The organism is Paenibacillus sp. MCAF9, assembly GCF_052114265.1.
In the GTDB taxonomy this organism is placed as follows: Bacteria; Bacillota; Bacilli; order Paenibacillales; family Paenibacillaceae; genus Pristimantibacillus.
In genome coordinates this window covers 519,045-576,715 of sequence record NZ_JBFREL010000001.1, presented here as the reverse complement: position 1 = coordinate 576,715, position 57,671 = coordinate 519,045, and the positions used below count along the sequence as shown (strand labels likewise).

The following is a 57,671-nucleotide window of genomic DNA, read 5'->3' as shown; positions in this document are numbered from 1 at the left end:
GTGTACTACGGTCCTGATTGTCAGTCCTATTTGAAAGCAACGGAGAAAACGGACTTTTACAGCATTCATTTCAGTTGGCAGCATGATTCTCCAGAGCCTGTGCATCCTGGACTTGGCATTCGGTTTTTCAATTCATGGCCGCCACAGGGTGTTTCTAACAATCCGGTACTTGTGTGCGGGACGGCAAGCCAGCTTCTTATGCCCACATTGTTTGAAGTGCCTGGGCTGGAAGCGATATGGACGCGTATGGTTAAGGAGTATAAAGGGGAGCAGCCGGGGTATACCATGGCACTGCGTGCCTTAATGATCCAAGCAATCACGGTTATGTATCGCCATATGCTGGAAGGCAGTTTGTCGGCTAATGCCAATCATAAAATAGAACCTGCTATTCAAGCGATGCAGCTGCAGCCCGATTACAACTGGTCGGTAGCGGAGCTTGCTGCATTATGCGGTTATCATCCTATCCATTTCTCTAAATTGTTCAAGGAAGAAGCGGGTCTTACACCGAAGCATTTTATGATTAGAGAACGGATTAAGAGGGCGAAGCAGGCTCTTCTTCTAGGGGAGAAGATGGAGTCGCTTTCGATAAGGCTCGGATTCAAAAGCATACATTATTTCAGCCATCAATTTAAGGAAGTAACGGGGCTTACGCCGTCGCAATTTCGCATGCTTGGACAAACGAAGAAAACAATTAATGATAAGAAGCAAGAATGAGGTATCGAAATCATCGTATAGTTGCTATACTAGTTGGACATTTGTTTATAGGTATAATTTGAAGGTGGAGATAGAATGGTAGACACGAATAGTCGTGCACAAGAGTTATTCACTGCCTACTACGGCAATTATTTTCAGATGCATCGCGCGGGAGAGTTAGAGGAGTACAAGTCCTACGAGATTGCAAAAGAAACGGAAACGGCATGGTACGATGTTATGATTGCCAAAAACGCCAGTGAGCTGTCCATTAGAAACTGGGACGCTGTTCTTGAGCTGCTGTCGATCGCCAAAAACAATCCAGATCCAATAATAGTAGATCATGTTATGGCTTTCGCTAATCGTCACGTCAAGTCCTCCGATAGTATCGTAAAGCTGATGTATGCTGAAAGTATGATCGAAATAATTAAACTACTTAGAAGTAAAGCGAGTACCGAGCTGCTTCATCAAGCGTATAAATCAGCCGCTCAGCTTCTGGATGACGTTATGTCGAGTGCGTTGATCATCGATCCGGGTCATGATTTAAAATCGTTAAACCTAAAGGACAAAAAGTCCTTGAATCATAGAGCAGCAATAAATATTGAGATAATAAAAGAAATGCTTGCTGAGGATCAACAAGCTTAATTTTGGAGGTAGATATGAATAAGACTAACAGGCTTGCTGCCATCGGAATGATCATATTGCTTTTGTTTGCATTAGCGGTATGGAATTCTTACTCGAATGTAACAGGAGCACAGGTGAAAGTGATTGAGGTTCATGAAACAGCCATTAAAATTCAGGACTTGAGCGGACAGCAAGACATGATTCAAATTCCTAAAGGCATCTATAAACTAATTGAAGTGGATCATGATTATTATATTAAATATGAACATCGAAAATGGGAAAGACCTACACTCATTTCCATTGAGCCATAATAAATCTAAAGGGATTGCTCGGCGCGAGTCAGCAAATCCTTTTTTTTATTTACCCATTAATTATGCGATACCTGCGTAAAATTTTGTTGCTTCCACCTCATCGTTATGTCAGGATTTAAGTAGACCTATCAATATTACCCAGTACGCCACATAAAAAGAGAGAGGGTTATTTTATGGATGAGAGGGTAGCGAGAATTAGAGAGGAAGAGAAAAAATATCACGAAGCCTGCTATGATGATTATAAATTGTTTGAGGAAGGCTCGTGGCTGCATAAGCCTGTGCTGACGGTTATGAATAACCTAGACTTACTTGATCAATCAGGCCCACTATCTGTCCTTGATTTAGGCTGCGGAGTAGGTAGAAATAGCATACCGATAGCGAAGGTTTTGCAAGAACTTCATATTCAGGGACAAGTGGTATGCGTGGATCTCTTGGAGTCAGCCCTGCTTAAGCTAATGAGTTATGGCGAGCAATTTGGAGTGCATCATTTACTAAAGCCGGTTGCAAGCGATATAGGCAATTTTACAATTTCAGAGAAAGAATATGATTATATTGTAGCAGTATCCTCCCTGGAACATGTGAATACTGAAGCGATGCTGCGTCATACACTGCATCGTATGACTGCGGGTACAAAAGATAATGGAATCAATTGTATCATCATAAACACCAATATTCGCGAAACAGATATACGAAGCGGCAAAAGTCTAGAAGTTCTTATTGAAGTAAATATGGAAACACAATCGATGGAGCATTTGTTAAGCAAAGCATATACGAGCTGGGAAGTCATTGACCACCACGTTAAACAGCTGGAATTTGCAATCGTTAGAAATGAAAGGGATATTTTGCTGAGCAGTGATTGCATCACTTTTGTCGTCCGAAAGATAGGATAAATTGTACGTTGACAACAAAATTGAGGGGGTTGAGCATATGAATCTTAAACCGATGAAGTCCATCTACACGGGTCTTCTGGCAAGCTTTGTATTTGTTTTGAATGCCGTTATTCAATTTATAAACATTTATTTGAATGATGGTCCTGAAGCTCTAGGATTCTTTTTCTTTCTTGTAACATTTGTAATGATTGTTTTTTTTATAGTATACGTCGTGGATGTATTCAACAAAAACTACCAAATTATCCATGCCAAAATGGTTAGCAAGCATAAAAATATTATTTATGTTTTAAACGAAAACGGCAAAGTGAAACGAATTAGAATCATCTACCCTGAAATTTTAAATGAGTTAGTTCCTGGGCAGCAGCTCGAAATCACATTGTCATCGACTCTCTCGATGCCGCTTCATATTGTTACAGTTGGCAAATCTAATGAAGGGCATTTACATAACCATTTTGTGAAGTGTTTCCAACATATCGCGTGGGCGAATGCTCAAGTTATTATGGCGCTCAAATTGAGTGACCTTCCAATGGAGAAGTCATTAAGCTTGCTTAGTCATGTCCTTGCTGCCGAGAAGGTATGGCTAACCCGTATTAATGGAGAAGATAGTGCGGGGATGGCGATTTGGCCGACGCACACCTTAGAGCAATGTGAACGTTTCGCTGAGCAAAATAAAGCGGACTATGAAGTTTTGTTCTCCAAGCTGGTTGAATCGGACTATCGGAATGAAAGTAATTACTCAGACAGTAAAGGAAATCCGTTTACTACAAAAATAAGCGATATCCTTACGCAGGTTGTTTTGCATGGCAGCTACCACCGCGGACAAATCGCTTTATTGCTTAGGCAAGCTGGAGCAGAACCGATACTTACAGATTATATTATCTATGAGCGACAGGCAGCTTTAATAGAAAAAAGTATGCCAATTTCGAAATAGAAGTTGAATATGACGAAGCGAATCGTTAGTATAGAACAATGATATGACAATGATGTCGAGGTGACAGTCATGATTATATGGATTAATGGCGCGTTTGGCGCTGGGAAGACACAAACTGCGTATGAACTGCATAAAAGAGCGGAACATTCATTTGTATACGATCCAGAGAATGTTGGTTATTTTATTCGTAAAAATACGCCGCCTTCAACTCATACGAGTGATTTTCAACAAAATCCGATGTGGCGTGACTTTAATTATGCGATGCTGAAGCATCTCGATGAAACCTATGATGGCATCATAATCGTACCGATGACAGTCGTTAATCCGCAATATTTTGAGGAGATCATTGGTCGCTTACGGGGAGATGGAGTGGAAATTATTCACTATGCTCTGTGTGCAACAGAAGAGACTTTAATGAAACGACTTCGGGGCAGAGGCGAGCGGAAAAACTCTTGGCCGATACAGCAAATAAAGAGATGTGTGGCAGCTCTTTCGGATGAAAGGTTTGGTCACCATCTGCAAACGGATCATTCGTCCATCATGGATAATGTGGAGCATATTGCTGCGCTTTCGAATATTCAATTGCTGCCGGACCAAAGAAGCTCGTTAAAAAAATCGTTTGACCGCGTGATCACGCAGATGAAGCACATTCGATTTTAAGAAAAAGAACTTAGGAAACTGGGAGGAACATCATGTCTAACTTAATGAACAACAAGGTAATCGTAATTATGGGTGTAGCCAATGAACGCAGCATAGCATGGGGAGTAGCTAAATCACTGCACAATCAAGGTGCTAAGCTGGTTTTCACTTACCGTAAGGAAAGATCATTGGAAAAACTCAAAAAACTGCTCGAGCAGCATCAAATAGAAGCGTTGGAAACCGTTTCCTGCGATGTGCTTGATGACAATAGTGTTATTGAGGCATTTAAGCAATTGGAGCAGAAGGTTGGCGTTATTCATGGCGTAGTTCATTCCGTCGCGTTTGCTGAGAAGGATGAGCTGCAAGGGGAATATGTAGACACAACAAGAGAAGGTTATCTGCTTGCGCAAAACTCCAGCTCCTACTCGTTAGTTGCCGTTGCGCGTGAAGCGAAGAAGCTTATGACCGAAGGCGGAAGCATCGTTACGCAAACGTATATCGGCGCAGAACGTGTGGTAAAAAACTATAATGTTATGGGCGTTGCGAAAGCCGCGCTTGAAGCCAGTGTAATGTACTTAGCTGAGGATTTGGGTAAATATGGCATTCGTGTTAACGCGGTATCTGCTGGTCCAATTCGGACGCTTGCTGCAAAAGGCGTTTCAGGCTTTAATGACATTATGTCCACGATCGAAGAAAGAGCGCCGCTTCGTCGCAATATAGATCAGGATGAAGTTGGAGATGCAACGATGTTTTTGCTTAGCCAGTTGTCGAGAGGCATTACAGGGGAAGTTCTTCACGTGGATGCCGGTTATCACATTCTTGCTTTGTAATTCGTTCAAATAAAAAATGGCTCAGATCTCATAACGAGGTCTGAGCTTTTTTTATGGATGTTTTAACCTATACGGTAGAGTCGATTCGAAGTTTAGGTAGATTTGTCTTTTGCAATTCACTTTATTTTGATTGAATAGCGGCTTTGATTTGAAGATTGACAGCTTTTACATCTATAGAAGGTAGTGTTTTATCTTCAAGCTTATACTTTTCTTTTAAGCTTAAAATGCGATAAACGCTTTTATCCAGCATATCCCTTGAAATAACGCCGTCGCGTGCATTTTTTTTGAGCGATTGGAGGACGGATAGCTGCGTTTTGTAATCATGTCCGATGAGGATGATATCACTTCCAGCCAAAATCGAGGTGACTGCAGCTTTCCCAACATCAAAATGCTCCGTTATGCCGCCCATCGTCATATCATCAGTCATAACGACTCCTTCATAACCGAGTTCCTCGCGCAATAATTTCGAAATCATCTTTTTGGAAAGGGAAGCAGGGTAGTCTTTATCGATCTTCGGAATTAACAAATGAGCAATCATAATCGCATCGGTATCCTGCTGGATCGCTTCGACGAATGGAAGCAGCTCAAATGCCTTCAGCTCTGCCAAGGATTTATTCACGACAGGCAGATCGAGGTGAGAATCTACTGAAGTATCGCCGTGTCCTGGAAAATGCTTGACGACTGCAGCCACTTGCTTAGATTGAATGGCTTTCATCGTTTCCAGGCCATGTGTAATGACTACTTCTGCGCTCGACCCATAGGATCGATTGCCGATGACAGGATTTTTTGGGTTGCTGTTAATATCTAATACAGGCGCAAAATCCATGTTAAATCCGATGGAGCGAACTTCTTCACCAAGCGCTTGTCCAATTTGAAATGTGTAATCGGTATTGCCAGCTTTACCAACCTCAGCGGGGGGAGGAAGCTTAATGTACTCTTCGGGCATACGATTCACTTTCCCGCCCTCTTGATCGACACTTAGCCATAGAGGTGTTAGGTTTTTTTGATTGGTTTCTTTTAGCTGATTAAGCAGTTTTAATATTTGTGCTGCATCGTTCATATTGTCCTTATACAAAATAAATCCGCCAACCCGGTATTTTTCAATTAGCTCTTTTGCCTGCTTATCCATTGAAGTACCTTCAAGACCTACGATGACCATTTGGCCGATTTTCTCATCTAAAGTCATGTTGGCGATTTTTTGTTTGAGCGGATCATTTTGTTCCGCTGGCTTGTCAGTCGATTTGTCAGTCGGTTTCGGGCTAGGCATAATCGTTGGCTGGTCACTTGGACTTATTGTTGGTGATGGAGATGTTGAAGTGTTACCCGTACTGCAACTTGAACAAATGATTAAAAGGGTTAGTAGTGTAACTGCTTTTTTTATCATCATAAATTCCTCCCTCGTTGCATGATCACCTTTATTGGCACGACTTATGCCTGCTGACAATTTGAATATTCATCATTTTCCCATCATAAGCTGTATAGGTTATGAAAGCTACTACACTTATTTTAAAGTCGAGGAGGACTATGATGGAGGATCATCCTCAAGATCCAAATAGCGGCTCAGTTATCCCTCAGCCCATTCGAGCAAGTGATGGAACGGGAAATATAGACCAAGGTCCGCGTGATATTATGCGTGATATTGAAAACCCGAACATGCTCGTCCCTCCCGTTACCGATTCGGGTTTGCTTCCTAATTTGAAATTTTCATTCTCGGATACACATATGCAATTAAACAAAGGCGGCTGGTCACGCGAGGTAACCGTTCGAGACTTACCGATCGCAACAACTCTCGCGGCAGTCAATATGAGTCTCACAGCAGGCGGCGTTCGGGAGATGCACTGGCATCAGCAAGCCGAATGGGCTTATATGCTGTTTGGTAAAGCACGAATTACTTCAGTTGATCAAGCTGGACGCAATATGATCGCTGACATCGGTGAAGGAGATCTTTGGTATTTTCCGGCTGGCATCCCTCATTCCATTCAAGGGCTTGAGGGCGGCTGCGAATTTTTGCTTGTTTTTGATGATGGCACCTTCTCTGATCTGAATACATTATCCATATCCGATTGGTTTGCACATACCCCAAAAGATGTGTTGTCTGCAAATTTTGGCGTTCCCGAAAGTGCTTTTCAACATATTCCTTCCGATCAGGTTTATATTTATCAGGATGAGGTGCCAGGGTCGATTGAAAGCCAAAAGGTGCAATCACCATATGGGGAGGTTCCATCTCCTTTTACACATCGCTTGTTGGCGCAACCACCACTTAAAACTCCTGGCGGAAGTGTGCGGATTGTGGATTCCTCAAACTTTCCCATCTCGAAAACGATTGCTGCTGCTCTCGTAGAGATACTGCCGGGAGGAATGCGAGAGCTTCACTGGCATCCAAACAACGATGAGTGGCAATATTATCTTGCTGGACAGGGTCGTATGACCGTGTTTGCTGGAAACGGTGTCGCTCGAACCTTTGATTATCGTGCAGGTGACGTTGGATACGTACCATTTGCTTATGGACATTATATCCAAAATACGGGCAGCCAATCACTTTGGTTTTTGGAGATGTTCAAAAGTGATCGCTTTGTTGATGTGTCATTGAACCAGTGGATGGCGCTAACTCCGTGTGAACTGGTTGAAAGTAATTTGCATGTCGGTCCGGAGCTGATAGATGCCCTGCGCAAAGAGAAATGGCCTGTTGTAAAATATCCAAACTTCTCCTATAAACCGAAGTAAGCAGATATGATGATAATGAAGATTTTCTAAAAAGTGATTTCATGCTTTTTGGGAAATCTTCTTAATTTTGTGGACAGGTTCTCTTCTAAAACAGCAATGTGGTAAAGTATAGCTATGCTGATAGATAGGAATAGTACAAATTTTATATAAGAACACGAACATAGGAGAACGATGATGCTGAAATATAATATTTGTTTTATTAAACGCGCTAATGAAATATTGTTGCTTAATCGAGAGAAATCCAGCTGGATGGGCTGCTGGAATGGGATTGGCGGCAAGCTCGAAGCGCAGGAGTCTCCTAGGGAAGCAATGATTAGAGAGCTTGAAGAAGAAACGGGTATTCGTCATTACGATTTGCATTTTAAAGGATTAGTTACCTGGTCTGGCGATAATTTTGATTTTGGCGGCATGTATGCGTATATAGCAGAAGTGCCGGCTTCCTTTGAATATGCGACACCTAAGAAAACAGATGAAGGGATTTTGGATTGGAAAACATTCGAATGGATTATGGATAAAAACAATGTCGGCATCGTGTCCAATATTCCAACCACACTGCCTATGATGCTGAATGAAGCCCATAGTTACGATCATCATTGCGTCTATAAAAACGAGAATTTAATCGATATTAAACATAAACAGATTTCTTCCAGCATCGAATCAGATACTTCTAGTAGAGAGCTATATTTAAGCGGTTACGCGATTAAACAAGAATCGCATAGATAATGAATGTACAGTAGAGAGGATGAGTCGATTGATTAAAGCGTTGGTCTTTGATTTTGACGGTCTTATTATTGATACGGAAACGCCATCCTATTATGCTTTTCGTCAAGTTTATGAGGAGTATGGAGTAGAGCTGCCTGTGACGCTGTATGCCAAATGTGTAGGGACGTCGCTGGATCAATTTAACCCTTATACTTATATTGCCGATTGTGTAACTGAAACGATAGATTTAGCAGCTGTTAAAGCAAAATTCAAAGAAGTCTATGCAGAGCTCCTTAAGTCAGCTGATCTTCGCCCAGGCGTGATTGACTACTTGAATGAGGCGAAGCGCATGAATCTCAAAGTTGGTCTTGCATCCAGCTCTCAGCTTTCTTGGATAAAGCCATATTTGGTTAAACATCAATTGGATCATTATTTTGACAAATTCAGTACGGCTGATGAGGTCGAACGGGTCAAACCTAATCCGGAGCTGTATTTACTGGCGCTGCAGAAGCTAGGAGTTGAAGCGAGTGAAGCGATTTCATTCGAGGATTCTCTAAATGGCTTTTTGGCAGCTAAAGCAGCAGGATTACATACAGTGATCGTTCCAAACGAGCTGACGAAAGATTTTGCTTTCATGGATTATGATTTACTCATTCCTTCAATGGCAGATCGAAGCTTGTCTGAGCTTATTGAAACGATAGAATTAAAGAAAACACGTACAGTGGAGAAGCGTTAAGTAATAAAACCATCAAGATTGCGCAGCATTGTTGATTTACATAGAGGATTAGGTTATTTTTCATATAGAGAATATTCATACTTACAACATACAGAATTGAGGAATGAAAATTGAAATTTAGACCTTGTATCGATTTGCATGACGGTAAAGTGAAACAAATCGTCGGTGAAACGTTGAATGCCGAAATTATAGAGAACTTTGTATCCAAACAAGATTCTGCTTATTATGCAGAACTGTTCRAGAAAGACGCGCTTACGGGCGGTCACGTGATTATGCTCGGCGGCGGAAACGAGGAAGCGGCAGTTCGGGCTCTTGCGGCATATCCCGGCGGTTTGCAAATTGGCGGTGGTATTACTGCGGATAACGCTGCCTATTATTTGGAGAAGGGCGCATCGCATATTATTGTAACCTCATATATTTTTAAAGATGGTCAGCTGAATGAGGATCATCTTGCGAAGATCGTCGCTGAAGTGGGGAAAGACCGTTTAGTAATCGATCTAAGCTGCAAGGAGAAGGACGGGCAATGGTTTGTTGTGACGAATCAATGGAAGCAATTCAGCGAGTTCGTTGTTAACCAACAAAACATTTCATTCCTTGAGCAATATTGCAATGAGTTTCTTGTTCATGCTGTTGATGTGGAAGGCAAGCAGAGCGGCATTCAGCAAAGTCTCGTTCGTTCGTTAGCTGATTGGGTAACGATTCCGACAACCTATGCCGGCGGGGCAAGGTCGATTGCGGATATGGATCAATTTAATGATCTTTCAAATGGCAAGCTGGATATTACAATCGGCAGTGCGCTTGATATTTTTGGCGGGCAGTTATCCTATGAGGAAGTTGTTGCCTACAGTAACAAGGCTTAGAGAGAAAACAGCAACGAAGCTGGCTAACTGAGACTTCGTTTCCTAGGTGGTGTTAAGGATGGATGTGGAAGAATATTATTGCAGGTTAAGAAACACTTTTCCAGCAAACCCAGAACGCGAGCCTATTTTTTTATCCATGGAACGGATCTGCGACATATTGTCTTGTACACGCAGAAATGTACAAATACTTTTGACAAAAATGATGGAAAAGAGCTATATCGAATGGTTGCCCGGTCGTGGCCGCGGCAATCTCTCGCAAATCGTATTTCTTGTTTCATACCGTGATATCGTACTCGGCAAAGCGAAGGGGCTAGTCGAGAAAGGGAAGATCAACGAGGCTTGGAGCATGCTTGAGATGCTTCAGGATCCAGCTGTGAAATCCGAAATTATGACATGGTTGTCTGAATTATTTGGTGTGAAGCGGGATATGGAGGAGAAGGATGTACTGAGGTTTCCCTTTTATCGTCCTCTCTTGCGCTTAGATCCTGCTTTCGTCTGTCGCCGCATGGAAACGCATTGGATAGAGCAGGTTTTTAATACATTGGTCAGATATTCAAATCAGGATGGTAAATTCCACCCTCAGCTTGCTCATTACTGGGAAAGCAATGTTATGAAAACGAGCTGGACGTTTTTTTTGCGCAAGGGCGTTCGTTTTCACAATGATAAGATAATGACCTCGAGAGACGTCGCATTTACTTTTCAAAGACTGCTCACAAGCTCGCCTGCGGAGTGGTTAACGTCCAAGATTAAGGAAATAAAAGAAACGAGCAAATACAGCATTACCTTTGAGCTAAACGAGCCTAACGCGCTGTTTCTTCATTTCCTTTGTACGGAACGTTATTCCATTGTACCTGAAATGCTCGATGGTACTGGTTCTGATGAGCAGTTTGCCGTCATGCCTATTGGGACTGGACCGTTCAAGATTACCAAAAACAATGAGTCTATGCTCGTTGCAGAAGCCAATGAGTTTTATTTGGAAGGTTGTCCTCATCTGGATCGCATTGAAATGTGGGTGTGGCCAAACTATGAGGAAAATCAAGAGCAGCTCCAGTCAGACGGTGAAGATCAACTGGTTTATTTTGAAGCGCAAATCAAGGAGAGTTTAAGACCAGCGCTGGCCCAATTGGAGAAAGGCAGCACTTTTATTACTATCAATACAGCGAAAAAAGGCATCACGCAGCAAATGAAGTTCCGCCAGGCTTTGCACTACGGAATAGATCGGCAGCAAATGATCCACGAATTAGGCGGGATTAGGCACCAGCCTTCAACCGGCTTTAATTTAGAGGATACGGATAAGGCTTTCTATAACGATTATGATACACAACTAGCGGCAACATTGCTTGAAGAGTCAGGATATAAGGGCGAGACCATTACGTTATATACTTATGAAATGCCTGCGAATGATCAAACTTCGAAATGGCTGCAAAGGGTATACAAGCATTTAGGCATTTCACTGGAAATCGTAAAGCTTTCGCTCGAAGAGCTTGCTAATCCCGAAATCATAATGAAAGCGGATATGATCCTTAGTGGGGAAGTACTCGGAGAACAGCCCGATATTTCGCTTATTGAGATGTATATGTCAAAGAACAGTTTTATTACGAACCATCTAGGCCTGGTTGACAAGATGAATATCAATCAACAAATTTCGAACTGTTTGCGGTATGAGAATTCAGATATTAGAATGGGTTATTTAATAAGCATACAAGAGGAGCTCAAACGAAATTTCAGCTTATTGTTCTTATATCATAGCCTGCAGATTGTAGGACATCATCAAACGCTGCAAGGAATTTCGTTAAACGCTTGGGGTAAAATCGATTATAAAAACGTTTGGTTAAGAAATACGTGATGAATAGATCGATTTTATTTGGATTTGCGAGGTGAGGTTATGAATGAGCAGGAGCTCATCGACAACATTGTCAAAGGTATAGACACACTTCATGGCAGCAGTCGAATTTCAAAAATAAATAAAGGTTATATATACAATTGGATTGGAAGCGGGACAAGAGCTTGCTAAGATGCATAAGTGGCATGCTCCTGCTTCAGTTTTGTCATGGCATGATCGTAAGCTTGCGAAGCATAATAGCTATATTACATGAATTTCTGAAGGCCGGGATGTTCAGCAGTGAAATCAGCATTCCATTTACGATGGGTACGATTAAAGGATATCATGGAGATCAAGAGCCTGATGAGAAGTTCTGGACCTTATATTGTCTTTATCTTGCGATGACGATTATCTCCTCAATCGTTTGGATATTGAAGGTGCGGCCAGTAGAGCTGCCTATTATGGCAGAGAAGCTGGAGCGAGTGTTAGAGGATCATCATTATTTTGACAGCATAGTTCCACGATGGTATTTGGAGGTTCAAGAATATGAGACCGGATCATTATAAGCTTATGTACGAATTTGTAAAATGGGCAGGCGGACATTCGCATATTACTGGAATTGCGTTGGTTGGGCCTTGTGCGGACGATGAGAGTGAAGAGGATTCGAATTTAAGCTTTCTTCTCGTTACCGATAAGAAGCAAAAAACAGTAGATGCCATTTTATATCAGTTCCAATACGAGGCTATAGAGCAAGCGACGAAAGAGGAATATGCTTTGCTAACCTCTCTAAAAATAGAGTATGCAAGTGGAATCGAAGCTGACTTTGGTGTTGCAGATACCGAGTGGCTGCATAGACCTTTGGAGCAGGGATTGGGTGACTTGTTAGTGCAAGGCTTCAAAGTCATTTGGGAACAAGAAGAAATGTTCGATGATATTTTAAGAGCGATTGCTAGACATGCTGTTGAACTAGAGAATGGGGCTCTTTAATATAAAGCAGGCTGTATCTAATGGTCAAGAACCTTTAGATTCAGCCTGCTTTTGTATTAAGAACGAAATGTGAAAGAGACTAGCTCAGCTGTTAGTACATATTTGGTTTCTAAGGCAGTTGTCGTAATGGTCAAAAAGTTAGCGTTAAATGCCATCAACTGGCCTTCTTCATTTCCTGTTGAGGTCGTTATATAAATAATGCTGCCAATATGGCGCTTGAGTAAACTATAAATAGCAGTACCTGGAAGAATCTGATTTCCATTTGAAATAATAGACATCGCAAGCCTACTCTCCTTAGAATCTTGTTTATGAAACTGCTGGATTCTCGTGGACATAAATAATGTTTGCATAAAAGATTCGCAGCTCGTAAAGAAAACGATCTTGATCGAAGGAAACGAGTATAAAGTCGTTACCAACCTGATCGAGTCTTCCGATTACAGCAAGCTGACCAAAGCCATTCGTCATGACAAACACTTCTTTGCCGAGTAAAGCGATCAAATCGCCCGAAAGCGTTGTTGACATGAGCACAAACCTCTTCTCATAGGGAGTTATGAAATTGTTTCAATGTTCGTGATGAAGGAAAACGGGATAAACATCAAAGTGCCTGCGACCGTGTTTAATTGGACTAATGTTGATTGTACGCTGATTACTGTTCCTGTGAACCCGGTCGGCTGTCCCGGTGTCATGACATTAATGAGAGTACCAACAATAAGGTAGCCGTTAAGCAATGTAATGAGCTCAGTAAAGTCAAACCCGCTTGACGGTCCCGGGGGACCCTGAACGCCTTGAAGACCTTGAAGACCTTGAGGACCTTGAGGACCTTGAAGACCCTGAAGGCCCTGCGGTCCTAAAGGACCGGGGACGCCTTGTGGTCCTTGAATGCCTTGAGGACCAACAGCTCCAGCCGCTCCTTGTGCTCCTGCTGCGCCTTGAGGACCTGTAAGACCGGTTGGACCGGCAGGGCCTTGCAAACCTCTTTGCCCACTTGGACATCCCTTTTTCTGTACTTTAAGGTGGCAGCGATCGCTCTTTCTTTTTTTGTGTTTCCGCACAACTTTAGGTTTACATTCCGTATTGCTCAGACTGCCATTGCTATGATGTAAGTGCAGCTTGCCATGAATAACGACATTTCTCTTTTTACTCACTATTTTTTTCCGTTTCTTGCTCACAGTCTGAAGCTGCACTGTGGGTGATTTTGCAGAAGCTATCAAAATATAATCCCTCCTATAAAGCTATTGCTCCTATATATGTATTTCTTTTTGCCAGAAAAGGGACTAGTGATTACCCCAATTATGCTAGTGAAGAGGATAGATAGGCTTATTTTCATAGTTTTCAAAAATGATTTGAATGGTAAAAGGAATTATAAAAACAATCTACCCTATAATCAACTTAAGATGTATAATCATGGGAATCAATAAGCTAAGGAGAGAGGAATAGTTATGATACATTATCAGAACGATAAAAATTTGTCCGCGCAAGACTTGTCGCAAGTATTTGCGGGCTCTGGGATTAAAAGACCCTATCAAGATTTAGAACGCTTGCAAAAAATGATCGATCATGCAGATATCATTATTAGTGCATGGGACGGCAATAAACTGGTCGGAATAGCGCGGGCGATTACAGACTATTCCTATTGCTGCTATCTGTCTGATTTGGCAATTGATCACGACTACCAAAGATTAGGCATCGGCAAGGAGCTGGTAGAGCGACTTAGGCAAACACTTGGTGCGGAAGTTTCGCTTGTCTTGTTGTCTGCGCCTTCAGCTGTCGACTATTACCCGAGAATTGGATTTGCTTCTACGGATAAAGGCTTTGTTATAGCAAGAGAACGTTAAGTCTAATTAGAAACGTAGAGAGGGGAGAGTCTGTGATCGAGTCGAAAATTGCTAGTAATCAAGATGTTCAAATTCATTACTTAGATTCAAAACCAGATGCAGATCAAAAATTAACCCCATTAATCATATGCCCAGGGTTATCGGAAACAGCTGAAGAATATGAGGATTTATTGTTATATTTATTGCCTCGAAGAGCAATCGTTCTCTCGTTCCGCGGGCGAGGGCAAAGCGATACGCCGTTTAATCATTACGATCTAAAAGATCACATAGCAGATCTTTCAGCTGTTGTTGAAGCTGCAGCCGTGGATCGCTTTCATCTGATGGGATACTCTCGGGGTGTATCTTATGCGCTTGGTTATGCTCAAACGAACGAGCATAACTTAGAATCACTTATTTTAGAAGATTATCCTGCAGAGCATAAACAAATGTCGGCTGAATGGCGTCACGATTACATTTTTAATTATTTGAAGCCGATGAAGCGGGAAGAGAAAATAAGAGAACAAGCGGTTATCGGCATTGAGCGGGACTCTTCACAACTGCAGCTGGATGTGAAGCTTAAGCTGCCTGTTCTTGTTATGAGAGGGATGCTAGAGGGATCTTTGCTTAGCGATGCGGAACTAATTCATTACAAGCAGCTGTTCAGCAATATAACAGTTAAAGAGTTCTTTGAGTCCGCTCATAATATTCGCGGTACCGAAAAGGAAGAGCTCTATCAAACAATCGAGCAGTTTATCAAGCATCGTTAGAAAAAGTAGGACGTTTGGGGTTCAACTTGAAAACCCAGTTGACAATGAAAATGATAATTGTTATCATTAGGTGACTTTTGAGGTGAAATTATTTTTACTTCACAGCCATATATCGTCTTACAGGGGGAACTATCGTGATTAACCGCAACAAGAGATTTGTACTTGTATTTATGAGTTTGATTGTCCTATCCATTTGTCTAGCAGCTTGCGGAGGTAATAAAACAAATAATACACCTGCTGCTACAGTGGCTCCAACAGATGTGCCAGCAGAAAGAAAACTAACAGATGCATTAGGTAACGAGGTTACCATTCCAGCTAATCCTCAGCGCGTCATCGCTTCTTATTTAGAAGATCACTTGGTAGCTATAGGCATTAAGCCAGTTGCTCAGTGGTCCGTTCCTAACGGTATTCAAGATTACTTGCATGATTCGCTTGCTGATGTTCCAACTATACCGTATGATCTCCCATTCGAAGCCGTAACAAGCTTTGAACCAGACCTAATTCTTATGGCATATGATGCGAATGTGGAAGGCGATAAATTTGCGCAATACTCAAAAATTGCTCCAACCTTCACCATTGGCGATAAATTGATTGCTGACTGGCGTGCTACTTTGCTGAAAGTCGGAGAGGTTTTTGGAAAGAGTGCAGAAGCGCAAAAAGCTTTGGATGAGTATGATGCAAAAGCGAAAGCTGCTAAAGAAAAACTGCAAAGCGCAATCCCGGGTGAATCAGCTGCAGCTCTTTGGTTTGTACAAGGCAACTTTTATATCGTAAGTGAAAAGCTATCGAGCGGTGATCTTCTTTACAATCAATTAGGTTTGACTGTTCCAGAGGTTGTAAAAGAAGTTTCTGCAACAGGAACGGGCAACTGGAACGCCATTTCGCTAGAAAAACTAGCAGAACTTGATGCTGACCATTTGTTCCTCGTTAACAGCGGCACAGATGCGGATTCCCAAGCATTAAGCGATCCAATCTGGAAAAACATCCCTGCTGTGAAAAACGGTAAAATTTATGAGTACCCAAGCACATCAAGCTGGTTGTACGCAGGTACGATTGCTTACTCACAAGTCATTGATGATGTATTGGAAAGCATTGTGAAATAATAGCAGTAGAGTTGAACAAAGGGCTGTACCTCCGTGCGAATTGTGCATTGGGGTACAGTCCTTTTCTCTGTGGCAAGCCTTCCGTACCTTTTGAAATCCATGTATAATCATGGAAGATAGGACACTGGACAAGGAGTTGTATAATGATGAATTTTCATATGAAATCAACCGTACCGATTCTTCGCATTTTTGACGAAGCGAAAGCACGAGACTTTTATTTCGATTTTTTGGAATTTAAATACGATTGGGAGCATCGTTTTGAGCCAGACTTGCCGCTCTATATGCAAATCTCTAATGGCGATTGTGTCATCCATTTATCGGAGCATTATGGCGATAGTACGCCTGGTTCAGCAATCCGCATTGAAGTCGACAATGCCAAGGCGCTTCAAGAGCATTTGTTAGCCAAAAAATATAATTTCGCTAGACCTGGCTTTGATGAAGAATGGAATCAAGTGAGCATTACAGATCCATTTGGCAATCGTCTGCACTTTTATTCTGCTAAGCCTAAGGAAATTAGTTAAATACGGTTGAATAAGAAACATGTGAAGGGGCTGAAATATTGGATCAATTGATATTAAATACGGCTAGAGAGGTTGCTATTGCTGCAGCTTATGAAGCGGGCCGGCTTACACGTGAGAAGTTTGGAACATTGGATCATTATGAAGAGAAAGGCGACCATGGCGATATCGTTACGGAAGTCGATTATTTGGCAGAGAGCATCATACTAAATAAAATTAGTAGCGTATTCCCCGATCATCGCATTCGATCAGAGGAATATGGCGAGAATGATCTGACCAGCGAATGGCTGTGGTTGGTCGATCCTCTTGATGGAACTAATAATTTTGCGGTAGGATTGCCGTTGTTCGGCATCTCGATCACGCTCTCTTATAACTTTAAACCGGTTTTGGCGGTCATTTATGAGCCGATGACAGATCGTTTGTACGTGGCAAGCTCAGGCAAAGGCATTTTATGCAATGCTAGGCCAATACATATGAAACAATCAAAGGCTTTTGCAAAAGCGAGAGTTGGCTGGATACAAGGTCATGCGGTGCAAAATGAACAGCGTGCCGTAACGCTTAGACATTACATAGACGTTAACACGAAGCGGATGATGCGGCTGTGGGCGCCAACGCTGCAATGGACGATGCTTGCCAGAGGGGATTTGGATGCAATCATCGTTTACAACTCGGAGGGCGAGGATCTATATTCAGGTATTGTCATGGTTCAGGAAGCGGGCGGCGTTGTTATTGATTACGATGGCAATCCTTTTAAGGGCGTAAATGAAGAGCCTTATTTAATTGCATGCCACCCTGATCATCAGACCTATTTTATGAACCTTGTTAAAGAAGGACTGGCAACGTAAGAAAAGGATGGATATCGCTTTATTCGTATAAAATAAGGAAACAGTTTTTGGGTAGTGATCGACCCGCTAAGGAGAGACAACATGGTAGAAGCACTCATAGGAAGCTTTATTTCTGCAATGGCTACCGTGCTAGGCGCGGTTCCGCTGCTCTTCGTCAAAAGTCTTTCGGAAAAATGGAAGGACATATTGATTGCTTTTACAGCTGGCATCATGGTTTCTGCGTCTACCTTTGGCTTGCTGCCGCAAGCTCTCAAGGAATCTGGGCTAATCCCGCTGACGCTAGGTCTTTTAATTGGCGTGATTGCGCTTGACCTCATTGAAAAAAATCTACCCCATATCGATATTGAGCAAAAAAGAGGGATCTCATCCTTTGACAGCAAATCGCTGCTCGTCATATTTGCATTAATCATCCATAACATTCCGGAGGGCTTAAGCACCGGCTTTAGTTATGCAAGTGCGAATGGCGGACTTGGACCTATGGTAGCTATTGCAATCGGGGCTCAGAACATGCCGGAAGGGCTCGTCCTTGCCATCTTCCTTATTCATTCCAAGGTAAGCAAGCTGAAGCTTATGCTAATCGTAACCTTGACGGGTCTAATGGAGGTTGTTTCTGCGATAGTCGGTTATTTTGCCGCAAGTTATGTGGCTGGGCTTATTGGCTATGGACTTGCGTTTGCATCTGGTGCTATGTTGTTCATCGTCTATAAGGAGCTAATTCCTGAGACACATGGACATGGTTATGAACGTTCTGCAACCTATTCCTTTATCATAGGACTGCTTGTTATGGTGTATATTAGTCATTTCTTTGGTTAATCATTCCAAAATCAAGATGTAATTTTGACAGGAAGCACAAACATTATATTTTAATTGGTTTTTCAAGCTTTATTCGTTTACAATGAACGATAGAAAAGGGAGGTATCATAATATGTCGAAGGTAAACAGGATGTTGCTTGACGTTGATACAGGCATTGATGATGCTTTAGCCATCTTATATGCACTGCTTTCACCAGAGATTAAGGTAGAGGGTATTACGACGGGTTTTGGGAATATCGACGTTGAACAAGCTACGGAAAACACGCTGCGTGTCATTCAAGTTGCAAATTGCGGTTATGAGGTTCCCGTTGCGAAGGGTGCATCAGGTCCGCTCAAGCGTGTGTTCCCAGGCGCTGTCGCTCATATTCATGGACATAATGGCATCGGCGATGCAGAATTGCAGCCAACTCATCAGAAGCCTCTGGAGGGTATATCTGCTGCGGAATTCATCGTTCAGAAAGTGAATGAGAGCCCAGGAGAGCTTATTCTTGTAACCGTTGGCAGACAAACGAATCTAGCACTTGCTCTACAGCTAGATCCTTCCATTGTAACGAAATTCAAAAAGGTCGTTATTATGGGTGGAACAGTATTCGCACCAGGCAACATTACACCCGTGAGCGAAGCAAATCTGTACGGTGATCCAGAGGCAGCAGCGCTAGTATTCGAATCAGAGCTTCCAATTACAATTGTCGGCTTGGATGTAACACAGAAGACTCGTCTTACAAAAACACATATGGAGCAATTATCACGCGAGATTGCTGATGATAAACATGAAATCCTTGATTTCCTAAATGTCGCTTTAGAGCGTTATTTTGAATTTTATGCATTTTCTAATCACTTTGACGGCGAATGCGCAATGCATGATCCCTTAGCTGTTATTGTAGCTATTAATCCTTCTCTCGTGAAAATAGAAACGATGAATGCGGTTATTGACTGCGGTGAAGGTTTAACGGCAGGGATGATCATTACGGATCGCAGAGTACGTTCGGTTGTAGGCCGTCCTGTTGATTTCTGTTTGGAAGTTGAGCAGGAGAGAGCGATCTCCCAGCTATTATCCGTATTTAAAAAAGGGGAATAATCATCAATGGAGCAGAGGCATTCACGCGAGTCCAGATGTTACAAAACGGCAAGAGTATTTCCGCCGGACGTCAACAACCACAATACATTGTTTGGCGGGAAACTAATGGCTTACATCGACGATATTGCTTCGATTGCAGCAACCAAGCATTGCCGGCGTTCAGTCGTGACCGCCTCCACAGACTCTGTTGATTTTTTGCATCCCATCAGGCCTTCAGATTCGGTATGCTTAGAAGCATTCGTAACGTGGACAGGCCGAACCTCAGTAGAGGTTTTTGTGAAGGTGATCAAAGAGGATTTGTTAAGCGGCGAACGTAAAATTGCAGCAACCTCTTTTTTAACCTTTGTTGCACTGGACGAGAATCGGAAGCCCGTTCCTGTACCAATTGTTGTACCGGAATCGGATGAGGAGATAAAACTGTTCGAGACAGCTGAACACCGAGCGGACATGCGCAAGGTGAGAAGAGATGAAAGCAAAAAGTTTGCTGGATTTTTGACGGTTACTTATCCTTGGGATTAACTTTTGATTTCTCAAGAGACTGCGACAGCATAAAAATTGCTGTCGTGGTCTTTTTTTTGATGAAATTTAATGTTTAGCATCATATTTGTTGAATCGCTCGCTGTTTTTTGTGGGGAATGAGAGAAAATACAGCGTATTTGTATCGATTTATGCATAAAAATGATCCGAAATACGGGTGTAGAACAAATGTTCTCATATAATTCAGCCTAATTAGATGATATTTTTCATCATCTTGGGCAAAATTGACTTAAATGCTGATCTGAAAGGAGATATTGCATTAAAAATTGGGTGAATTGACTAAAATTAATGGTTTTTATCCCCAATATGCTCATTTTGCGAGAAGGGAACATTTGTTCCCTTTTTATGTTTTAGCGCTCAGATAGTAAAGGCAGCTCTTTTTATCAGAGCTGCCTAAACATTAGATTAGCAGCTTTTGTCCTTTTTCTTCGGTATAGCTTCGTCGTTTCTGCTTTGCTTATCGCCAAATTGATCGAGCCTGGATGGACTTGAAGCTGGTCCATCATTATCAGGTTTATTGTTTCTTCCTGTCAATGTCATCACCTCCAGCATTATAGGGTGAGCAGTAATTGTCCATTTCATACCCACAAATAATCGATGAATTGAGCCTGTTTGTCCAATTATACGTAGTAGTGTATGTACATCATTTTTTCAGTCTAATTATTCAGAGTATGGAGAGTGCTGCAGGATGAATTTTACTTTCGTTTTTACACGTGCATTTTTGTTAAGTTTAATGGGTGCAATCGGGTTCATATGGATATCCATTTGGATTGGCGATCAGCGAATTGCAAATTTCGATCAGAGTATCATCAGTATAGTTCAAGGAGCGGAATCTGATACTCTTACAGCGATAATGAAGTTTTTTTCTTTTATTGGATCAGGATTGATGGTTTCTATTCTTGCTATCATTATGTTAGTCGTATTAGCAAAATTGCAATATAGAAGAGAACTGTACTTCTTTGCAGGAATCTTAATTGGATCAACCATTTTAAATAGTGTGCTAAAATTGAGTTTTCAACGTGTCAGGCCAACGATTTACCGCATTATTGAAGAAAATGGCTATAGTTTTCCGAGTGGACATTCCATGGCCGCTTTCACTTTTTACGGGATTATCATTTTTCTATTATGGAAGCATATTCCGAAGGCGTACTGGCGTGTCATTTTGATCTTAGTTGGTTCAGTTATGATACTGGGGATAGGGATTAGCCGGATTTATTTAGGGGTCCATTTTCCAAGTGATATTGTAGGTGGATATTTGGCTAGTGGGACTTGGCTTGCTGTATCGATTGGTTTGTATCAGTATGTACTCGATAGAAGGCATCGCAAATTGAGAAGGTAACGATAATGACGAAGCATTGAGGAGTAAATATGAATTGTATTGCTATCCAGCATTATTATAAAGTGAAGAGAGAAATCACAAGTGTAGAACAAAAAACAGTAGTGGATGAACGTCTCATGTATTTATACAAAGAGAAAATTGTTACTAAGTACCGTGAGTTTCCGATAACGGAAGTATTCGATCTATCTTTTAAACCGATTGGCGGGGATGGCGGTATTTTCTATTTGCACACGCTGCAGGGTGTTTTCTCGTATATGATATCCACAGATCCAGCGTCTTTTATAGAAGCGTTTAAGGATTTAAGCAGTTCTTCTCCAAAAGAATGATTCATGTTGAAAATGAACCAATAGCGTTGCAGCTCTTGATGAGACCGCCCTTGATTAAAGGCGGTCTTTACATGTTTAAACAGGTATCAATTTTGCCGAATATGAAGAAGGACGAACCTTAATGCTGTAATCTTAATGGAAGCTTAATTGTCGGCCCAATAATGAATAAGAGTTAAGGTCTAGTTAAAGCTGAGTTACACAAGATCTAAGAATGGTTTGTTAGAATGAGGAAGACAAAAGCAAAGCTAAATAAATAAGCAGGTGATTTATCGGAATTCAGCTGAATTGGTTAAAACAAAGAATGTAGCATAAGGGGAGAAAATGAATGTTGAAAAAAATATTTAGATTTTTACTTAAAGCTGTAATTTTCATTATTATAGCTATTGTAGTTTTTCTAGCCGTCGTTTTTATCGTTAATATCATCAGCAATAAAACGGACAAAGATAAAATCGTACCTTATGGTCAGCTTGTACCTGTAGACGGGAAAAATATGAATGTTTTGATTGAAGGAGATGGCAAAGAAACGGTTGTGCTGCTGCCTGGTTACGGAACAGGAGCGCCAGCACTTGATTTTAAACCACTAGTTGATGAGTTGGCACCATTTTACAAAGTAGTCGTGATTGAGCCATTTGGATATGGCTTAAGCGATGTTACAGAAAAAGAACGTACTACTGAAAATATAGTGAAAGAAATTCATGAAGCGCTGCAACAGCTAAATATTAACCGCTACACGTTAATGGGTCACTCTATAGCCGGTATTTACGGTCTAGATTATGTGAACAAATATGAGAATGAAGTTACAGCATTTGTTGGGATAGACAGCAGTGTTCCAACACAAGGCGGTTTGGATGAACCATTTCCATCAGATGTTTATAAAGTACTCAAAAAGACTGGTTTCTTGCGATTGTTATCGAAACTAACCGAAGATCAGCTTATTGCTCCAGAAGTTAATGATGAAATGAGAGAGCAGATTAGAATAATCTCTCTCAGAAATATGATGAATCCCAATATCATTAGTGAAGGGGAAAATTTCAAGCCTAATTTTGCCGCTGTTGAGAATTCGAAATTCCCGAAAGACCTTCCTGTTATTTTCTTTTTAGAAGCGAATAATACGGATGTTGAAGGCTGGGAACAATTGCATGAAGAACAGATAAAAGATCTAGTTCATGGAAAATTGATGACATTTGAAGGCACGCATTATCTACACCATACAAGGTCCAAAGAAATCGTGGAAAACTATAGGAGCTTTATGGAGGATGTAAATAAAGGCCAGTAGAAAGTTCTGGCCATATACAATTGAATATAAAGCAGGCGCTCCTGGACTACTGCCGGGAGCGCCTTTTTTCGTGTTAAGTATGATAATACATAGAAGAAACCCCGATTTTGTTTCCTAAAGCTTGGATTTGAAAACTCTGAAATCATCATCTACCTTTCTATACAAGAGTGAACAGCCGGAATGAGAGAAGTAGGGGAATAAACTGACAGCGTGATCCTTCCGGAGCTTATGCTTTTAGAAAGGGTTGGGATAATCAGCAGCTTGGAAGAAGGGAGAAATAGAAATGGCTTTGTGATATAATATGGTAAAATCTTCAACTCCATAAACGTAGAGACTATCCCACATGTAGCGTCATCTTTCAGAGAAATTATCTCTCAATAACCGTAGTTTCCGGAGTTCCTAGATTTGAAGACATCCCAAGAGGAGGAAAACAGAAATGAAGAAGAAGGTTGTTACGACTTTATGCGGTACCATGATACTTTTGGTGGGCATGGGTACAGGTGCTTTCGCGAGCTCCAATCTTCAAGAAATTAAAGCGTTGTTAAACGGAGATTTAAAAATCAGAGTGAACGGGGAGATTACCCCTCTCAAAGATGGCAATGGCAAAGCAGTACTTCCTATTACTTATAAAGGAACTACATATCTTCCGGTACGATCTGTTTCTGAGCTGTTGGATGTTCCGGTGAAATATGACGGGACAGCCAAAGAGGTGATTATTGGCGAACAGCGGGCAGGCATTCCCGTGAATCAGGAGGATTTTAACACCAGTCTGCATACCAAGGACCCTGCACTGACCAAATACGGCGGCAAGAATTATAAGGAAGTTCTGTACAGCGCACCTAATTCCAATATTAAATATACCGCGCTCAGCCCTAACGGCAAATATCAGAAGCTTGTTCTGCAATTCGCTGCAGTCGGCAAGGAAGTGGAGTCTCTTGAAATTAGGGATAATGACAAGAATGTGCTCCTTAAAAAAGTAGAGAAGATTTCCCCTAATAGTGATCTCCAGACGATTGAGGTAGATATTTCTGGAGTAAAGAACATCGCAATAAATGTGACACAAGCTGTTGACGGCGGGTTCATTATTCCGCTAGATACTTCAATTTACAAGTAAGATTAAGCAGAGAAGCCCACAATGCCCGTATACGCGTAGTGGGCTTTTTTTCATGTGAAATTACATTAGATTTTTTCTCGTTCTTTTTGTTTTAATGACAGACTCATTCTTTAAAATAGGGCGTAATCCCGCTTGAATATAGGTTCTCCACTAACTTGAAAAATTGTTCTGAGGATAAATCCTTTTGACGCTGGAGCCAAAGACGAAATAAAGAAAGGGAAGTTGTCAGGTAAAACTCAATTAAGTATGGCGTTAAGGAATGGTTTTGCGGAACGTTTAATTCTAATTGATCCAAAGTGATTTCATTTTTTAATCGTTTTAAAAAACGGGCACTTCCATAATCACCCAAAAGGGCATTAAGAACCAGAAGATGTTCTCTTTTGTCCAGACAATTGAGCGTATCTTGAACCGTATGCATCGATAGCTCTTTATTCGCCAATTCTTTTTTTATGTCATTCAATAAGTCATTTTCAACAGAGTCTAAGTTCATTAAAGTATATTTTGACGAGACAAATAAGAAAGAGTAAGTAGCCATAAATCATTGAACTAACGGGTAATGATAGTTGAATGATACACATTGATGAGCAGGTGCTACGGCAGCCTACTTTTTTCATTGAAATGGGGCAGGATAGTTTGAAGCTTGCGTAGAATAATCCTATATAACAAATCCATATTTTGGTTAATTCGATAATGTGAAATGGGGTTGATACAAATGTTTTTAGTAAATTCTCGTGCCATAATTGAAAGAATAGTAAACGGAATATTAGAAATAGTAGTACAGACAAGGGATAAAGCGGGAGAAACGAAAAAAATTGAACTTCCTGGTGGCAGAATTGAGCAATATGAATCATTAACACAAGCTCTAATAAGGGAAGTTAAGGAAGAGACTGGACTGGATGTAGTTGAAATTGAAGGCGAGGATACACGGGTCGATACAACAGGAATCGACCCAGAATTCCAAGTGGAATGTATAAGACCGTTTGGAGCTTATCAAACAATAAAGGGCCCTTTCGATTCAGTTGGAGTTTATTTCCGTTGCAAGGTGCAAGGGGAGTTATTATCTTCAGGTGATGATACTAAGAACCCACGATGGATTTCAGTAGACGAATTAAGACGTTTGATGGATGTTGAACCTTTGCAATTTTCTAATGTAGACAGAGCAGGAATAATGTTTTACTTAAAATCACTCAAGTAGACTTGGGTTTATGATTAAGAGCCTGGGAGAAAAGTACCCTGGAGTTGAGCGATTTGAATGTAATTTCTCACAACATAAATGATTGTACAAACGGGGAACAATAGCTTAATTAACTATCAAAAGAATGAGGCTGCCGACATAAACCGGCAGCCTCGTTGAGCTGACGAGTAGTTTAGCTTGAAGGTATGATACACGGAGGATTTAAGAATGGAGCAATAAATTATGGTACCTCTATCGAACAAAGTCATATTGTCTTCCATTGATGGTTCTGCAAAGTTTATACAAGCGACAAGATATCTGGTTCATATTAATTATACTTTTGATATGACAGGAGCAACAAAATTCATATCACATACTTCTCATTTTTACGTGAGATAAGAACAGATTGAGGGTATTGTTTGTTGTATCGATGAGGATGTTTACTAAGTTGCATTGTACTAACGGGTAAGTTTAGTTTAATAGCATACAACGATGAGCAGGCGCTGTAGTGACCTGCTCATTTCCATTAAACTTACGGACAGTTTAATGGAAATGATTTGTAGAAAAAACCTATAGATGAAAGCAACAAAAGTAGTGTAGGTCGGGAGGATTCTAGATTTCGTACATGCTGCGGGATTTTCTGGCTACCCTCTCTGGCGATTTTCATTCTGGACAATTCTACCGGCAGTTGAATAAAGCGGATGTGACAATTCAACCAACGCTTGATAGAATCACGTTTGCGGAAATGCTATGCTTTATTCGACGGTGCGCACTGTACATTTTTTTTACGGAGGTAATACGATGCTCGACTTACGTAAAATTGGAGCTTATATTTCGAAGCTTCGCAAAGATCAGGATCTGACCCAATTGGAACTTGCCGATCAACTGAATTTAAGTCATCAAGCGGTATCGAAATGGGAACGGGGCGACTCGATACCGGATATCGGAACGCTTCCGCAGCTTGCGAGGATATTCGGAAAAACGGTAGACGACATTATTAATGCAGGAGAAAACGCAGAAAATCGGGAGCACCAGCACCTAGGAACGATCGTTGAGGAGATCGCAGGGAACAGGCCAGAACAAGTTGCAGAGATGGTCAATAACGGAGAGGTGGAGGTGGAAGAACTTGTAGAAGTAGCGCCGTTTGTAAAGGCAAGCGTTCTGCATAAGGTTACTGAACGATTAGACAGCAACGTCTTTACGTTAGACGTGATCATGAGGCTGGCTCCGTTCCTTGGAACAGATACATTGGATGAACTGGTTCGTCAGGCAGAAGAAGGCGAGATTGTGTGGAATGTTATTACCGGACTCGCTCCGTTCGTCAGCAGTGACACATTAAACCGACTGGTAGATAAATCGATTGACGGTTCCTTAGAAGTGCACAATCTTGTTGGAATTGCGCCGTTTCTTGAAAGAGAACAAGTAGATCGATTGGTACAACATGCAGATGAGGGCAGCTTGAGCTGGCATTCCGTTCAAGGGCTGGCACCCTTTATTAGCAGAGATACATTAAGTCGTTTGGTAGACCGGGTTGTAGACGGCACCATCGATTCGAACCGGATCGTAAGCCTCGCACCTTTTCTGGGTAGGGAACAGGTGGATCGGTTGGTACAAGAAGCCGAAGAAGGAAGCCTGAGCTGGAATGCCGTGAATGGACTGGCGCCCTTTATTAGCAGAGAGACATTAAGTCGTTTGGTAGACCAGGTTGTAGACGGAACCATCGATGCGAACCGGATCATAAGCCTCGCACCTTTTTTGGATAGGGAAAATCTCGAGAAGTTGATTGATGGAATATCCAAGTAAAGCAAATCAATTCGAATCAGATAAAACGATCAATAATGTATTGCATTTTTTGTCATAATTAATATTCAGGCGTGTTTATCGCAAGTGATGATAACACTACGTTTACAGTTAGTTGGGAGGTGTCAACTGACTGAAAGAATTGGGTACATTGGATGGAGATCAAGTTGACTAAAGTCATTTAGCTGAAAATTCCCAGACGAGTCTTTGACGAATAGGCTTAAACTGATCTGTCAAAACACTAATACAAGAGTACTCATTTTTTATAATAAACATGGATACTTTCCTGTTGATCTGTTTGGTAGGCAAAATGACACAGGGGATTATGTGGTTGGAATCCGATTGGAGAAAGTAATTGTTTGAATAATTTTGTGTAATACATGAACCGTAATGGTCAAAATAAAGATCATGCAAATATAAAGGCTTATTGACCAGTATTCTAAAAAGGTTGTTGCAGTTTATCAAAATTTTTGGATTTAAAACTAGATTGAATCAAATATAACGTCCGAAATGTCATATGCAAGAAAAAAAAGAATCACCTCAAAATGTTGATCTTCAATAATAAAGATCAACATTTTGTTATAAGAGGTCAGGGAACATAAGTTCAGAAACGGTTATCGATACACATTCTTGTCATCCGATGTCATAGGACAACAACATAAATATATTGGAAACCGCCTAAACAGCGGTTTTTTTGTTGTAAGGATATATGTACTTGTCCAAGCCTGAAGACAAGTACATATATACTTAGCCGAGATTGAAAAGAACACATACTCATAACCGATTAATCTTGAGATTAGGAACTATCATTAAGCTAATGAGCAGTTTAACGTCACTGAAACAGCGACAGTCTAATCCTTTATTCTCTACCGACAACAGGCCGACATACGCGCTTTTTTCCCTCCTTTTAATTTCGCAAGTGTCATTTGTTCCCCTTTTGCAGAAATTTCAGTTTGAGGTTCACCAGTGCAATGCCTCCGATAATTAGAAAGAGTCCCGCCACCAGTTTGGAAGTGATCGTTTCACCTGCCAAGATGATATGACATGAACGTGTTAAAAATGTACTTAGCGGCGATAGTAAAAAACATTTAGAGGATAAGATTCATTCATTACTAAAGGGAGCGTTCAAAAAGTAAATTCTTGAGATAGTTGGCAATGATGAAGAATTAATTGAAGTAAAGAAATAAAAGTTCCATTTTGCTAACGGGAGACTTTAGTTGAATACAACAGGGAGCAGATTGCGATCGGGCAGCTGCTCCTTTTTTCATTAAGCTAAAGTGTAGGTTAGTGTAGTTAATATTCCCAAAATTCCCTCATTGTGAGACTCATTTGTGAGTATTTTTCATAGAGTACCGAATTCCATCAAGCATATTTGATGAGATTTTATTTATTAAAATGATGAAAAAGTAAACAAATGTATATGAAAGTAAGAACTTATCTGTTTTCCTATGGCTAACACGTCTCATACTATTAACTGTGAGGAGGCCTCTTGGTAAGGAATGGGTGCCCGGGAATAGCGAGTACTCAAGTTAGCAGTACGAAAAACCGAATATATCATTTCATACGAGGAAATGAGGATGAGGAAATGCAGTCAAGCCGAAGGAATCAACAAAGATGTTCGTTATTGTTAACGTTGGTCTTATTTTTTTCTATCATATTTTCTGTTCATCCATCGATAACGTACGCAGACGGAACATCAAAGGCAGAAGAAATCACGCAACAAGCACCGGATAACTCAGTACCGGAAACAGTGCCTGATTCGGAAGTAGTTTCGGATCCTGAAGCTGTCCCAGATGCCAACCTCGAAGAGCCATTCGCTGTGCAGCAGCCAGGTATGGATGGAGCACCAACGGCTTTAGCTAGCGTCCGGGAGAACTATGCTTTGAAGAAGGATGTGAAAGTATCCGGCAATGAAGTTCCGGACGGACTTTTTCCTAAATATGCGGTCGATGGAGACTCTTCAACGCGCTGGTCTTCCGATAAATACGACGATCAATGGTTTGAAGTAGATTTAGGCGAAAAGAAGGAGATCGGTCAAGTTATCATTCGTTGGCAGACGCCAGCTACTTCCTACCGCGTGCTGACATCGGTCTATGGTGATAATTGGGAGAACATTACACTTGAGAATAATGGCATTATTAATTGCCAAGGTGGAACGGAAGTCCTGAATTTCACGTCAAGAGAAGCAAGATACGTCAAGTTTGTAGGGGTTGAGCGGAAACCGGCTGATGGCATTCTGTATGGGTATTCATTTTATGAGTTCGAGGTATACAGCGAAGATCCACTAGCGAAAATCATCAAAGGGATTCACGGCATTGAACCGATCAGTCAAGGACAGACCGAGTTCCCATTCCCGGCTGTACCAGAAGGCTATCAAATCTCCATCTACGGATCGGATGCGCTGCCTGTCATTGACAAGGAAGGCGTCATTGTCCCCCCATTGGTGGATAAAAAGGTTCATGTGATGCTGCAAGTACAAAGCCTGGAGGACAAAGCGCAGAAAGCGATAACGCCGTCTTTCGAAGTTACGGTCACAGGATTAAATCAACAGATCGAAGGGCTGAATGAGGAACCGAAAGTAATTCCGTCCCTGCAAGAATGGATTGGGAGAACAGATCAATATACATTATCGTCTGCAGCGAAGATTGTTTATAATGACCCATCGTTAGCCAAATCAGCAGCTATCGTCCAAGAAGATATGAATGCGATTACGGGACGGGAATTGACTGTTACCCAAGGGACACCATCCATCGGAGATCTGTACTTGTCCTTAAATCCGACGGATAAGTTCTTAGGTCAAGAAGGTTACATACTCGATATCGGTGATTATGTAGCCATTACGGCGCCGACGGTAAAGGGTGTCTTCAGCGGAACGCGTTCCGTGCTGCAAATTCTGAAGCAGGATGAAGGTCATGACCAGATTCCGAAGGGGCAGTCCCGCGACTATCCGAAATACGAGACACGCGGATTTATGATCGACGTGGCTCGCAAATTCTATACGATTGATTTCTTGCGGGATTACGTGAAGATGATGGCTTGGTATAAGATGACGGATTTGCAAATCCATTTGAATGATGATATTGGCAATCGCGGTGCGTTTCGGTTAGAAAGCGAGAGGTATCCGAATTTAGCAAGTATAGATGGCTTTTATACGAAAGAAGAGTTCCGAGATTTGCAGCGGTTAGGCCAAGATTATGGTATTAATATTATCCCTGAAATCGATACGCCGGGGCATTCGCGTGCTTTTACGACATTAGATCCTTCTCTGGGGAATGATTCGCATCTCGACGTCTCAAAACCCGAGACCGTCGAGTTTGTCAAGAATTTGTGGAGTGAATATCTTGATGGCTGGAGAGGCGGAGACCCTACATTTCTCGGTCCTGATGTTCAAATTGGAACCGATGAATACAAAGGAAACACGGAAGATTTCAGAAAATATATGGATACCATGATCAAATTCATCAATAGCAAAGGGAAACATCCTTTGTTGTGGGGCGGATTGCAAGAGTACGCCGGTAAGACACCGATCAGCAATGAAGCGACCATGGCGATCTGGCACTTACCGTATGGAGGACCGCAGCAAGCAATAGATCTTGGTTATAACATCATTAACATCAATAATAGCTATTTATATCTCGTACCCCGACTATATGCCGATTATTTAAATACGTCACTTTTATATCAGGAATGGGAGCCTGTAAAATGGTACGGTGCGACGCTGCCTTTCGGCCATCCGCAATTAAAAGGCGGCATGTTCGCAATTTGGAACGATATTTCGTATGAAGCGGGGCTATCGATGGATGATACCCATGTCCGCTTGGTCCCTGCCATGCAGGTCCTTTCCGAGAAAATGTGGCACGGCGCGAGAAGCGATGTAGACTACGATACCTTTGTGAAGACGGCTGCGAAGATGGGCGATGCGCCGAATACCCACCTTTCCTATGATGTGAAAGTCAAAAATACGGAAGGAAGCGTCCTTGATTATTCGTTCGAAAACAATTTCATCGACGCATCCGGTAACGGATACAATGCAAGGAGCAATAACGTCGATTTTGTCAAAGGAAAATATGGGCAAGGTGCCCACTTCAACGGCGGTACTAGTTATTTGGATACACCGCTCAACAGCTTAAACTTTGGTTGGACCGTCTCCATGTGGATTAACCCGGATGCGGACAATCCGGACGATACCATATTAATGGAATCGCCTGCGGGAACGGTAAAATTAAAGCAACACGGCACCAAGGGTAAATTAGGATTTTCTAAAGAAGGATATGATAGCGCATTCAATTACAAAGTGCCGGCTGGCCAATGGACTCATCTTCTCATCACGGGGGACAGCAATGGCGTCTCGCTCTATGTGAACGGGAATGAATACGTCGAGAAGCTGGCGCAGCCAGTGCAGCGCATTCAGACGCTTGTCCTGCCTGTCGCGAAAATCGGCGGCACAACCAACGCGTTCAAAGGAACGATCGATAATCTACAAGTCTATAATCGCTTCATTCCGCTGCTCGATGTGAACAACTATGCGCTGCATCAGGGAACCGATGCCTCGGGATTAGAGGCGGCATGGGTACCTTCAAGCCAAGCCGTCGATGGAAATATGATCACGCGCTGGGCGAGTACGTACAAAGACGATTCGTGGTTCACCGTTGACTTGGACAAAACGCAAAATATTAGCAAGGTCGTCATCGGATGGGAGACGGCCGCGAAAAGGTTTAAGATTCTATATTCCACTGATAACGTAACATGGAAAAACGTGATGGCAGACGATCGAATTCTTACGGCCAGCGATAAACGAGAGACGAGTACGGTGGAATTCGCTCCGAAGCAGGCCAGATACGTGAAATTCCAAGGAATTGAGCGAATGCCGGTCTATGGCGAATACTACGGATATTCCATCTATGAGTTCGAAGTCTACGGCGAAGATCTAATGGAACCCTACAAAGAATTAATTGATGCAGCCGAGAAATTGATCAATTTGAACAAAGGGAACGAGGAGCTTCGCAAACAATTGATGTTCCTGTTGGATCGATACCCGTATCATTTTGAGACAGTAGTGGATACGCTGCGCGATCTGAACGCGAGGTTGAAGGATTCTATCGATAAACCGGAACCGAAACCTCCAATCGACACTGATAATCCTAGACCTGGCGTGAAGGAAGGCGAAGCGACGATCAAAGCCGGCGAAGCGGGAACGGTCAGCTTAGGCAAGCAGATCACAGTCTCTGTTCCGGTAGGCGCAGCGAAAGAAACGATGATGCTGCATCTGAAGAAAATCGACAATTCCGCTGACTTGCTGAAGCAGCAGCCGAATGCAATAAGCCCAGTGTTTGAATTGTCAAAGGATGTGAAGGGCGGCTTCGATAATCTGATTCAGATCAGCTTGACGTTCGATGACAGTAAGCTTGGCAAAGATCAACAAGCATCTGTGTTCCAATACGATAAAGCAACAGCGCGTTGGGTGGAACTCAAAGGCACGGTAACGGGCAGTACGATTCAAGCGGATACGCATAATGTCGGTATATTCGCCGTCTTTGCCGTCAATCGTAAGTCAACCGAGCCGAAGCCGGCCTTCAAAGACATCGCAGACCACTGGGCTGCCAAGGATATTCAAGCAGCCGTGCAGCGAGGAATGACGAACGGATATCCGGACGGAACATTCAGACCGGATCAGTCCGTGACACGCGCGGAGTTCACGGTATGGCTCGCGAAGGCGATGCAGCTAAGCGGCGAAAGCCGTACGAAGGCGTTCGTAGATCAAGCCTCGATCCCGATATGGGCGAGTGAGGCCGTGGCGCAAGCTGTAGAGCTCGGACTCATTCAAGGCTATGCAGATCAACGGTTCATGCCGAATCAGCCGATCAGTCGCGCAGAGATGGTGACGATGGTCGCGAGAGCATTGAAGCTGTCTAACGACGCAAGCGCAAGAACGAGCTTCGCAGATGACAAGCAAATCCCGGCATGGGCGATCGGAGCCATTGATGCAGCTGTGCAGCAAGCCTGGATTCAAGGGCGTGGCAGCAATCAATTTGCGCCGAATGCATCGACAACACGCGCCGAATCGATCACTGTCTTATTGAAAGCATTTTCAAAGGCATGAATAAAGAAAACGCTCATCATCACCAAGAGATGTTGAGCGTCTTTCTCATTCATTAAAGCGGGCGAAACGCGAATTCTGGCGTCTCCTTCAAATGCTCGATCATATCAAGCCAAGTGTATTATTTCCCACAAATTCTAAATACTTCATATTAAACTCTATATGTCGGACGACAAGAACATATATACAACGGTAGTCGCCTAAACAGCGGTTTTTTTATTTTTTGTATAGAAGTTCTTGTCGTGAGCTCAAGTCAAGAACTTCTATACAAAGCCGTATACCTTATTAAAAATAGTGGAATTAATTGACAGAGCAAGTTGAGTGTGATAGCATTGCTTTAACTTAAAACGAAAAGGCTATGATGAGAAATAGTAACTATTAGGGATCTCACAGAGAGAAGATGGTTGGTGCGAATCTTCATTGATCTAATAGTGAAGCAGTCTCGGAGCTGTGAACCGAACAGAGGAATCTTAGTAGGCTTCAACGGAGTTCCACCGTTATTCAGGAAACAATATCGGAGATATCCCGTATTGATAGAGTGCAGAGAAATCTGAAATTAGGTGGTAACACGGACATAATAGTTCGCCCTAAGTTGACAAGAAATATGTCAGCTTAGGGCTTTTTTGTTTTATTTCTTCTCGTTCGAATATTTGCAAAATAATTTTCCGAGCATAACTAATAATTGAAATGGAGGTATTGAGCATGGTGAAAATGACACCAGATGAGTTAAGAAAATCATATATTGATTTTATGAAAGGAATAGGGGCTAGCCAAGTGCCCTCTTCTAGCTTGTTACCAGAAAATGATCCCTCAACGTTGTTTACAGGAAGTGGAATGCAACCTATGGTTCCATATTTATTGGGGGAAAAGCATCCGATAGGTAATGAGATTGCTAATATTCAGAAGTGTTTAAGGACAGTGGATATTGATGAAGTAGGAGATACGTCGCATCTGACATTTTTTGAAATGATAGGTCGATGGGAGTTTAAAGCAAATGAAAATAACTATAAGAAAAAGCAAATCGATGCCATTTGGAATTGGCATATTATCGAATTAGGAATTGATCCTGGCAGGCTGTATATCAGTGCTTTTATAGGAAGTGATGATTTGAATATACAGAGAGATACGGAAGCCATTCAAATCTGGTCAGAAAAATTTAAATCAGTTGGCATAGAACCTATCATTGAAGATGATCCCTATCAATATGGGGCATCTAGAGGTGGGAAAATATTCTTATACGATGAAAAAGAAAATTGGTGGAGTCGAACCGGAAATCCATTGGATATGCCTGTTGGTGAACCGGGTGGGCCTGATAGTGAAATGTTCTATGATCTTGAACCAGACGGTGATTCACTGGATCATCCTGCTTCTGTAAGCGAGAGGTTTTTAGAAATTGGGAACAACGTATTTATGTGTTACAAAAAAGAAGACACAGGATTTGTAAAAATGCAAAATCCCAATATTGATTATGGAGGCGGATTAGAAAGGGTTGCAACAGCCCTTAATGGTGACAAGGATATTTATAATACGGCTTTCTTCCTTAATCCCAAGAAAAAATTGATGGAGTTAAGTGGTAAACAATATACTGACGATTTAAAGTCGTTTAGAATCATACTTGATCATGTGAGAGCGGCTACTTTTCTAATTAATGATGGTGCTGAGCCAGCTAATAGTGATGCAGGGTATATAACAAGAAGGTTATTAAGAAGGGCGATTCGTGCAGGTAAAAAAATAGGTATACAAGGAAGTTTTGTGGGTGAGTTGTCTGAAGTTTATATAGATGAAGCAACAGCTTATGAAGATTTGATCGGTAATAAAAAGAAAGTTATCGAAATAGTAAATAAGGAAGAAAATCTTTTCTATAGAACTTTACAGCAAGGAGAATTTGAAATACAAAAACATCTTAAGAATAAGGGTAAAGTTACAGGTGCAGATGCCTTTTATTTTTACGAAACATATGGGTTTCCCTTGGAGTTGACGGAAGAGTTTCTAACTGAAAGTGGATATAGCATGGAGGACAAGGTGTCTTATATAGAGGCGGCAAAGAAACATGCTGAAAAGAGCAGAACTGCTTCTGCGGGTAAATTTAAAGGTGGATTAGCTGAACATTCAACAGAAACAACAGCGCTGCACACGGTGTCTCATTTATTACTTGCTGGCTTAAGGGAAGTTTTAGGTGATCATGTTCATCAACAAGGAAGTAATATTACTTCAGAACGATTACGGTTTGACTTCAACCATGATGAAAAACTTACGCCAGAGCAAATAGCTGAGGTGGAAAAGTATGTGAATGATGCGATTTCATCAAAAGCAGTTACCTATATTTCAGAGCTGCCTAAGATTGAAGCAAAAGAAAGTAATGTTGAAGGGAATTTTTGGGATAAATATCCGGATATCGTTAAGGTGTATACAATCAAAGATAATGAAGGGAAAGTTTGGAGCCGAGAAGTATGTGGAGGACCTCATGTAGAAGATACGACAAACTTAGGAAAGTTCAGTATTAAAAAAGAACAATCTTCTGCTGCTGGAGTTAGAAGGATTAAAGGAGTAATTAATAAATATTTCCAGAGCGCGGAACAATAGCTGATGTTTTAGGATTGCCATTTGTAAAAACGTTATGAGTTGCCGGGAATCCATGATGAATGATAAATCCGGCAATCGAAGTGGCTTGACATCGCTTGGCCTTTCCGTTGGCGATACCGGAGCACAGTATTCAAAGAAAAAGCAATTCGGATTTAATCCGAATTGCTTTTTTTCTGCAAGAAAGGGGAACTTATAAAAAAACAAAACGAAAATCGAGCTATACGAAAATTCAGTATTACTAGGCATTAAAACGATTTATATACATATGTACAAAATACGAGTTTTGTGAAGAAGTATTAAGGGAATTAATATTACTGACTGATCTACTGACTGATCCATCTTTAAATTGCTGTTACTTCACTTTCTCACGTCTTCATTTTATGTACTTCATTATAATGCTAAAATTCATTCAGCTCCAGATCAAATGATTTGCGCTTTATAATTGAAACTAATAAAATCTAAGTTCAATTTCCATTAGTAATGCTTAAATTCTGCTGTCGTAATTATCCTTAGAGTTAATTTTAGAGTTAATCCTTAAAGTTTATTGTCATACACTAAGTAGTTTAGTTATTCAGTTTTAAAATAATAAGTTACATCTACAACATCTTCTATTCTCGTAATACACACCATTCTTCTGCTGTGAAAAATAAGAAGCTTGCTTAATAAAGCGGCAGCCGGTTATTATGAGTCGGCTACCGCTTTATTTATTGTGCTATAGTTCCCCGTTTAGGATTCCTGTAGAGCGTTAATTTTGCGCTTTGCATTGAAACGTGCGACTCCAGTACGATGGGGTAGTCACGGCTCATAGCCTTTAGCCATCTTAAGGAGGTCGCTCTATCTTAAATTGTAAAGCTCAAGCCAAACAAAATCAGTCAGTGTTTTCGTCGGAAATTCCCCCGTATTCATATCGTTTGACTTTGTATCCAACTTTGGACTTCATAATGCAACGTCTTGTTGCTGTCGGCGACGAACCGACGCTTCGAGACGTCCGACCCCTCCGGTCCTGCTTCCCTTAGACCAGAATGCTCTGAGATGTGAAAAGAAAATCCCGTATTTCTCGGCAGGAAAAGCCGCCTTCGGTAGGAGCGAGGTCCGGACTTCTCCAGTTCCGCCCCCGCGTATACTCTCGCCGTTGCCGAGGTATCGTCTGGTACGACAACTTCCAGCTCCACTTCGACCTCCTCGGACAATTCCGGCACGATCCTGATTGTTGTCGATGCGGTCAGCGCATGTCCGCTGTACGCGATCTCACATTCCCCCGTCTTGACTGCCCGGATCAAGCCTGTCGCATCGACCACCGCTGCACCTTCGGGCGTTACGCGGAAGCTTGCGTCCAGGTCGACCGACACTAAACCGCTTTCATATGTGACAAGCGGGTATACCCATGCCTCGGCTCCCTCGATCCCGGCAACAGGATCACCGATTAACTCGGCTGAGACTGGCGATCCTTTGTCTCCGAAGAAGAAGACAAGTGGCGCGAACGCCCTCTGCTCCCAAGCTGCCTCGTTATGCTCTGCCATCGGTTCGTAGCAGAACACGAGGTCGTCTCCAGACCGGTAGCCTAGCTTCACGAAATGCTCTGCCATGTGCCTGACGTGATCGACACGCACAGTCATGCCTTCCATGCCGCCAGCATCTATCCATAATTGAAACGGTCCTTTCCCATCGAAAGTCTGAACGATGGGCAGATGCGTCATCGTCTCCTCATTGTATTGGGCAAAATAAGGCGAAACCATGGCCAGCTTGCCAAAAACGTCGGAACGGCGGAACCCGATATGGTAAGTCGCGAGCCCGCCTCTGGACGAACCCATCAGTGCGGTATGGCGGCTCACATGCTTCGTCCGGTAAGTACGGTCGATGTAGGGTTTAACTTCCTCCGTCAGGAAACGTTCATAGAACTCTCCCCGGCAAGGGTAGTCGAGCTCCTCCGCGAACGAGCCTTGATGCGCGAACTCGCTGTTTCGCTCCAGCCCCATATTCGAAACCGCCACGACGATCAATTTTTCGATGCGTCCTTCCGCAATCAGACGGTCGCATACGCGGTGCAGGTTCCATGACTGCCCGTTAAATGCTTCATGGAATACGTTCTGCCCGTCATGGACGTAAAGTACCGGATACGTCCTGTCCGCTTCCTGCCCGTAGCCGGGCGGCAAATAAACGAAAATGTCCCTTTCGTTGCGCATAATTTCCGATCGGAAATTCGCGATGGTTTCCACTCGCGAAGGCTGCGTCATTCAAATCACTCCTCTCTTCCCGTAACTGGCCTTAAGTCTATCCAATTATGAACCGTGTAAACGACTCTCTTGTCCTCGTCCGTGACAAGCCTTCTGTAAGGCATCCGCCCGAAATCCCGATCGACCTCTTCCTTATCGTAGCCCCGGGTGATGAGAAAATCGAACGTTAATCCTCTAGGCAAACTGACCGTTCCGCCATACAATCCTTTGCCGAGCTTCGGAACGCCAAACGTCGCATAAATCTCGGCATCTTCCGGCGTTGTATCCGGCACGCGAATTTCAAGCTCAACAGCGACGGTCTCGGATAGCCGTTCCACGACAGTATACATTCTGGCTGCTTCTTGGCCACCATAGCGGCAGACGATCGTCGCAGTGCCGGGTTTCCGTGGAAGCAGCCTTCCGTCTGGCGAAATCCCGAGGACATCCGGATTATCCGTCTGGTAATCGGCTCTGAGCAAACTGAAGCGTATGCCGTTGTGAAGAGCGGCAACCGCATTAACGACCACAACAGGCCCGTCGACACCGACGATACCGTCCCCTTCAAGCGCGAGAACCGACACATCGGCGGCTTCGCCAAAGAAGTGCAGCAGCGGCATGTGCGCCCGGCGGCTCCAGTCCCATTCGGAATGCGCGGCTTCCATGTCCAGATAATAATAAAGCTCCTCACCTTGCTTCCAGCCAGCTTGCTGCATATTCTCCGCGACGCTCCGCACGTGGGATGGCATGAAGAACCCCTCAGCCCCACCTATATCCATCCATATTTTCTGCCCATCGTTATAAGGATACAGCCGATACTGCGGCGTTTCTTCCAGCGTGCCGGGATCTACCTGGACGAAAAAAGGCGACAGGATGCCCAGCATGCCGAATACGTCCGGACGGCGGAGCCCGATGTTGTACGTTGCAATGCCGGCCGCCGAGGAGCCCATTAACGCCGTATGCTCCGCATCCGGCAGTGTCCTGAATCCGCGATCTACGATTGGCTTCAGCTCTTCGATTAGAAAATGCTCGTAAAGCTCGCCGACGCAGCGAATAGGATACGCGCACAGGTCGTGGAAATATTCACTGGTTCCGTCCTCGTACTTATGTTCGACCGCTACGATAATAATTGGCCGAATCAGCCCTTCCGCCAATAGTCGGTCCGCTACGCGGTGCATACCCCAGGACTCTCCGGATGGCTTGCTCGGCTCGAATACGTGCTGGCCTACGTGCATGTACAACACGGGATACCTTACGGACGGATCATCGTCATAGCCCGCAGGCAAATAAATGTAGATGTCTCTTTCGTTCCCCAGCCGGGATGCGTGCACCCCGGGTAATACGATCAGCTTCGATTGAGCCGAATTTTCCATATTGCATAGCCCCTCCTGAGAACTTCATTCTTCATGTTTTAACTTAACCGGTTAAGTTGCTTCAGTATAGGGCGTTTCCCGAGGCTTGTCAACGGCAAGTTTGACATCCTTCCAAGTTCGGACTTATGATTATCTAAACTTTTGATTCTAACGAGGCGGTTACTGATACGATGAAAAAAACGACACTTCGCGACGTAGCCAAAGAAGCCGGCGTCTCCGTCGCCACGGTAAGCTATGTCCTTAATTACGTGAGCACCCAGACGATTCCAGAAGAGACGCGGCAGCGGGTCTTTACGGCAGCGAGCAAGCTTCATTACGTTCAAAATTTGACGGCGAAGTCGCTCTCACTCGGTAAAACCAACGTCCTCGGCGTGCTGTTCGTCAGCACCGGAGACGCCCGCATTCCAAAGCTGGTCAGCTACGGAGCTTTCCTTGACGGATTAGAGCGCCGATGCCGGGAGAAGAGCTATCATCTCCTTGTATCCCAAATTGATCCGGCCAAACCCAATTTCGAGATCATTGCCGAGCGCAAGCTGGATGGCGTCTTTCTGATTGACGCTATGGCCCAATCCTTCCATGCGATATCGAGGAATCTGCAATACGGCTCGCCGCTGGTTATCGTGGACAGCTTGATCGACGATTCCTTGTTCCGGCAAGTCAATCCTGATTTCCAACGATTGTTCAGTGATCTGAATTCGTCATTGCCGGCCGGACAGCCTTATGCACTCATTCACGAACACATGTCGAACGAGCGGTATCACGAAATCATTCGATCCGCTTCGGGATTGGACGAATCGCTCGTATTTGCGGCCACCAGCGACGAAGAGTCGCTCAAGCAATTTATCCAGCAGCACGAGAACAAGCCTCTCGTCGTCTTCAACGAATTTTTGGCCTTGCAGGTACTGAAGTACCTGAGCCCGGAGAACCTTGTCGTCGTCTGCACCTCGGAATGCCCGGAACTCCTTCCCGAGCAGGTCACAAAGTTTGTTTTCACTCGTTCCAAGTCCGAGGTCGCTTTCGGCTTAATGAGCGCGCTACTGCACACTCCTTTCGGCGCTTCCGAGGATCAGTACATCTCTCTGGACAAGAAGGATTAAACAGCTGGGGCTCGTCATGAACCTATGAGACATGGAGGATGAGCAGATCCATAGAACGAGTAGCTCGCTGTATCTTTAAGACGGATTTCGCTAACCATGCGCATTTCCTCGCGGAAGAACAGTTTGACATCGAACCCCATGATTACGTCCAGTAGTTCAATTTCCATAAAATCCACGGAACACTAGATTATTTTATTAAATGACATGGTTATCTTTAATACGTTTGCAGATGATGAATTCTAATATGTTGTAACATGGAGTTAATCCACTAGTTGAACATATACTTTTTTCAATTAGTCTTATAATTGAAAAATAGAGTTGCACCTAATCAATTTACAGGAATTCTAAAGGTTAATTAAATAATCTAAAAGAAATGCTCGCCTATGAATTAGGCGAGCATTTCTTACTTTAAAAAAGCTTAGGTGTTGTTGTCCTTATCGGGGCGAACACAAGTCATTTTCAAAAATGGGGAACATACGTGGATCATATTATGACAATGATAAGTCATTATGGCTACATCGTACTATTCTTAGCCCCTTTGCTTCTATTCTATTAATTGGAACTTTAATACTCGGCTTGTTGAATGATCGTACCGTTTCAGGTTAAAGTAAGAAAAAACGCCAAGCCGGATTCAGGGCTTAGCGTATATTTTCGTTAATTACGCGGTAATTAGTCGGCTCATATTCTTGTCATCTGACAATATTAAAGTTCGTGATGTGTCACATTTCGTAAATCGTGATAATTACAAACAAAAGGAGCCTCACTGGCTCCTTTTGTTCTTTGAATATTAAAAAATCCCCTTTTGGGGATTATCATAATCTTTTTCGGTCTTCAATACCTTGATATAAACGTTTAATACTGTAGCAAGATTAATTGTTGTGCTCTCGAACCTTTCAACTATTTATTCTTCTGCTTTGTAACTTGCTTACCGCCAATGATAAGCATGATAATACCAATTATTGCTAGAATGATCCGAACTAAGAATGGACGCAATGAAAACACAGTTTCACCTTGCCATTGCAATCCGAACAACGTTTCATTCAGCCCCACAATCGCCAATAATGGCTTAAAAAACAAACTCAGCGCTAATAATGCTATCCCCCAAATCATTTTGCTATTCATTGATTCAAAACCTCTTTTCCAATTAAGATAAATGAAGATTAGTTCACAATAAAACGATCTATCATTGGCTTTCTAGAATTTTATCCCACATTGTAAATTTTTATCAATCTTTGATTGATAATATCCACACAGGTTCATAATTCTCTGTAATAAAAAAGTGTCCACCATCTACCATATGAAAAGTGGCTGCTCCACCTGCATAATATCTCCACTCGCACATGTCATACATTATAGCACTGAGGTCGTTGCAACCAGAATTTTCTTTGGGATCTTCTCACCCTAAGCGGATTACTCATTGTGACTCTAACCATCAAACCTAAGTTAAATCAAGTCTTTTATGCGAATTTATGCATATGAAGACAACATACTATTTTGTACATATTTATGTATATTTTTTCTATGGCTTTTGTCACAATCGTCGATATTTGAACAACAATTTCAAAATTACGTTTTAGATTTCTCTTCGACCTATCACCCTAGGACCTTGCTTAATCTTTTAATACGTAACCATTAAGTTTCAATGATTTATTATTCTTCGTTCGATTTATTTCTCATTGCTTCTTGCATTTTTTTAGAGTCAGCCCAAATCTCAGGTGGCGTAAAGTAATCATCGTATTCTTTTAAAGCTTCAGGAGATTGTTTCATTCTCCACTCCCACAAATAAGTTAAATATGTTTCACCAATACCCATTCTCCATCCAATGCTAAATGGATGAATGTCTAGAAACGTAATCCATTGAGGAAGAAAGAACTCTGGCTCATAGTTCTCTATATTATTTCTGATGTTCATCAACAAATTGCCTAACATGTTTTTTCCTTGCCCGTCACCGCCATCTCCCCAATATGAATCATTGGTTGTATGTTCAACAATGGCACAATCACCAGTTGATAAGAGAATTGACTTAACATTTGGATGTTGTTCTATTTTAGCGACGATAGCTTCCCGCATAATGTTAACTTTACACTCTTCCCAATCTTTACGGAGTGGTTTATTTTTATCTCGGCCTAATCGGGCGGCATTCATTGGTGTACTTGCAAAACGTATTTCATCTTCATGAACGGTACCTACAAACTTTTGAGCTTGAAAATAGTGTTCCGTTGTTGGCCATTCTTTGTTTTGTAACGTAATTGAATGTTTCGAAAAATTCGAGAAACAACCATATGGCTTATTTATTTCATAAAAATTGATTACCTTCTTATCAGCATTTCTGCTTAAAAGATTCCGTTTATTTTCTTCAATATTCTTTAATAATTCTTTTGCGATTTTTGGAATCTCATCCAAGAAACATCCCCCACTCTTCCTTCGACTTATAAACGACATTCGTATTTTTCTATTATTATTCTAGATGCGATTAAGCTATCCTGCTTGTTGGCTTTATGAAGTAACGTCAGTCTAATTCTTTATTTTATTCTGACAATGGCTGCTTCATACTGTCGAACGTTTACCCCTGATTATGGAACGGGCATTTACAAAGTAAATCGCTGGATGCATGACAGGAATGTCATACTTTGCTGTTTCTTTTATAGGATTCGCTTCTACAGCCAGAAGTAGAGTATAGTAGGAGAAGTTAAAAATTTATTCCAGGAGGCTACAGACATGTCACAGGAGATTTGGATTAACCTACCGGTCAAAGATGTTGAGAAGTCAACTGCCTTTTTCAATGAGATTGGATTCCATGCGGTGAGCGTTGGAAACGAGAGAGCCAAGCTTGCCATAGGCCAAACAACGATTCTGCTGTTCCCGGATGAGGCGTTTGAGAAATTTACCGGTTCAAAAACCGCAGATACTTCCCGTTGCGCAGAAGTAATATTTTCCATTGGTGCTGGAAGCAGAGAAGAAGTAGATGCCTTTATTCAAAAGGTAGAGTTTGCCGGAGGAAGCATCTTTGGCAAGCCGAGTGAAAATGAAGGCTGGATGTACGGCGCAGGATTTGCCGACTTGGACGGTCACCGTTGGAATCTGCTGTACATGGATGAGAGCAAAATGCCGAAACGCTAATATGGAAACGCTGGTCACCTGCTCAAGGTCACCGGCGTTTTCTCATATTTCGAACAGTTTTTTTCGATTTCCTCTAATAACTCTGGAGAAATTGCCCACCAATTTTCATCCAATAGAAACAATATTCCAAATTAATGACCGGCACCTTGCCCAAGATTACCTTCGATTCATCAAGCTTCTCCCAGTCGTTCAAAACTGTTCTACTCGTGCGCAATATTCTCAAATATCCCGTACGGTTCGTTCCTTCGTAGAAAAGCCTGAACGACGCTGGCTCCTTTAGCCCCATCTAATCCTATAACTGGCTCCATAACACACCCTAATTATAAAGTTGCTGTCACTCCCACGATAGTTTCAAACCCATAGCTTCGCTACTGATTAATTGAACTATCCTTTCGCATTAGATGTAGAAATCAGGGTCCCTTTACGATTGGCTGTTAGAGTATCAATGTTCATGAGCAAGAATGTTGGTAAGCTTACCAATCGAGTCGTGTACATACAATCTTCGAACACCCCAAGGCTCATCAACAGGCCCATATTTTATGTGAAATCCAGCTCTCTTCATGCCTTCTAATGCATGTTCGTGAGTTTATTTCCTATTGTAAAGTCTACGGGAATGAGTCAATATAGTAGTCAATAAGTGGTAAAATATAGCTAAAAAGTTATGGGGGTGAAGGATACCTATGAGGGAAGCTACAGAGGGACAACATGAGCACAGTGAGATGCTGCCGTTGTTCTCCACTACGGATAGAGGCGGACGAATGACTGCGCTGCTGCCGGGACGTGGCGTCGGACGCGCGACTCCGCTGCTGCCGTGGCTGTTCGCAGCTGCTGCACTGTGGGCGCTGACAGGCTCCGTGCCGTTTGGTGCTCTACTCGGTCTTGCGCCAACACCGGCGATCAGCATGTTCCTCGGTCATCCGGTCACGGTGGGCGTCGCCGTGGTGTTGCTGTTCGTCGCAATCGGTGTGACTGGCGGAGTGTACTCGCGAGCGGTAGAACAGTTCGGACAGACCAGGGTCGCCGGCCTCTTCGTATCGCTAGCGATTGCAGGAGGACTCGTCGTAATCGCTGGAGTCTTACTGATCTGGACGCTGGCGAGCGATCCGTCGCGCCCCTTCAACCTTGAGGCCATTGGGACGTCGCCGACGATCCCGCTAGAGCTTGGCGCTGTCATCGGAGCCTGCTTCGCCCTCTGGGCCGCCATTTCACTTCTACGGTTGCCCGGATCGATCACACATGCCCGGCAACGTCAGAGTGACATCGAGCGCCTCCGAGTAGAGGGCAACTCATTCATCGGGACACTGACCACGGTGAGCTTCACGAACTGCTGGCTCTTAGGTCTCCCGGTATTCAAGGTCGAGGTAGGTTACATCGTCGCCGGTACTCCTCGGGTCGTCTCAGCGCACATGCGCACCAGTGCCGACCGCGTTCCCCTCGTAGGCTCGCGCATGCTCGTGCTGACCGACGATCGCGGAACTACCCACGTGGAGGTGGACCTGTCCAATGGAGCGACATTTGAGCCGGACGTGACGAAGTACGCCGCACCGACCGACTGAAGCTTTGGCCGGTGCACTCTCCACGAGCTTCACTTCCGCCTACTCCCGTGCTCATATCATGCAGTTTTCCTGTACAACACGAGCACACTTGATCGTCTTCGCTTTTTTGAGGGTTCAATTTCATTTTCAGGAGCGATTAAGAATTACTTTGTTTGATGGGATCATGGTAATATCTCCACCCGTTTAATTATTCTCAACCTTTTTTATAGGGCGAGAATGCTAAAAACAGTATGTCATATTATTCAGCACATTTTTGTAAATGACTTTGTTTAATCTTTCGATGACGACTATACTAGACCAAACATGAACTTGATAACTTAAATAAAAAAGCCGCAATTTTGCGGCCTCTAAATAAATAGCACTTATGTCATCTTACAAAGCTGCTCAACATCTGAATTACGTAGTTTATTACTTTTGGTTTAGTGTTTCTATTTCTTCCGAAAAAGCATCTTTGTATTGCTGATACAATCCGGTATCAAACTCGTAGTCTGCGTCATTAGGCTTTGGAGGATTATCTTGAAGTTTTTTATACAAAGTATCAATCTCGCCTGAAACCTTCGTCCATAATTGTTTCACTTCATCATATTTTGAATCTATTTCTTGGATATACTTATCGTATTCTGCTTTCTTTTCCATTGCCTTGCCGAGTTGCTGGATCATGAATTCCATATCTATGGTTTCTCCTGTTGCAGAAGTACCACTGTGGGCAAAGTGACCGATGTTAACAAGACCATCGTTCCAAATATCTCTGGTGACGAAGTTGTTGATCTCCGCTAGTTCTGACTCTACAGTAGGTTTTTCATCTGACTGAGACGAGTTATCTAGTTGTATCCCCGCATCTTTGAAAGCTTGCTGTACTTGTTCTTGCAATTTCTCTTCTTCGGTTTTCTCTTTTCCGCAACCTGCAAATACTACCATCGTGACTAAGCACAGAATGATGTATACGCTCTTTTTAACCCATTTGGACATTTTAAGTCTCTCCCTTTTTTTCAATAATTTCCTACTTTTGCTATTATCGGTTTTGTAGACGGGTTATTTAATACACAAAATAAAGTCAACCATCTAAGCAAATAACTTGTCTTGAATCTAGGCGTTGATAAAAACAAAAACGAAAAGCACGCCAGAAATCCGTCATACTTTTTGAAGAATAAATTTCTTATATCATCGTTTTACAAGCATTTTGCATAGCTCAATACTTGATTTCAATAAAAAAAAGCTGAGTGGATCGTTCTCATCCACTCAGCTCTTAGAGCTATTTTACAATAATTTGTATAACATCACTTACCGTTGTTCCGCTTCCGTTCATAAACTCACCGCGATATTGATAAATGCCAGGAGCTTTTCCCGAAATTTGTGTATTTGCCGATTGGGCATTTGGTGAGTGTGTAGATAAAGATTGCGTATCAATAAGTTCGGCATTTTCATATAATCGATACTGTGCTGCGTTCGTGCCCCACCACATATTTGCAGTAATGGTATAGTTCCCATCTTGATCCCAGTTGTCACTGGATAACACAGGTTTGCCAGGATTCGCATCAATAACGGTGACGGTATGTGGTTCACATGAAGTCGTTCCATACAAATTCGATAACTCACATGTATACACATAGGTTCCATTTGGCTTGCCTTGAATTGGAATAATGGAAATTTGGGCAGCTGGCGAATCAACGGGCAATGACTTCGTTTGGATCAAATGGCCATCCTCGTACAACTTATATAGTGAGCCATTGGTTCCCCACCACATATTCATCTCAATATCATAATTGCCATCATGTAAGCCTGTCGCAGCCCCGCTATTATTCGAAAGAGTCGGTTTGCCTGGAGCCTCATTCACAATCAGCTCCGGATTAACGGAATGCCGTTCAAATTTGACTGCATCAACCCTCGTATAGATCATATCGGCAGGAAGTGTGGGCGGGTCTACTGTTGTAGGAGTTTCCCTGGTTAGACGAACATACTCGCTGCCGTCACCTGTGAAGTCGAACGTTCCTAGATTAACCCAGCCCGATGAGCCAACTGTTGCATCGATATAGGTGACCTCGGTACCTGACTGATGCTTCACTTCCACTTTGACATTATTATCGTTTGCCGTCGTATGGACGATCTTGTAGATGGAGACCGTATATTTCCCCTCTGGAAACTGGCCTTTCCACGTTGCTGATGATCCTTGAACGGTAGAGTAACGGGACTTAACCCCAATTTTGTATCCGGCTAAGTTGCTTTGGCTCCAAGACCCTTCTGTCGTGTATAACCCCGTTGTATTTGTACTGTCGACGATAACCGTTAGGTCCTTGATCGCGATGGTCAAAGGCGGTGTTGTTAAGCTCACTCCGTCAATCGTTACAGTGGCCCATACCTCAATGTGATCTGTGTCTCCATCGAGATTTAGAAGGGTCAACCTACCGCTGCTATCCACTTCAGCCAGATCCGTACGATCAACGAAATACTGCACATTGGCCTGTGTAAGATCACCGATCAAACCATTATCCAAATAACCGGTTACGCTCAGTTGTGCGGTTTGAGTCATTTGCAGCTCGTTCCGATCGGATAGGATCACCGCAGACTCCAATTGCGGCATCCTGTTCGGGTCTACCCACATTATTGCATCGGCAACTACACGAGACTTATTGGTCTTATTGGTTAGTTCCACGTACCCGCTATCGCCTGCTGCAAAAGGATAATCGCCTAAGTGCACCCAAGTTCCATTTGCCGTTGTCTCATCAACGGCAACCGTCTCGGAGCCCCCGCTATAATAAACGGTAAATGAGGCATTCGTTGCCCAGCTTTCACTCGCAGCCGTTATTTGCGGAAGCTTGTAATACACACTGTAAGTAACAGTATCCGGCAGCTCCGGCCGCCATATAATTTTGCTTGTTGCTGTGCCGGTCGTCGATTTGGCATACACATAGTTATCGTAGTAATAGTCGTTAGCCGTTGTATCCCTTATCCAGACCCCTTCTGTCTCCGCCTCGGTATTATCTACAATAATAGATGAACCCTCCTGCCAATCGGGTTGAACTGGAGTTTCGGATACCTTATCAGGCAGATAAAGTGTCCGTTTGCGGGTCTGTTTCCCGTCCGATTCCACGTAATAAGTGAAGGTTTGAGATAAGTCGTTTACCCGTATTGACCATTCCATCGGATAGATCGTATCTGGGATGGTTGTATACGTAGCCCCGCCATCCAAGGAATAATGGATTGTCGCTGGTTTCGTCGTTTTTGCCTGTACATAAGCATCATAAACCGTCTCGTCGGGCTTCACGATCAGCATCCCTTTAACCGCATCGATTGGACTGTGGGTATCGAAGAAGTAGCTTGCATCCGATGTATCAGCAGTTCGAACCTGATGCAGCGGCACATCAATCTGGAGTCCCTCTACAATGATCGCGGTTATCCCTTTGCTTGAAACCGTAGCTTGAATAATTCCGCCACTCATAACCGCTTGTTCTGGTGTGCCATTATCGCGGATGATGGTTACGGTATAATCTAGTGACGGATTGAAACCAATGATTTGCGCATTCAGTTCAATCGAAGTCTGAACTTCATCTGACGATGCGTTGCTTAGCCCGATATAGAATTTATCCCCGCTCTCTCCCGTAATCCAGTTCAATTGAGGATCGTTAGTCTGGATAATTCCCTTGGGCATCCAGAGCCAAACGTCGGAATTACCGTAGAAATGACCTGGATTATTGCCATAAAGGTGATATTTGAACCATAAAAAATTCGTTTCGAATACGGAAGGAAAGGTAATGCTCCCGTTCGATTTTAATGATTGTTCGCTGATCAAATAATCCATCGTTTGCCCGAGCTGCCCCGGAATATGGTGATAGTAGATGGATGTAGCCCCGCTTGGTCCTTCCAGAGGAAAATCCGGTTCAAGTTGGCTAATGGCAAAGCCCTTATAGTAATAACCTGGATAGCTGGAATATCGACCAATAACCGAATTATGAGCGATATCCTGCAGCAGTTTATCGCCTGTATAGAGCGACAATCGCAGCATGAATGGAGCTTCCTGTGCATTCATCCGATAATAGCCGGTTGTGCTTCCTGCTTCAAACGTCAACCCGTTCGGTGAAACAAGCCAACTATCCGCTTGTACGCCTCCTGCTACATCTTCTGGGAGCTTGCTCCTAGGATATTGGTATTTACCGCTTTCCGGCCAATGGAACGACTCCGCGTAATTATACGTCTCGGGCTGTGGAATTGTAACGGTACCTTCAGGAACTGGTCGAGCAACGAACATGGTGGCATACCGTTTGGCTTCCTTATAAGCGGCATTCAAGTATTTGGGATCCTGAGTTTCCTCGTAAAGCTCCAAAATCTCCATCCACAGCTTGCTATAATAATAAATGAATTCATTTTTACTCACATTGATGGATTCAGGAGTTTCGATATGCTGAATGATATAGCTGTCGGCTGCATCCTTGGCAGCCTGTAAATACTGCATATCTCCCGTCATCCGATACATCATCAGAGGCTGAATGACAGGACCTCGGTCTTTCTGGTCAGGATCACGCACGAGGTATTCTTCCTGTGCCAGCGCCCCAATTCCTGCCGAAGTGCCCATCATCTGATTGACAGCGGCTACGCTTGAAACATCGAACGGCAGGGTGGCCATTTTCCATAACGAAGGCACGCCGTACACTTTCATCTGCGTCGGCGACCAGCCGATGCCATTTCGCGATACGCCATACTGGACGGACGGCAATGCTCTCGTATCGTAAAGCTGGTCATCCCCAGTCAAATAATAAGCCCCCAAAAGAACGGCATTCGAGCTTGTTCGAACGCTATCCTCGTTTTCGATATCAATAAAGCCCTTGGCACGGCTCCACCACCCGCTGGGTGACGGGACATACTGAACAGAGTCGTCCCCTTGCGGCTCTATCTTAAGCAGATCAATCATATTGAACATGGCGTCAGTAAGCGACTGATCTGATACATTTTCCCGGTATGCCGAATAACCGTACTCATTGCGAAGAATATCCGCGTAGGACTCGTAAAGATTGCTTTTTTGTGCGATTAGTCCCAAATGAAATTGATAGGTGTTTTCTGCGCTCATTTGCGAATAATTCCCTAACTGAGGAGCATAGAGGATTGGCTGCACGCTGCCTTCATTATTGACAAGGCTCATGCCAAGCCGTTGTTTCGTAACGCCTCCCGTCGGTTCAAATTCAACCGGAAGCTCATCCGGAGGTACAAATACCCCATACGTCAAAGGATTCCCCGCGCCGTCATTCTTCTCCACCAGACTCATTGGAGCGCTAAGCTCCCTAAGGCTTGTGGATTCCACCGTGCCAACCATTTTTGCATGCGCCCTAAATCCATTTAACACTTCATTGACGCCAGAGATTTGCTCTGTTGTGAAGGACTGATATCCAATCACATAATTGCCATCGCGGCGAGGCGTGAAGGCGAAGGAAACATCTGGTTTATCCCCTGCCATGGACCAGTTCACTTCAAAATCGTAATCACTGCCATGCATAGAATCGGTTAAAACCGCCGTGTGGCTGTCTGGAAAATGGATTCCGTCGAACGTAATCCAGCGTTTGTTCATCGTATCGTAGTAATTGGTTCGGCTCCCCGCATTCCCATCCAATAAAACCCATTGCTCCTCAAGTCTTTCCGATAAATTATTTATTGGCATCCAGTTCCCCGTGTCCGTGTTCTTGTAGAACATGTCACGAACGATGGATTTGCCTCCATCCCATGCTGCCTCATAGAAGGTCGCCTTATAATTTGCATTTTCGATGCTGCCTTTTTCTGTGTAACTGAGATTCGCTAATGTACGGCTCCGCAGCGCGGGCAACGGCGGAGCTTGCTGACGGATATTCCCTTCAAATTTGACTGCATCGGCCCGAGTAATAATCGTACCCGTCGTAGGTTGCATTCGAGTCAGCCTGACAAATTCGGTATCATCACCACTAAAATAATACTCACCCAAATCCACCCATCCGACCGATGGACCTGACGTAGGTCTAAGATCCATAAATAAAACATCCGTAATCCCGTTGTGAATAATCTCAATCTTTACATTACTGTCTGCTTTATCCGCCCAATCAAGCTTATAGAGCGATATTTTCGCCGTTCCTGCCTCCAAGCGTGGATTCCAAGTGATGCTTCTACCTACCGCGTCCGTATATTTGGAACTGGAATTATTGTATCCTTTCACTCCCGCACTTGTGGTCCAATAAGGAGCGGAGTACCCGTTACTCGCGTTACCTGCATCTACGGTGATGATATGATCAATCGTGAGGCTTCCATCATCAATAATGATCGTTTTATGCGGCTCTTTCTGCTGAATATTCCCTTCGAACCTGACCGCATCAGCTCGCGTAAGTATCGTGCTCGTGGTGCTGGTAGACCGTGTCAATTTAACGAATTCTTCACCAACCCCGGAAAAATAGTACTCTCCCAAATCAACCCATCCCACAGGATGGCCAGATGAGGGTCTCAGATCCAGAAAGAGTACATCCGTCGTTCCATTATGAACGATTTCGATTTTTACATTGCTATCAGCCTTATCCTCCCAGTTAAGCTTGTATAACGATATTTTCGCCGTTCCTGCTTCCAAGCGCGGATTCCATGTTATCGATCTGCCTGCTGTACTCGTATATTTGGAGCTGGAATGATCATACCCCTTCACCCCTGTGCTTGTGGTCCAATTTGGTGCCAAATATCCATTGTTCTCGTTACCCGCATCAGGTGTCACAACATCATTGATCGTGATGCTTCCGTCATCGATGATAATCGTCTGATAAGGTAAGGTCTCCGCATAAGCGGTCGTTATTCCAACCAGGCTGAAAGGAACTACTATCGTCAACATGAAAACGATGAAGAAAAACAGCTTCCTTTTGACCAAACCACTCACAGCCTTTCCTATAAATGATAACGCTTCCAAAATAATAATGCCCCCTTTGCTTGAATGATCGTAAAAAAGCAATTAGCCTAATCCATGAGCTAATCCAGCTCCTTCGTTTTTATCATAGCAGGTCATATCACCATGAAATTTCTTTCATTTTAACAATTTTTTATAAGATTTTAAGGAAATGATATCCTGTCCTATATTTCAAAAAAAACCTACATCCTAATTGACCGCTCAATCGCAGTCAGATAGAATGTAGGTTTTCCAAGTGGACAAATCTATTATAATGGCGGCTGCACCACTAACAGCTTCCCAAGCTGAATGACCGTTTGATCATACCAAGCTGGATGCTGTCGAACATGCTCCATACTTTTAGCATTGCCGCTTTCCTCAAACACGGCCGCTTTGTCTGTCTTCTCGTGATCGACTTCGAAGCGAACCGTATGTTTCCCATTCGGCAGCTCCGGCAAGAAAACATATTGATTTCGATTATGATCGTTATAGGGTGTGAATCGATCGATAAGGAAGGGTTCGCCTCCATCAACTGACACCTTCAATCGGCCAGAATCTGGCCCCCCGATATCGAATAACCCGATATGGGTCCCCTCGAATTGCACCGTGATAGCCTCTCCAGGATCGACAGCTCGCCATAGGCCAGGGAACAACCAATTGTATTCGCGCACTAACGCAAAATCATCGGGGGTCATGTAAGACCATCCTTCCGAAAAAAGAGTAAGATTATCCAGCGGCAGCATGGCTGCATACTCCCAAGGATTAGCCGGGACCAACGGATTCCGAGGCAAGTGATATTCGAGTCTTCCCTGATGATCGCGAAGCTCCCTTATTTTCTCAAATGACCGGGTAATCGTATCCGTATAAATCTGATGCCCTTCGGGAATTGTCGGATGGACCGAATCATGGGTAAAAATAACGGCTCCTGGATTGGACTGATCTGCCCTTGAGGTGAAAATGAGCTTTCCATCGGATACCAATTGACTGACTGCTACGCCCAGATGAATGGAAGGAATACCGTAATAATCGGCCACCTCCTCTTGCATAATAGCCCCTTTCTGGTATTCGCCGGCTTGAAATAAGGCCACATCTCGCTCCTTTATCGTATAAACGAACAAAATGTCAGTGAAAGGGCTTCGCTTGCGGATCTGTCGGACAATTCCTTCGATCCGCGCCTTGGATTCAGGGACTCCGCCATCGTTGCCAACAAATTCGACAAACACAAGATCAGGCTGATGACGCAGTACATCCGTCTCCAAACGTGCGCAGCCGAGGTCTGATCCTGTCCCATCAATACCTGCATTCACAGTGCGGATTTCCGCATTAGGATATTTACCTCGAAGCCAATCTCCCGTCATGACCCTATATCCTTGTGAACGCGTATTGCTGCCGCCAAAATAGACGATGGTCACGGTTTCCCCATTTTCCAACTTCGAAATGATATTAGGCAGCCCTCTTCGAGGGAATAGTTCGTTCATCGCGACTTCACCTGCCCTCACTTATTAATTTCGGAGCAAAACATTTTACAGCAAACACTTCATAGTAAGGAGAACCGTAGGTTGCGCAGAAATGAATCCGGATTCGGGTTACGCGTTTCGCATCCACCTTATGTTTATTCAGCGTGAGATAATTACCGCGGATGGTGATTTCACTCTCGGTTCCGTCTTCGAAGGTCAAGGTCACATCATAATCTTGGATAAGGAGCTCGATCGGATCGTCGAAATGCTCCAAATCCAGCCGTGAATTGAACACAAGATGGATTTCCTCCACATTTTTGGGGCTTGCAAAGCATAATTCCAACCATTCCTGTCCTTCTGTACGTTCAGATATCCAACCGTTCGGCTGGCCATAAGGTCTGGAGAAGCCATTGACGACATTCTCTGGGCTATACATATTTTGGGATGGCACCAGGTCTTTGAAGCAAATGCTTTTATTAAGCTTCTTCAGCTTTGACGGAACTTCTGGCCTATAATGGAAGCTGACCGCTCCTGTCAACTTTTCTTCATTTCCGTATACAGCAAGGCTCGCCGCACCTTCCAGTACAATGTAGATTTTGTCGTCAGCCGGCTTCTTGCAGCTGAGGTCCAGCGTAATCCAATCATCGTGACCTGCTGCTATCACTAATCGGTAATCTTTCAGCTCGCTTGTGGGAATATAGTTTTCCTTCCGATCTCCGCCAAACAGCTTGACTTGCAAAGTCTCCGGATGCTCGGACCTATTTTTAATTTTAATCCGTACGCTTTCAGCTACGGATGTCTGAATCGGCAAGACCAAACATAACGCGTTCTCCAAGGAAATCTCTTCGGTTGAATGAAGATTATCATAGCTACGCTGAGACGAGGCATGAATCGTTAATCCGTCAGCGAAATAAGGATCCAACTCCTCTTGAAGCCCTACAATCGTTTGCCCGTCTCGAAGCAGCTGCGCTTGAAGCTCACCCATATGGGCTGTGACTATTTCCGCGGGGTCTGCCTCGTATTTTAAGCATAACGCAGCAGCCGTTCCTACCGCCTGCCCCATACAACCGCAGGTTGCCATAACCCTTGTAGACCCGAAAGCGACATGGGTAGCGCTTATATTGCGGCCAGCGAACATGAGATTTGGAATATTGCGTGAAAATAAGCTGCGGAAAGGAATATTATACAATCCCGGCACGAAATTCCACGCTGTAGCCGGCCCATCATCGTAGATGCCTTTATTCGCATGCAGATCCATATACCAGCCTCCAACGGATACTGCATCCTCGAAATGAGGTTTTGCTGTAAGATCGTTCTGAGACAGCATATGCTCCCCTATGAACCGCCTCGACTCCCGCTTTCCCGGAATCGGGCATACATAATCCAAGATGAGATTGTCCACATCATCAAACTCGCCGCTATTTTTTATATAATCCCAAATCCCGTATACCAATTTCCGTAGTTCCAATGCGATGTCTTCGTTATTCTTTATAATATCCATATGCCCGCCGTATTCGAGCCACCACAATCCGCCAAGTCCGTTGATTTTCCTTGGAAAAGAGCGATGGTTTAAGCCTTTTCTGATACTATCGAAAAAGGGCAACTTCGTAATATCATACGCAAAGCCAGGTCTTTTGTAAGGAACGGAATAGTCTACGTTACGGGCTTGAAATAGAATCGTATCGCCCATGGTGTAATGGTCCGCCACTTCGGGAGCCAAATCCTCGTTGTATTCATGCTTCGCCTCTCTTCCCCATCGGAAGTGAGCACCTGCTTGATATCCAACAATGCCATCGCCGGAGCAATCGATATAGGTTCGGCTTTCAAAACGAAATTTTCTTTCAGAAGCGAGTTGAAGGCCTTCCACCCATTTAATTCTGTCGTTTTCCATCCCCGTTTCATGCACGCATGTATTGAGGAATAGAGAAATATTAGGCTCAGCATAAACCATGTCGAGCAAGACCGTATCCGAAAGCGAAAGCATAAGCTTCTTGTTGTATAACGGATTATAATGAAAGATCTTCAGCTTGAGTTCTTCTACCAACCCGCCCTCACGAGCATAATAGGATGGACTGTTTCCGAGATATGCCGACCCGTTGATATGAACCCGGACCTCGCTGCTCGCATTTCCCCCAAGAACCGGCCGATCATTAATTAGTGAAACCTGCAGCCCTTGGCGTGCGGCAGCAATAGCAGCACAAATTCCAGCAATACCTCCGCCTACGACGGTTACATCTGCTTTTATAAGCTCCATTTTGATAACCTCCATGATTAGATCCTTCTATCATGGTAATTGTTTTGATCCCTTTTTTTTTACATGATTTCGCGAAAAAATCATACATTTTTTGCAACCTTATTTGGATTCATACCGCGTTATTTTTATCCGATATTGCTTAGGAGTCTCACCCGTATATTCTTTAAATAGTTTGCAAAAGTAACCTTCATTTACGATTCCTACTTCCTCGCACAATTCCAATAAAGAATAATCCTGAACATTTAACAGCTCGAGAGCTAATTGGATTTTTTTACGGTTGATGTAGCTGATCACGCCTTCGTTCATCGTTTTTTTGAATAAGCTGCTAAAATACGACGGAGCCAAATTCACATCCTCGGCAATAGCCTCCAGCGTTAAACGCTGTTTCAGATTTTTCTCTATAAACTGCATAGCACTCATGATTTCTGCACGATGTAATAGTTGTCCAGCATGTACATATTCGAATGTGAAGTCGCCAATATAGGCAAGCTGGTCCTGAAATGCCATAAATTCCATGGGGAATTCAGCTGCTTCTGTGGCCAGCTTGTTCCCTGATTTAAACTTCAACGTAATGTCTCTATACAAGTCTCGAAGCATGGGTGCCATGATAGACTTTTGGATTTTATGGTCTGAAACAAATTGGTTCAAATCAGCAAGTTCTTTATCCAGCTCTTCCTTGGAAATCTTCCTTTTCACCCATATAAGAAAATCAGCCAGCTTCTGCTGAAATTCTGCTTTTTTGTCATTATGGTAATGGAACCGATGCATGGGTGTTTTTACGACTTTCTCAGTATGATAGTAGAAATCCTCACTCACATTTTTAGCTTCCGTGTACGCTTGTTTGATTGATTCCCATCCTCGATGCGGACCTCCGAAAGCGACGGATACCCTTTGATTCAAATATTGTTGCAAATGAGAGACGATCTGCCCTCCTAATGATTGGCAAACATATTCCGTTTCCATATCACTGCGGTTATTTTCCCAGGAAAGAAAGCCAATAAAACGATTATCGGACAGATCCGCAGCTACGCCGCTTCCACCATTCATCACCGTTTCCTCGATTACATTCGTCATCGCATATTTCAAGATGTTTTGATCAGCTGCTGAGTATTCGTTCCGGAAACTTTCATACGTATTCATTTCAACAATGAAGCAGCAATAGTTGGCTTGAAAGAAATGGAACTGCATGCGATTGGCAAAATCCGATGCCCGATGGGAAGGAATTTCGCCTCTGATCAGTTCGTTAAAAAATTGCTTGCGGACTCTATATTTATTTTCAAGCACGGATACGTTTAACGATTGAAATTCCGCTTCTTTTTTCTTCACCTCATTTAAAATCCCAGCCGCCTTAGATAAGGCCCGATCCAAATCCGCTTCCCTCAGCGGAACTTTAACAATGTACTCCAATACGTTGGCATGAATAGCTCGCTGAGCGTATTCAAAGGATGAATAGGCGGTCAAAAGGATGTATTGGGTATGGGGGAGCTCCGGCTTTAGCTGCTCAATCATGGAGATTCCATCCATTTTCGGCATAACGATATCGGATATTACGATATCCGGCTTAAGCTTTAAAATTTCCTCGATCCCATTCAGCCCATTATTCGCTTTTCCCACTAGAACAAATCGCTTATCCCTATGGGAGAGCTCGTTAAAAAACAATTCCAATCTTTGAATGATTAGGTCTTCATCGTCAACAATGAAGCAGGTATAGTTTCTCACCATTATGTTTCTCCTTTTAGCAAGTCTGCTGGGAATATGGCGCGTACACGGGTTATTTTCTTAGGTATGCTAACGATTTGG

The 57,671-nt window shown here is 43.1% G+C and carries 49 protein-coding genes and 1 other annotated feature (2 of these 50 cut by a window edge); of the genes, 33 read left to right on the top strand and 16 right to left on the bottom strand.

Going from position 1 to position 57,671, the window contains the following annotated elements:
• From AB4Z45_RS02680 to fabI, 7 genes are all read left to right on the top strand, one after another.
• Positions 1-714, top strand: partial view of an AraC family transcriptional regulator gene (locus AB4Z45_RS02680; protein ID WP_441907768.1) — the 3' portion only. 183 nt of this gene lie to the left of the window's left edge; 714 of the gene's 897 nt are visible here — the last part of the coding sequence; its start codon lies beyond the left edge, outside the window; the stop codon is at positions 712-714.
• A gap of 75 nt (positions 715-789) precedes the next feature.
• Positions 790-1,335, top strand: coding sequence for a hypothetical protein (locus AB4Z45_RS02675; protein ID WP_441907767.1), 546 nt, complete (start codon positions 790-792; stop codon positions 1,333-1,335).
• 14 nt (positions 1,336-1,349) lie between these two features.
• The gene (locus AB4Z45_RS02670; protein WP_441907766.1) at positions 1,350-1,625 is read left to right on the top strand and encodes a hypothetical protein; all 276 of its coding nucleotides are present in this window, start codon (positions 1,350-1,352) and stop codon (positions 1,623-1,625) included.
• 173 nt (positions 1,626-1,798) lie between these two features.
• On the top strand, positions 1,799-2,515 hold the full coding sequence (locus tag AB4Z45_RS02665) for a class I SAM-dependent methyltransferase (RefSeq protein ID WP_441907765.1): 717 nt from the start codon (positions 1,799-1,801) through the stop codon (positions 2,513-2,515).
• A gap of 37 nt (positions 2,516-2,552) precedes the next feature.
• Positions 2,553-3,446 carry a DinB family protein gene (locus AB4Z45_RS02660; RefSeq protein ID WP_441907764.1) on the top strand — a complete coding sequence of 298 codons (894 nt, stop codon included), beginning with the start codon at positions 2,553-2,555 and terminating at the stop codon, positions 3,444-3,446.
• A 69-nt stretch (positions 3,447-3,515) separates the two neighbouring features.
• Positions 3,516-4,106: an AAA family ATPase gene (locus AB4Z45_RS02655; protein ID WP_441907763.1), complete on the top strand. Its 591-nt coding sequence runs from the start codon at positions 3,516-3,518 to the stop codon at positions 4,104-4,106.
• A gap of 32 nt (positions 4,107-4,138) precedes the next feature.
• Positions 4,139-4,915 (top strand): enoyl-ACP reductase FabI, encoded by a 777-nt coding sequence (gene fabI / locus AB4Z45_RS02650; RefSeq protein ID WP_441907762.1) that lies wholly within the window; start codon positions 4,139-4,141, stop codon positions 4,913-4,915.
• 121 nt (positions 4,916-5,036) lie between these two features.
• Here fabI and nagZ read toward each other — a convergent pair whose 3' ends face one another.
• On the bottom strand, positions 5,037-6,302 hold the full coding sequence (nagZ, locus tag AB4Z45_RS02645; protein ID WP_441907761.1) for a beta-N-acetylhexosaminidase: 1,266 nt from the start codon (positions 6,300-6,302) through the stop codon (positions 5,037-5,039).
• Positions 6,303-6,439: 137 nt separating this feature from the next.
• On the opposite strand from nagZ, the gene AB4Z45_RS02640 reads away from it, so the two are divergent.
• The 7 genes from AB4Z45_RS02640 (at position 6,440) to AB4Z45_RS02610 (ending at position 12,746) form a co-directional block, all read left to right on the top strand.
• A complete protein-coding gene (locus AB4Z45_RS02640; protein WP_441907760.1) occupies positions 6,440-7,639 on the top strand; it encodes an oxalate decarboxylase family bicupin in 1,200 nt (399 codons plus the stop codon).
• A 171-nt stretch (positions 7,640-7,810) separates the two neighbouring features.
• Entirely contained in the window at positions 7,811-8,362 is a 552-nt protein-coding gene (locus tag AB4Z45_RS02635; protein WP_441907759.1) for an NUDIX hydrolase, read from the top strand.
• 28 nt (positions 8,363-8,390) lie between these two features.
• Positions 8,391-9,077, top strand: coding sequence for an HAD family hydrolase (locus tag AB4Z45_RS02630; protein WP_441907758.1), 687 nt, complete (start codon positions 8,391-8,393; stop codon positions 9,075-9,077).
• A gap of 110 nt (positions 9,078-9,187) precedes the next feature.
• The gene (hisA, locus tag AB4Z45_RS02625) at positions 9,188-9,937 is read left to right on the top strand and encodes a phosphoribosylformimino-5-aminoimidazole carboxamide ribotide isomerase (protein ID WP_441907757.1); all 750 of its coding nucleotides are present in this window, start codon (positions 9,188-9,190) and stop codon (positions 9,935-9,937) included.
• A 58-nt stretch (positions 9,938-9,995) separates the two neighbouring features.
• Positions 9,996-11,783: an ABC transporter substrate-binding protein gene (locus AB4Z45_RS02620; protein ID WP_441907756.1), complete on the top strand. Its 1,788-nt coding sequence runs from the start codon at positions 9,996-9,998 to the stop codon at positions 11,781-11,783.
• A gap of 161 nt (positions 11,784-11,944) precedes the next feature.
• Positions 11,945-12,325 (top strand): hypothetical protein, encoded by a 381-nt coding sequence (locus tag AB4Z45_RS02615; protein ID WP_441907755.1) that lies wholly within the window; start codon positions 11,945-11,947, stop codon positions 12,323-12,325.
• Positions 12,306-12,746 (top strand): hypothetical protein, encoded by a 441-nt coding sequence (locus AB4Z45_RS02610; protein WP_441907754.1) that lies wholly within the window; start codon positions 12,306-12,308, stop codon positions 12,744-12,746. Before AB4Z45_RS02615 ends, AB4Z45_RS02610 begins: the two co-directional genes overlap by 20 nt.
• A 56-nt stretch (positions 12,747-12,802) precedes the next feature.
• Here AB4Z45_RS02610 and AB4Z45_RS02605 read toward each other — a convergent pair whose 3' ends face one another.
• Genes AB4Z45_RS02605 through AB4Z45_RS02595 form a run of 3 tightly spaced genes read right to left on the bottom strand, consistent with a single transcriptional unit; the run spans position 12,803 to position 13,957 of the window.
• The gene (locus AB4Z45_RS02605; RefSeq protein ID WP_076269334.1) at positions 12,803-13,024 is read right to left on the bottom strand and encodes a DUF2642 domain-containing protein; all 222 of its coding nucleotides are present in this window, start codon (positions 13,022-13,024) and stop codon (positions 12,803-12,805) included.
• 28 nt (positions 13,025-13,052) lie between these two features.
• Positions 13,053-13,268 carry a hypothetical protein gene (locus AB4Z45_RS02600; protein ID WP_441907753.1) on the bottom strand — a complete coding sequence of 72 codons (216 nt, stop codon included), beginning with the start codon at positions 13,266-13,268 and terminating at the stop codon, positions 13,053-13,055.
• 26 nt (positions 13,269-13,294) lie between these two features.
• The gene (locus AB4Z45_RS02595) at positions 13,295-13,957 is read right to left on the bottom strand and encodes a hypothetical protein (protein ID WP_441907752.1); all 663 of its coding nucleotides are present in this window, start codon (positions 13,955-13,957) and stop codon (positions 13,295-13,297) included.
• Between the two features lie 228 nt (positions 13,958-14,185).
• Between AB4Z45_RS02595 and AB4Z45_RS02590 the strand changes: the two genes are divergently transcribed.
• From AB4Z45_RS02590 to AB4Z45_RS02555, 8 genes are all read left to right on the top strand, one after another.
• Complete coding sequence (locus AB4Z45_RS02590) at positions 14,186-14,581, top strand: GNAT family N-acetyltransferase (RefSeq protein ID WP_441907751.1); 396 nt, start codon at positions 14,186-14,188, stop codon at positions 14,579-14,581.
• A 32-nt stretch (positions 14,582-14,613) separates the two neighbouring features.
• A complete protein-coding gene (locus AB4Z45_RS02585; RefSeq protein WP_441907750.1) occupies positions 14,614-15,327 on the top strand; it encodes an alpha/beta fold hydrolase in 714 nt (237 codons plus the stop codon).
• A 134-nt stretch (positions 15,328-15,461) separates the two neighbouring features.
• Positions 15,462-16,430, top strand: coding sequence for an ABC transporter substrate-binding protein (locus AB4Z45_RS02580; RefSeq protein WP_441907749.1), 969 nt, complete (start codon positions 15,462-15,464; stop codon positions 16,428-16,430).
• A 146-nt stretch (positions 16,431-16,576) separates the two neighbouring features.
• Positions 16,577-16,951, top strand: coding sequence for a glyoxalase superfamily protein (locus tag AB4Z45_RS02575; RefSeq protein ID WP_441907858.1), 375 nt, complete (start codon positions 16,577-16,579; stop codon positions 16,949-16,951).
• Positions 16,952-16,989: 38 nt separating this feature from the next.
• Positions 16,990-17,793 (top strand): inositol monophosphatase family protein, encoded by an 804-nt coding sequence (locus AB4Z45_RS02570; protein ID WP_441907748.1) that lies wholly within the window; start codon positions 16,990-16,992, stop codon positions 17,791-17,793.
• Positions 17,794-17,874: 81 nt separating this feature from the next.
• On the top strand, positions 17,875-18,606 hold the full coding sequence (locus tag AB4Z45_RS02565; RefSeq protein WP_054024887.1) for a ZIP family metal transporter: 732 nt from the start codon (positions 17,875-17,877) through the stop codon (positions 18,604-18,606).
• Between the two features lie 112 nt (positions 18,607-18,718).
• The gene (locus AB4Z45_RS02560) at positions 18,719-19,684 is read left to right on the top strand and encodes a nucleoside hydrolase (protein ID WP_441907747.1); all 966 of its coding nucleotides are present in this window, start codon (positions 18,719-18,721) and stop codon (positions 19,682-19,684) included.
• 6 nt (positions 19,685-19,690) lie between these two features.
• Positions 19,691-20,203 carry an acyl-CoA thioesterase gene (locus AB4Z45_RS02555; RefSeq protein WP_076269341.1) on the top strand — a complete coding sequence of 171 codons (513 nt, stop codon included), beginning with the start codon at positions 19,691-19,693 and terminating at the stop codon, positions 20,201-20,203.
• Positions 20,204-20,626: 423 nt separating this feature from the next.
• Here AB4Z45_RS02555 and AB4Z45_RS02550 read toward each other — a convergent pair whose 3' ends face one another.
• The gene (locus tag AB4Z45_RS02550; RefSeq protein WP_256710960.1) at positions 20,627-20,755 is read right to left on the bottom strand and encodes a hypothetical protein; all 129 of its coding nucleotides are present in this window, start codon (positions 20,753-20,755) and stop codon (positions 20,627-20,629) included.
• A 154-nt stretch (positions 20,756-20,909) separates the two neighbouring features.
• Here AB4Z45_RS02550 and AB4Z45_RS02545 point away from each other — a divergent pair, with 154 nt between their 5' ends.
• From AB4Z45_RS02545 to AB4Z45_RS02530, 4 genes are all read left to right on the top strand, one after another.
• Complete coding sequence (locus AB4Z45_RS02545; RefSeq protein WP_441907746.1) at positions 20,910-21,560, top strand: phosphatase PAP2 family protein; 651 nt, start codon at positions 20,910-20,912, stop codon at positions 21,558-21,560.
• A gap of 29 nt (positions 21,561-21,589) precedes the next feature.
• The gene (locus tag AB4Z45_RS02540) at positions 21,590-21,886 is read left to right on the top strand and encodes a hypothetical protein (RefSeq protein ID WP_441907745.1); all 297 of its coding nucleotides are present in this window, start codon (positions 21,590-21,592) and stop codon (positions 21,884-21,886) included.
• A gap of 325 nt (positions 21,887-22,211) precedes the next feature.
• A complete protein-coding gene (locus AB4Z45_RS02535) occupies positions 22,212-23,162 on the top strand; it encodes an alpha/beta fold hydrolase (RefSeq protein WP_441907744.1) in 951 nt (316 codons plus the stop codon).
• A gap of 436 nt (positions 23,163-23,598) precedes the next feature.
• Entirely contained in the window at positions 23,599-24,276 is a 678-nt protein-coding gene (locus AB4Z45_RS02530) for a stalk domain-containing protein (RefSeq protein ID WP_441907743.1), read from the top strand.
• 103 nt (positions 24,277-24,379) lie between these two features.
• Here AB4Z45_RS02530 and AB4Z45_RS02525 read toward each other — a convergent pair whose 3' ends face one another.
• Complete coding sequence (locus AB4Z45_RS02525) at positions 24,380-24,694, bottom strand: hypothetical protein (protein ID WP_441907742.1); 315 nt, start codon at positions 24,692-24,694, stop codon at positions 24,380-24,382.
• Between the two features lie 294 nt (positions 24,695-24,988).
• Here AB4Z45_RS02525 and AB4Z45_RS02520 point away from each other — a divergent pair, with 294 nt between their 5' ends.
• The 4 genes from AB4Z45_RS02520 (at position 24,989) to AB4Z45_RS02505 (ending at position 35,930) form a co-directional block, all read left to right on the top strand.
• A complete protein-coding gene (locus AB4Z45_RS02520; protein WP_441907741.1) occupies positions 24,989-25,471 on the top strand; it encodes an NUDIX hydrolase in 483 nt (160 codons plus the stop codon).
• Positions 25,472-26,251: 780 nt separating this feature from the next.
• The gene (locus tag AB4Z45_RS02515) at positions 26,252-27,253 is read left to right on the top strand and encodes a helix-turn-helix transcriptional regulator (protein ID WP_441907740.1); all 1,002 of its coding nucleotides are present in this window, start codon (positions 26,252-26,254) and stop codon (positions 27,251-27,253) included.
• 1,621 nt (positions 27,254-28,874) lie between these two features.
• On the top strand, positions 28,875-33,350 hold the full coding sequence (locus AB4Z45_RS02510) for a discoidin domain-containing protein (RefSeq protein ID WP_441907739.1): 4,476 nt from the start codon (positions 28,875-28,877) through the stop codon (positions 33,348-33,350).
• 346 nt (positions 33,351-33,696) lie between these two features.
• Positions 33,697-33,940, top strand: a binding site (T-box leader).
• A gap of 109 nt (positions 33,941-34,049) precedes the next feature.
• Positions 34,050-35,930, top strand: a complete 1,881-nt coding sequence (locus tag AB4Z45_RS02505; RefSeq protein ID WP_441907738.1) for an alanine--tRNA ligase — start codon at positions 34,050-34,052, stop codon at positions 35,928-35,930.
• Positions 35,931-36,832: 902 nt separating this feature from the next.
• Here AB4Z45_RS02505 and AB4Z45_RS02500 read toward each other — a convergent pair.
• Together AB4Z45_RS02500 and AB4Z45_RS02495 are read right to left on the bottom strand one after the other, a co-directional pair.
• On the bottom strand, positions 36,833-38,164 hold the full coding sequence (locus tag AB4Z45_RS02500) for an alpha/beta hydrolase (protein ID WP_441907737.1): 1,332 nt from the start codon (positions 38,162-38,164) through the stop codon (positions 36,833-36,835).
• 5 nt (positions 38,165-38,169) lie between these two features.
• Entirely contained in the window at positions 38,170-39,513 is a 1,344-nt protein-coding gene (locus AB4Z45_RS02495) for an alpha/beta hydrolase (RefSeq protein WP_441907736.1), read from the bottom strand.
• A 170-nt stretch (positions 39,514-39,683) separates the two neighbouring features.
• Here AB4Z45_RS02495 and AB4Z45_RS02490 point away from each other — a divergent pair, with 170 nt between their 5' ends.
• On the top strand, positions 39,684-40,610 hold the full coding sequence (locus tag AB4Z45_RS02490; RefSeq protein WP_441907735.1) for a LacI family DNA-binding transcriptional regulator: 927 nt from the start codon (positions 39,684-39,686) through the stop codon (positions 40,608-40,610).
• Between the two features lie 897 nt (positions 40,611-41,507).
• Here the strand turns inward: AB4Z45_RS02490 and AB4Z45_RS02485 are convergent.
• Both AB4Z45_RS02485 and AB4Z45_RS02480 read right to left on the bottom strand, forming a co-directional pair.
• Positions 41,508-41,732: a hypothetical protein gene (locus tag AB4Z45_RS02485; RefSeq protein ID WP_441907734.1), complete on the bottom strand. Its 225-nt coding sequence runs from the start codon at positions 41,730-41,732 to the stop codon at positions 41,508-41,510.
• A gap of 528 nt (positions 41,733-42,260) precedes the next feature.
• Positions 42,261-43,013 (bottom strand): NADAR family protein, encoded by a 753-nt coding sequence (locus AB4Z45_RS02480; protein ID WP_441907733.1) that lies wholly within the window; start codon positions 43,011-43,013, stop codon positions 42,261-42,263.
• A 315-nt stretch (positions 43,014-43,328) separates the two neighbouring features.
• On the opposite strand from AB4Z45_RS02480, the gene AB4Z45_RS02475 reads away from it, so the two are divergent.
• On the top strand, positions 43,329-43,730 hold the full coding sequence (locus AB4Z45_RS02475) for a VOC family protein (RefSeq protein WP_441907732.1): 402 nt from the start codon (positions 43,329-43,331) through the stop codon (positions 43,728-43,730).
• A gap of 758 nt (positions 43,731-44,488) precedes the next feature.
• Positions 44,489-45,286: a hypothetical protein gene (locus tag AB4Z45_RS02470; protein ID WP_441907731.1), complete on the top strand. Its 798-nt coding sequence runs from the start codon at positions 44,489-44,491 to the stop codon at positions 45,284-45,286.
• A gap of 408 nt (positions 45,287-45,694) precedes the next feature.
• Here the strand turns inward: AB4Z45_RS02470 and AB4Z45_RS02465 are convergent, their stop codons facing one another.
• From AB4Z45_RS02465 to AB4Z45_RS02440, 6 genes are all read right to left on the bottom strand, one after another.
• Positions 45,695-46,255 carry a hypothetical protein gene (locus AB4Z45_RS02465; protein WP_441907730.1) on the bottom strand — a complete coding sequence of 187 codons (561 nt, stop codon included), beginning with the start codon at positions 46,253-46,255 and terminating at the stop codon, positions 45,695-45,697.
• A gap of 283 nt (positions 46,256-46,538) precedes the next feature.
• Positions 46,539-52,184 (bottom strand): golvesin C-terminal-like domain-containing protein, encoded by a 5,646-nt coding sequence (locus AB4Z45_RS02460; RefSeq protein ID WP_441907729.1) that lies wholly within the window; start codon positions 52,182-52,184, stop codon positions 46,539-46,541.
• A gap of 245 nt (positions 52,185-52,429) precedes the next feature.
• Positions 52,430-53,638: a GDSL-type esterase/lipase family protein gene (locus tag AB4Z45_RS02455; RefSeq protein WP_441907728.1), complete on the bottom strand. Its 1,209-nt coding sequence runs from the start codon at positions 53,636-53,638 to the stop codon at positions 52,430-52,432.
• A gap of 7 nt (positions 53,639-53,645) precedes the next feature.
• Complete coding sequence (locus tag AB4Z45_RS02450) at positions 53,646-55,871, bottom strand: FAD-dependent oxidoreductase (protein ID WP_441907727.1); 2,226 nt, start codon at positions 55,869-55,871, stop codon at positions 53,646-53,648.
• 99 nt (positions 55,872-55,970) lie between these two features.
• Entirely contained in the window at positions 55,971-57,593 is a 1,623-nt protein-coding gene (locus tag AB4Z45_RS02445; RefSeq protein ID WP_441907726.1) for an AraC family transcriptional regulator, read from the bottom strand.
• Positions 57,593-57,671: the end of a sensor histidine kinase gene (locus AB4Z45_RS02440; RefSeq protein ID WP_076266053.1), read on the bottom strand. The gene runs 1,661 nt beyond the window's last position; 79 of the gene's 1,740 nt are visible here — the last part of the coding sequence; its start codon lies off the right edge, out of view; its stop codon occupies positions 57,593-57,595. Before AB4Z45_RS02440 ends, AB4Z45_RS02445 begins: the two co-directional genes overlap by 1 nt.

Coding starts and splice junctions, on each gene's coding strand:
- AB4Z45_RS02675 (WP_441907767.1), top strand. CDS start 790: ATGGTAGACACGAATAGTCGTGCACAAGAGTTATTCACTGCCTACTAC.
- AB4Z45_RS02670 (WP_441907766.1), top strand. CDS start 1,350: ATGAATAAGACTAACAGGCTTGCTGCCATCGGAATGATCATATTGCTT.
- AB4Z45_RS02665 (WP_441907765.1), top strand. CDS start 1,799: ATGGATGAGAGGGTAGCGAGAATTAGAGAGGAAGAGAAAAAATATCAC.
- AB4Z45_RS02660 (WP_441907764.1), top strand. CDS start 2,553: ATGAATCTTAAACCGATGAAGTCCATCTACACGGGTCTTCTGGCAAGC.
- AB4Z45_RS02655 (WP_441907763.1), top strand. CDS start 3,516: ATGATTATATGGATTAATGGCGCGTTTGGCGCTGGGAAGACACAAACT.
- fabI (WP_441907762.1), top strand. CDS start 4,139: ATGTCTAACTTAATGAACAACAAGGTAATCGTAATTATGGGTGTAGCC.
- nagZ (WP_441907761.1), bottom strand. CDS start 6,302: ATGATGATAAAAAAAGCAGTTACACTACTAACCCTTTTAATCATTTGT.
- AB4Z45_RS02640 (WP_441907760.1), top strand. CDS start 6,440: ATGATGGAGGATCATCCTCAAGATCCAAATAGCGGCTCAGTTATCCCT.
- AB4Z45_RS02635 (WP_441907759.1), top strand. CDS start 7,811: ATGATGCTGAAATATAATATTTGTTTTATTAAACGCGCTAATGAAATA.
- AB4Z45_RS02620 (WP_441907756.1), top strand. CDS start 9,996: ATGGATGTGGAAGAATATTATTGCAGGTTAAGAAACACTTTTCCAGCA.
- AB4Z45_RS02610 (WP_441907754.1), top strand. CDS start 12,306: ATGAGACCGGATCATTATAAGCTTATGTACGAATTTGTAAAATGGGCA.
- AB4Z45_RS02605 (WP_076269334.1), bottom strand. CDS start 13,024: ATGTCTATTATTTCAAATGGAAATCAGATTCTTCCAGGTACTGCTATT.
- AB4Z45_RS02600 (WP_441907753.1), bottom strand. CDS start 13,268: ATGTCAACAACGCTTTCGGGCGATTTGATCGCTTTACTCGGCAAAGAA.
- AB4Z45_RS02590 (WP_441907751.1), top strand. CDS start 14,186: ATGATACATTATCAGAACGATAAAAATTTGTCCGCGCAAGACTTGTCG.
- AB4Z45_RS02575 (WP_441907858.1), top strand. CDS start 16,577: ATGAATTTTCATATGAAATCAACCGTACCGATTCTTCGCATTTTTGAC.
- AB4Z45_RS02565 (WP_054024887.1), top strand. CDS start 17,875: ATGGTAGAAGCACTCATAGGAAGCTTTATTTCTGCAATGGCTACCGTG.
- AB4Z45_RS02560 (WP_441907747.1), top strand. CDS start 18,719: ATGTCGAAGGTAAACAGGATGTTGCTTGACGTTGATACAGGCATTGAT.
- AB4Z45_RS02555 (WP_076269341.1), top strand. CDS start 19,691: ATGGAGCAGAGGCATTCACGCGAGTCCAGATGTTACAAAACGGCAAGA.
- AB4Z45_RS02545 (WP_441907746.1), top strand. CDS start 20,910: ATGAATTTTACTTTCGTTTTTACACGTGCATTTTTGTTAAGTTTAATG.
- AB4Z45_RS02540 (WP_441907745.1), top strand. CDS start 21,590: ATGAATTGTATTGCTATCCAGCATTATTATAAAGTGAAGAGAGAAATC.
- AB4Z45_RS02535 (WP_441907744.1), top strand. CDS start 22,212: ATGTTGAAAAAAATATTTAGATTTTTACTTAAAGCTGTAATTTTCATT.
- AB4Z45_RS02530 (WP_441907743.1), top strand. CDS start 23,599: ATGAAGAAGAAGGTTGTTACGACTTTATGCGGTACCATGATACTTTTG.
- AB4Z45_RS02525 (WP_441907742.1), bottom strand. CDS start 24,694: ATGCATACGGTTCAAGATACGCTCAATTGTCTGGACAAAAGAGAACAT.
- AB4Z45_RS02520 (WP_441907741.1), top strand. CDS start 24,989: ATGTTTTTAGTAAATTCTCGTGCCATAATTGAAAGAATAGTAAACGGA.
- AB4Z45_RS02515 (WP_441907740.1), top strand. CDS start 26,252: ATGCTCGACTTACGTAAAATTGGAGCTTATATTTCGAAGCTTCGCAAA.
- AB4Z45_RS02505 (WP_441907738.1), top strand. CDS start 34,050: ATGGTGAAAATGACACCAGATGAGTTAAGAAAATCATATATTGATTTT.
- AB4Z45_RS02500 (WP_441907737.1), bottom strand. CDS start 38,164: ATGACGCAGCCTTCGCGAGTGGAAACCATCGCGAATTTCCGATCGGAA.
- AB4Z45_RS02495 (WP_441907736.1), bottom strand. CDS start 39,513: ATGGAAAATTCGGCTCAATCGAAGCTGATCGTATTACCCGGGGTGCAC.
- AB4Z45_RS02490 (WP_441907735.1), top strand. CDS start 39,684: ATGAAAAAAACGACACTTCGCGACGTAGCCAAAGAAGCCGGCGTCTCC.
- AB4Z45_RS02485 (WP_441907734.1), bottom strand. CDS start 41,732: ATGAATAGCAAAATGATTTGGGGGATAGCATTATTAGCGCTGAGTTTG.
- AB4Z45_RS02475 (WP_441907732.1), top strand. CDS start 43,329: ATGTCACAGGAGATTTGGATTAACCTACCGGTCAAAGATGTTGAGAAG.
- AB4Z45_RS02470 (WP_441907731.1), top strand. CDS start 44,489: ATGACTGCGCTGCTGCCGGGACGTGGCGTCGGACGCGCGACTCCGCTG.
- AB4Z45_RS02465 (WP_441907730.1), bottom strand. CDS start 46,255: ATGTCCAAATGGGTTAAAAAGAGCGTATACATCATTCTGTGCTTAGTC.
- AB4Z45_RS02455 (WP_441907728.1), bottom strand. CDS start 53,638: ATGAACGAACTATTCCCTCGAAGAGGGCTGCCTAATATCATTTCGAAG.
- AB4Z45_RS02450 (WP_441907727.1), bottom strand. CDS start 55,871: ATGGAGCTTATAAAAGCAGATGTAACCGTCGTAGGCGGAGGTATTGCT.
- AB4Z45_RS02445 (WP_441907726.1), bottom strand. CDS start 57,593: ATGGTGAGAAACTATACCTGCTTCATTGTTGACGATGAAGACCTAATC.